We start from the raw sequence: 42834 nt of genomic DNA on the forward strand, positions 1-42834 counted from the left end.
CGGGAAATTTTGCATCCAAAGCGGCCAGAAGGTGTGACGAACCGGCTTCAAACTCGATTGAGGCAGTGAAGTCCTCGCCCTGCTTCGACGTCACTGCATCGACGGCAAGTGCGCCAATCTCGACAGGTTGCAATTTAAGCGCAGTCAGAAAACTAGCTCCGTCGCTGACATCCAGTTCCACGTTAAAATCAAGGCCTGACAGCCCTTTCAATTCGCTGACCGATAGCGCGAGGTCAAGCGCCCAAATATCTGTGCCATAGGTGGTTGCATTAAACCTGTTGAGCGAAACAGGCCCTCCTTCATTGGACAAGCTGAAGTCGGCATTTATGCCACCGAGCTGATCGACAAAATCTTCGTCCATATTTGGCAAAATCAACTTGGCCGGCCCGTTGAGTGTGCCATCGAAGGTCACGTCCTGAAGCTGAAGCAGGTCGAGAATTTCGCCGTCGGCCTTCAGAATTGGGTCCTCGACGGGTCCAGCCTGTAAGGCGATGCCCAGCATCGCAAGCCGACCATCGGGCATGCGGCGAATGCGTTCAATAGAGGCTGGCCCGATTACGTCCAGGCCTTGGTCAAATGCGTTAGTTTGGAACAGAAGTTTCTCGAACTCGAAAGACGCAAGTGAGCCCACCATGTGCATTTCAAAGGCTGTAAACTTCAGCTCCTGGAAACTCTTTGCTGCGTTCGGCGGCTGCCCCTCAGGATAAAGCCGCGCGTCGAATAACAGATCAACGCCCCGAGCTGTGTAGAAGTCTTCTATCGACCCTTCAGCAGTAAGTTGCTGTCCGTCCTCAAGGTTTACGGTGGTCGTAAAGGTCTCGATTTTCAGAGCATCCTGAGAAACAAGCTCTGCTTGCAACTGGCCATTCCCTTCCAGAACTCGCTCCAGCCCAATGACTTCAAGAAAGTCACCGAACTCACCAGTGTCCATCTGCAAGGTGGCACGATAGCCGCCTCCATCGCTTTCCGAAAATGGTTCGCCGTCGTAGCTTACCGTCATTTCGCCAAAATTGGCACGCGTCGTAAACGGTGCACTATGAGGATAGTCACCCTCAATTTCGAAACTTTGACCGTTGACGGAGCCTGTCCCTGAGACCTTTGTTCTTTGCCCTTTGTCTACCTGTTCCAGAGCTAGAGACTGGAGTTCAAACACGAACGAAAAGCCAGAGGTTTGATCATCAATATTCAACCCAATGGATGTGAAAGTTACATTCTTGTCGCTCAGGAATGAGAGAATCCCGCTACCTTCTGGGTCGCCCTCATTGGACCCGCCTGTCTCAGCTATAGCCTCTTGATTGCCCTCTTCCGTGGCGTTTTCGGGTTCAGGTTTTGGCGTCGGTCGGCCTTTTCGCCAACTTGTAGTGCCGTCAGCAGCTGTAAGGAAATTCGCCTGGAGACCGTCAACGACGAGGTTGTCAAAGTGCAGACGACGATTGGCCAAAGCGGCAACATCCAATTCCAGTTCCAGAAGGTTCAATTCTGCAAGAGATGTTTCCGGCATTGATTGGCTCGGGATAACCACACCACCGACGTAAATGTGGGTGATGCGTCCAAGCGCGACACTTACATCGTCGTTGACCACAATCGGTTGTCCGATTTGTTCAGAAAGGACTTTTTCGACCAGGTCACGTCGCATCTCCGAGAATAGCGGCGCAGCAAGTAGCAACCAAACAAATGCGATTGTTGCAAACACAAGTGATACGACAATCCCAATTGTTCTAAACAGCCAAGTCCTCATGCATCCCCCTGTCGTCGCCTACGCCGTTTTGTCTATCTTCAATTCGGCGTTCGCCAATCTGCTGGACTAGATGGGCACATAATTCGATTCGCGCGCGCCGCGCATTTCGTGCTCATCGGTCCAAAGCCGCCAGGATACGAGCATCCCGTTCGTATGGGTCCTCGCGGAAATGAACGACCCCGTCTTCGACCCACGCTGTCCAATATGTCAAAAGAACTGGCATTGGCTCAGGTAGATCAACGCGCGTTGTCTTTCCGCTATCCAAAATGGACTGCATCTTCTGCCGGCTCCAATCTGGCTCTCCCTCCATCAGAAGGCTCGCGAACTCGAACGGATACTCAAGGCGAACGCAGCCGGAACTGAGATTTCTCTCGTTTCGGTCAAAAAGGGTTTTGTCGTTTGTGTCGTGCAAGTATACAGCGTATTTGTTTGGAAACATGAACTTAACCAAACCCAGCGCATTGTCTGGGCCCGGTTGCTGAACCAGGGTCACGCCGGGGTTCTTCGCCCCCCAGTTTACAGCGTTTGCGGGGATTGTCTGGCCATCCTTGTTCCGAACGACATAGTTGTTGCGTGTCAGATAGGTAGGATCCTTGCGGATGCGCGAAAGTTTGTCTTTACGAAAAATCGAGGCGGGAACGGTCCAGGTGGGATTGAATTCCATATACTTGATTTCGTCTCGGAACACTGGGGTCTTTCGATAGGCTGACCCTGTGATTGATCTAGTGGTCCAAAGCGTGCCATCCGATGTGACCAAATATGTGCGGGCTCCTGCAATGTTCACCAGCACGAATTCGTCGTCGACTTCCCGCATAAGCCAGCGGCCACGTTCCAAGCTGAGACGCAGCTTGTTAATTCGATCTTCCACCGGTTTGTTTAGCGATGCGAACGTCTTACCGCCAATGACCCCATCGGCTTCTAATCCATGCCGACTCTGAAAAGATTTGACTAATTTCACCAAGTTATCGTCGTAAACCCAAGCTGTGTTTATGCCGTTTTCACCATCTTCAGAAGAACCGCTTGTTTCAACGAAGCCTTCTGCCGCCAGCCTTTCGCGCAGCTTAGCGACAGCAGGGTCCACCATCTCTGGTTTAAGAACGGTTTCATCCGGAACATTGGTCCAACCGCCCTGTAAAGCAATGGCCCTATACTTACTCAGTGCTTCGACAAGCATCGTATACTGCGCATTGTCGATATCGATGCGTTCGATTAACGCGCTAAAACCTTCACCTTGAAGAAACTGATTCAGGGCAACGGCTGGGTCTTGTTGAATTACCGGTTTTGAGAAGTTCCAATCATCGTCCAGTGCATTTGGGTCGACTTTCCCAAACACCAAATGATGAACCAGTTTCACCGCAGCGTCCGTTGCCAGAATATCGAACAATGCTTGATTAGAAATATCGCCAGTTTGGGCGGCCTTAAATGCGGCTTGAAGCTCCGCTAAGTCAAAATCTTCCGGTCTGAAGCCCTGTTCTATAGCACTATCCAACTCATCAAAGAGTTCGTCTGCCAATTCATCGCGTGTCCACGCAGGAGTGAAGCCCCTCTCTTCGTAGAAACGCGGCACTAGGATTTCAGCATCCAAGCTCTTTCTGTCAGGTAGCGTGCTACTCACGTCCAACTTGGCACCGAGTAGAGAAGCAATCTGCTCTGATATCTCGTTTGCGACACTTGGGTTGGGGAATATTGTTACCAATGCAGTTAGCGAAATCGCGACTAACGACTTAACGTGACCCACCAATACCTCCTGCGGCTTCGCGCTATATGCTGTCTCTATGTGGAAGGATACTCATACATAATGTATAATCAAATCGTAATTTATGATTTTAGTGTGGCCATTTGATTGGAGGGTTCGAGAGCTGTGTGTATATGCAGGGGATTGACGCTGAACGTCCAAACGATCCTGTGGACGAGGCGGCCCTGTTGAATCTACTGTCATTGCAGTATCGACAGAGTTGGGCGGGTTATGGCGACATTTGTATTGGTCCACGGAGCGTGGCAAGGGGGATGGTGCTGGGCTCGCGTAGCCGCCCTTCTGCGCAGGGACGGCCACGACGTTTTCACCCCGACACTGACAGGATTGGGTGAACGTGCTCACCTCGTGAGTGACGAAACCGATCTGGCCATGCATATCGAAGATGTCCTAGGGGTAATCAAGTGCGAAGAACTCTCTGACATTGTTTTGTGCGGTCATAGCTATGGCGGCATGGTTGTCACCGGAGTGGCGGATAGAGCGCCCGGCCACCTTCGCTCACTTGTGTACCTCGATGCGCTCGTACCGGGCGATGGGCAGGCGGCCTTGGATGTTTTGCCTGCGGATATCGCGGCAGGGCTTCGTGATAGTGCCGCCGATGGTAAAGTCGCGCCGGGCCCAGCGGAGGCTTTTTCGGTGAATGGAGCAGACTGTGCGTGGGTGGACCGCCGAAATGTTGCGCAACCACTCAAGACATTTGAGCAACCGATGCAACTGGTGAGCGGCGGAGCCGAGGTGGTAAAGCGGACCTACATCTATGCCACCGGCTGGGTCCCAGGGCTTGGCCAACCGTTTTTTGAGCGATACCAGCATCAGTCGGGGTGGACAGCGATTTCGGTGCCATTCGGGCACTACGTGATGATCGATAGGCCTGACGACTTGGCCCGAATGCTAATGTCCGCGATTTGAATTTGGCCGCCGGATCCTGCACGAGCGCGCGGACAGCGAAATCGCCCGCGTAGGAATAGTTATTGCTTCCATCCAGATTGTCCTACTTCAACCAGCGCTTCGGGCGAGATACGCCGCAGCGCCGCAAGTGAATCCGTGTCTCGACTGATCAGTTGGCATTGATCTCAAACCGAAGCTTGAGCTTCAATGGCAGGCAACCGATCTCGGCGCCACCATTTTCGGATGCCCGATAATGAGTATGCGGTACTTGCTAGGAAAATAAGATCAGCTCAGACAAGGCGCTCGACGTTGTCTTGGCCAACTAGTCTCTCACAATTGCCTTAGAACTGTTTCCCACTGACTAGGGTTGGGTTTTTCCGGCCAGAGTGCACTCTTGATTGTGGATGAGCGTCGAAAGTCGATTGAGTTATGCGAGGACTACTATTAATTGAACGAATTCTACGCGCCGCGCAAACTTACGGGCAAAAAATGCAAACTTATGCGCAAATCTCGCGCAAGGTTATGGGCGCAGAATCCGTAATTTTCTGAATGAAATCAGTGTTGGGCGCGCAGCGATATGCACGCGCCTACAGATATTGTGGAAGTTCGATATCGGGTTCATCTGCCTTGGAATCGTTATGATCTCAGGTGGTAAAATGTGGTTTGTGGATCGAATGGTGTGGGTCTGGCGCGACTTCCAAAAAAGTGGTGGGTCGTTGAGTGATCTTGAAACTGAGCGCTGAAGAATTGTCCTCTTGGAACGGTTCGCAGCTACCTGTTCCCGTTTGGGTCAGATCGCACCCATTTTCCGGCGTAGATACTGCGCGAACTCCGCCACTCGGCGAGGTTGGGCTCGGCCGGGTGGAAACATCATTTGTAGCGGCTTGGGTGGTGGGATGAAGTCGCCTAACAGGGCCACAAGCTTTCCGGCTCTGACATCATCGCCAACATCCAGTTCCGATTTCAACACAATGCCATGGCCTGCCAGAGCCCAACTGCGGATAAGCGAGCCATCATTTACAATTCGGTTTCCTTTGACTGGAACAAGCTGGCGCTCTCGGCCTGCGACAAACTCCCAAACGTTGTCGAGCGAACCACCGAAACGCATAACCAGGCAGTTATGACTTGCGAGGTCTTCGGGCAGTTCTGGTGCTCCATATGTCGCCAGATAGCTGGGTGCTGCGCAGACGAAACGCTGGTAGCTTCCAAGGTTGCGTATTCGGAGTGAGCTGTCGGTGATGTCCCCAAACCGAACAGCCAAGTCAAAACCCTGACCCACGAGATCGACATAGCCATCGGATAGCGACAGTTCTAATGACACAGCCGGGTTCTCTTCGGTGAATTCAGAGATCACGTCAGAGACAACACCACGACCTAAATCAATAGGCGCACTGACGCGGATCAGGCCAGAAAGGGTTTCGGCGCCGAGGCGAATGCGGGTGTCGAGGTCGGTGACTTCACTGAGAATGCTCTTGGCGCCATTGATCAGGACCCGACCCTCTTCGGTCAAACTGATTGAGCGTGTCGTTCGGTTGAACAATACCACACCGTAGTGTGATTCCAGCGCAGCGAGCCGTTCGGAGACAGTTGTGCTCGATAAACCTGTCTCTCGGGCCGCCGCGACAAGGCTGCCTTTCTCGGCAATGGTCAGGAAGAGGCGGAGGTTGTCGAGTAGCATTAGTCGGTATTTCCGGATTATACTTCCGATGAATGGCCGTTTATCCCGTTTTGACGGCGGCGTAAATCTACGACACCAACGAAACAGCAAAGGAACGACCTGATGGCCAAGCTGACCATTGTCGCCAACATCAAAGCCAACCCCGGCAAGATCGACCTTGTCAAAGCAGAACTCACCAAGCTCATCGACATCACCCGGTCTGAAAAAGGTTGCATCAACTACGACCTGCACCAAGACAACGATAACCCGACTCATTTCTTTTTCTACGAAAACTGGGAAAGCCGAGAGCTTTGGCAGACTCATATGGGGGCCCCACATCTGGCTGCATACATGGCGGCGACAGACGGAGCGGTCGCCGAATTCACATTGAATGAGATGACCGTCATCGGTTGATTTTGAACCAGAACGAGGAGCACGCCATGAAAGCCGTTGGATTTCGTACGGCCGGGCCAATTGATCAGGCGGATGCATTGATCGAATTCGAAGCAGACAAACCCACCCCTTCAGGTCATGATTTGCTTGTCGAAGTGCAAGCCGTTTCGGTGAACCCGGTCGACACAAAAATTCGGCAACGGCGTGCTCCTGTGGGTCCGGCACCTGACATTCTAGGGTGGGACGCCGTAGGGATCGTCGAAGCCGTTGGCAAAGAGGTCGAGACTTTCAAGCCGGGAGACACCGTTTGGTATGCCGGGGCGATCAATCGGCCTGGAACCAATGCCGAATACCATCTTGTGGATGAGCGCATCGTGGGGGCTGCTCCAAAATCCATACCTGCATCAGCGGCTGCGGCGATGCCGCTTACGACGCTCACTGCTTATGAGATGCTGTTCGACCGCTTGCGAGTCCAAGATGCCATTCCCGGCGGGACAAAAACGTTGCTGGTTATAGGTGGCGCAGGCGGTGTCGGGTCAATCACCATTCAATTGGCCCGGGCTCTCACTGAATTGACAGTGATAGCGACGGCTTCCCGGCCCGAAACACAAGACTGGGTTCAAGAGCTTGGCGCACACCATGTCATCAACCATGCGGAACCTTTTGGCGCACAACTCGAGGCTCTCGGTATCGACAGCGTGGATTTCATTTATTCGACAAACCATTCCCAGCTTTATGCGTCTCAAGCCGGAGAGGCGATGACACCCCAAGGTCGCTTTGGGTTGATCGATGATCCTGAGACCTTTGACATCGCGCCATTCAAACCCAAATCGATCTCATTGCATTGGGAGTTCATGTACACTCGGTCGCTTTTTGGGACTGGAGATATGAACCGTCAAAGCGAAATCCTGAATCAGGTTGCCGAGTTGATAGACGATGGAAAGATTAGATCCACAGCAACCGATACACTTGGTACAATCAATGCTGCAAACTTAATGAAAGCGCATGCTATCCTCGAAAGTGGCAAGGCCAAAGGAAAGCTCGTGCTTGAGGGTTTTTAGATGAGAATTGAGCGGCTAGATCATGTGAATATCGTAACAACTAAGTTGTCTGAAATGGCTACTTGGTATGAAGAGGTCCTGGGTTTGAAACCTGGGGCCCGCCCTGATTTTCCGTTTTCCGGGGCTTGGTTGTATGCGGGTGATCACGCCGTGGTTCACCTTGTGGGTCACGAAGGCACGCCAAATGTCGGCTCCGAAGTGAAACTCAAGCTCGAGCACTTTGCGCTCTCAGCCACGGGGCTGAGCGCATTCGAAGAAAAACTGATCTCGAGTCAAATCCAGTACCGCAAAACTGACGTCCCGGGGGCTCGAATGGTCCAAATTCACGTGGCGGATCCTGATGGGAATCATATTCATATTGACTTCGAAGAAACCGAGTAGGTGGCTAACCCGCGAAATAGATGGAACGCAAAATCAAGCTCGTAACTTCTTGTCGATTAGGGATTGAGATCCTTGCCGGGGTTGCTTCCTAGAACTACGCAGGTCAACATTTTCGGGAGGTGCAAACGTCGACTTGGAGATCAGCATGCCGGACCTCGAAACAAACAAAAAAAACGTCATCGCTTTCTACGAAATGATGTTCAACGAGTGTCGACCTGCCGAGGCCATAGCGACCTTTGTTGGTGAAACCTATTCGCAGCACAACCCACATGTTGCCGACGGCAAGCAAGCTTTTGTCGAGTACTTCGAGCGCATGGCCGCCGAATACCCGGGAAAGCGAGTGGACATCAAACGTGCCTTTGCTGAAGACGATCACGTTATTCTGCATTGCCACCAAATCTGGCCCGATGGTCTCGAGTACGCAGGGATCGATATTTTTCGCCTGGATGCTGATGGTAAGGTTGTCGAGCACTGGGATGTTCTTCAGGAAATTCCAGCAAACAGCGCGAATGACAATGGCATGTTTTAACTTAACCGTTCTGACTACGGTGCATGGAACTTTGAAGACTCCTTTCGGCTGAGCCACGATAGTCAAAGGGCGTAAGTCTGATCCAAGAATCCCGCCGAAGCGTATCTATCAAGAACCTTTTAGAAAGGAGATAAATATGCTCTCGAAGAGTATTCTTGCCGCGACCCTTGGATTGCTTGCAGCTACTTCGCTTCAAGCTGGTGTACAAATTCGCTTCATAGAAGGCGCACCCAAGGACCGTTTTGTTCTGACAAATGTCGGAGCTTGCAAAGTAGATGCCTCGACTCTCAAAATCGACTTGTCGCAATCTGCCGGACGATTGATTTTCGACGTTACCGAAAAAGGTGCGGGCGTAGAGGTATTCCAACCTCTCGAATTCGTAGAGGGTGCGGATGCTCTGCGGCAAATTCCAGCGGTCGTGGACGGGCAAGATTCAATTGAACTTGAGATCGCCTCCCTTCCAGCCGGGGACAAACTCGCCTTTACCATCGATGTAGACGACACCATCGGGCAACGCGAAATCACCGTAACAGGGTCGGAGATCGAAGGCGCTACGGTGTCTTATACTGATGAGGGAGAGACCAGTACTACGACCTTCTCTTCCGAAGCGGTCGTCAACGTCACTACCAAAGATTGCTGAAAGCAGTCCCGAAATGTCGAACTTGGTGATCCGCATAGCATTTCTTACGCTCATGTTGGGAGGCGGCGTCCTGATCGGGACACTGACCGCACCTGGCAATTGGTATGCGCAGCTTTCTAAACCGGCTTTCAATCCACCAAATTGGGTATTTGGCCCGGTCTGGACGGTGCTTTATGTGTTGATCGCCATGGCGGGTTGGCGCCAATTCGAAGCAGACCGAAGCTCCACCACCATGAAGTTCTGGTGGGCGCAGATGGGTCTGAACTTTTTATGGTCCCCAACCTTTTTCGTACTGCAAATGCCGTGGTTGGCCCTTCTGGTCATTGTCGCGTTGCTGGCTGTCATCGTCGTGTTCATCGCTGAAGTCAGGCACACTGATCGAGTCTCTGCACTGGCCTTCCTGCCGTATTTAGCATGGGTCGCATTTGCCACGGCGCTTAACCTTTCCATTGCGATATTGAACTGAGGAAGAACAATATGCATGGCAACTTCGTTGGGCTTGTTTCAGGTCTATTTATCATCGGATCTACAATGGCACAGGCTGACGGAAGTCTTACTGAAGACTTCTCCGAGTCTCCGGAGACGCGTTGGGACTACGTTGCCGACACCGTTATGGGAGGAGTTTCCTCAGGGCAGGTGCAGTTTCGTTCAGACGGTGATGTTGCATTCGCGCGGTTGACCGGATCCGTCAGTACAAAAAACAACGGTGGCTTCATCCAGTTTCGACGCAAGTTGCCTGATCGGCCAGATTCGAGTGTTTCGGGTGTCAGGTTCTTGGTCCGGGGTAACGGCGAGCAATACTTCGTCCACCTCAGGACACGTGGCACGGTGCTTCCGTGGCAATACTATCAGGCCGGGTTTGCAACTTCTGAAGAATGGACCGAAGTCACTTTGCCTCTGTCAGACTTCAAGGCTTCAGGTGCCATGTTACGCGCTATTCCCGTCGCTGACGAGATCACCTCAGTTGGAGTTGTAGCCTACGGGCGCGATCACGAGGCCCGCGTAGATGTCAGCGAGATTGGCTTCTACTGAAGGTCTCTCAAGCGAGGGCTGTGATCTTCTAATAAGTCTGCAACGCCGGTATTTCTTCTTCTGTCAGTTCCTGAATGCGGACGTGCTGTTTCTTCTTTTTAGATGCTGAACCTGTCTTTTCTGAGCGAGCATTCAGAGTAGGCTGCTTTCTGAAGAGACAACTCGTCTGGCAGTCTAAAATTAAGAATACTTAATCAAAGCAAAGTACTTTCAGCAAAAAACAACTCCCACATGACGCTTATCTAAAGGAGTGAGTATCATGAAGAGGATTGCAGCTTTGGGCCTTGTTGCCCTGACCCTATCATTTGTTGGCACTGGTGCGTTTGCAGAGTGCTACTTTGGGAACGATGCGGTAACCGGGGCGGAGACGATCATCTGTGAGACAGAGAGTGGCTTTTCCAGCTGGGGCACAATGATCGCTGAAGCTTGAGCGCTTCGGGGCACAACACCAGGCTTTCTGTGAGTTAGGGTAAATCAGATCGAACTCTGCAATTGGTAGCACCAAAGCCGAGAAACACGCAGCGCCGAGAGTAGTGACTCAACAGACTCTTCGGTAGTTGTTGCACGACGCGGAACCTCGGGTTTCGCTGCGATTCAAGAAGCTGCTCCAGTTCTTCACCTTGGTTTGCATCGCCGGAAATTTCAAACTCACGCAACATTGCGCCAATTCTTGGCGTTCTCCGGCTCTCTGGCCAGGCATTGTGATGGCCTCTGTTGTCAGGACTTCTGTTGTTCTTTGTATTGACCCGACACGACACCGCCCCACCTTTCTAATTCAGTTTTAGGAGCATCCTGAGTGTTTGTAAGGACCACCGCGTTATTGATTTTTGCTGTGTCTACCCCGGCCATGGCACTGCAGCTTCGCGAAACAGGGCGTTATGAGCTCAATCAACCCGCAAGTCTTCCCCCGGGGTCGAGATTGCATAATGTTCTAAGAATTTGGCTTCACATTCTGGCTAACACCAGTTTTTGCCTAGTCCCGTTCGCTGTCCAAAGCTTCGCGTATGAGCGTCAGATTCGGCAGCGAATTGTGAAATGGACTTGCCCCGAGTTCGGACAAAATTGGAGCCAGAGATTCCGACATCCGCTCCATACAAGTTTTCAGGAACTCTGCGCCTTGCGGCGTTGACCGGGCAATTTTCGAACGCTTGTCCTTTGGGTTGGTTTCAAGAGTGATCAAGTTATGATTTTCAAGGCTGGCGAGCATATGCGTCATCGAAGTCTTGGGCACCTGAAACGCGTTTGAGAGTTGCAGTGGGGTTTCACCTTCGGGCCGCCGTACCAGATGGCCCAAAATTCCAAATTGAATCGCCGTCATTCGACCAGGTAAGAACGCTTCAAGCTTGGTCGAGATCAACTGATTGATGATCCCGACCTCGGTGAAGAACCGGTAGACTTCGTTGGTCTCATCTTCAGGCTTCATTCAGAATTCGTGTCTCCAGTGGCCAGCGGGGGGTGGCAATTGGCTCGGGTCCATACCCCAAACGCAGCAACATTTGCACCGTGTGGCCCGGTGACGCAAGAAGCTTATGAGCCAGAGCGTATTCATCAGCCATCTCGGGATATTCCTGAAGGGCCTGACTGACCGGATGAACGCCCAGGCCCATTTCGGTTGTCTTCAGGTAGAAACGCATCAACCGACGCCCGGCATCGAGTTGATCGCTTCGCGTATTTGTGGCGGTTGTAAGGACTGCGTATTGCGGCGTCGCGTCTAGCATAGCGAAGTAGCCTCGCATGTGTGACTGAGTGCCTGGGTGATCAACGTTCATCAGGGTCTCATTGTTCAATAGGCCGGTAAGTCGCAGCGTTTCCAGCATGGGATCACGCAGTTCAATCCCGTCTGGGTTGGCGTTGATTTCTGCTTTGCCAATCCGCATCAGGTCGACGGATTCTTTCAGGGTCTGCGGCGTTCGCATTTCGATTTCAAAAGCGCGTTTCGTAAGATCTTGAATACGGGCCACCAAATCTTCATCGGCAATCAAAGTTGCATAGTCGCCAAGCGTAGACACTTGATCAGCAGAGAGGCGCTGTTCAGTGTATGGTTCTTTGTTCGAATGCCGTTTGAGGATTTGATCTGATAGTGGATCGGATGCCCCGCCCGGCACAAACACTGCTTCTGCGATGGGTCCGTCATCCCCATCTGGCAGTAACTTGACCTCGGTATCGAACCCGAGAGCACTTGCTGCCAGTACCATCGTCTCAACAAAGGCGCCGAGACCAATATAGAGCTGGCGGTGGTAAGGATCGGTTTCCGGAAGGTCGCGATCAGTATCGCGGTGGATGCGCACTTTGTCTTGACCCACCAACTCGACCAGCCAAGGTTGCAAGTTGTGCGGATTGGGGGCGAGAATTGCGTAGGACAAAACGGCTTTGCGTGGGTCGTCATACGGTTTTGGCGTCCACGGAGCCAGCGCGTCATGCGGCGTGCGTGTAGCGAGGAACGCGACCGCGCCCGTTGCCGCCAGTATTGTGCCTCCGCCTAGAATCTTGAGAAAACGTCTTCGGTTTGGCATGTTGACTCTCCAATGGTACGATATCGCACTAATTTAATACGAATTCGTACCATATCAACCCCAATCGATGCAGTGATTGATTGAGTGATTTGAAAAAAGAAACTCAGAACAGCCAGACGCATCTGCGGACTGCCTTGGCAGACAAGTATTCGGAGCGCTTTTAGTGCCGAAAATAAGCAGTTATTTTAGCTGATTAACGATTGGATACGAGAAGATCAGAGGCTGTTGAGCCGATGCTTTTCGAGTATCCCGCAAAGCATAGCCTGCGCTTGCAGCCTGTGTTCTCGATGGCGTTCACGGGCAGCATCCGGACGACCTTCACTAATCGCTTGGAAAACGACACGGTGATCTTCATTGGACTTGACGGGCAGGGGCCTGATGAACAACGTCGTTGCGCGTGCGCGGCGCACCTGGTCGCTCATCATGGCGACAATCGCTTCGACCCGTTTGTTGCCGCCCAACCGAACGAGTTCCTGATGAAACAGCTCGTCGGCCTCGGCCCAGGCTTCAAGGTCTTCGGCTTCGATGGCTTGGTCCATCTTTGCAATTGATCCGGCAAGTACCGCCAGTTCATCATTTGAATAACCCGCTTCGGCAGCGCGCTGTGCTGCGAGACTTTCGAGTTCCGTTAGGATGTCATAGATTTCGCGCATATCGTCCGACGAAACGGGCAGTATTCGCACACCTTTGCGGGGCCGCATTTCCAGCAACCCTTTACTTTCCAACATCAGCGCAGCTTCCCGTATCGGGGTGCGGGACATGCCAAGGGTCTCGGCGAGTTCCGATTCCAGATGGTCAGTTCCGGCCGCAAGTTCGCCGGACAGGATCATTTGGCGCAAATCCCTAACAGCGCGTTGCGTATTGGAAAGAGTTTTTGCGTCCTGATCCTTCACGGCGTCTCCAGGTTGATCTTTCGTCCCTCCGCAGCCGAGAGATAGATGCTTTCTTCGATGCGGATCACGTCCAAATAGTCTCGAGCCGTGTTCTCCAACGGCGTGCCTCTTAGAAGGCCTGAAACGACGTGACTTTGCAAGGCGTGGACGCAGTCTCCTCCAAATCCATCATGATCGCTTGGAGGTAGAATCTGCTGCCGCTCCTGTTTTCCAAAACCGCGGAGCTCAACTGAACCGTCCCCGTTAAGAATCAGTGACCCTTCCGTTCCTTCGATGAGAGCTTCGCCCATGGTCTGACGCAGGTTTTCGGCGCTGTGGTCAAGGCATCTGTTGCCATCGAACAGAGTTCTTAAACCGTTGGCGTGGTCAAACAGGATGTAACCTGCGTCCTCGCCCGCGATAACTGGGTTAACTTGGCGCAAGTCCGCATAAACTGCGCTGGGCGTATCGAACAAAAATCGGAACGTGTCTACCCAGTGAACCGCTGTTTCGTGAACAAGGAAACGTTGCATGTTCTGAAAGTACGGCTGCCGGTCAAGGTAGGCGCGTGGTCCCTGTCCGTCGCCGGGCCGAAGCCGGAAAGTCGCTTGGAGAGGTGTACCAATTCGACCCTCGGTCATCGCCTCTTTGATTGCGCGATACCAAGGCTGGAAGCGAAAGTTCTCGTGTACAACAATAGTTGCCCCAATCGCTTCAGCCTCTGAAACAATCTTCTCAGCTTCATCCAGAGACAAGCAAAATGGCTTTTGGCAGATCAACCACTTTATTCCAGAGCGCAGTGCCGTTCGGATGGCGTCGGCCTGCGCCACAGGTGGAAGGATGATGTCCACGAGATCTGGTTTTTCCGCCTCCAGCATTTTTGACAGATCATCGTAAGCGGCCAGTCCTGTCTCTTTAGCCTTTTTGATGTCACGGTTGCAGGATGCAACCGGAAGCGCTCCGGGCATTCGGGACCAGCTTTCGTAGTGGAACTTGCTGAAATAACCCGCACCCACACACGCGACCCTGATGGCTTGTTGAGTATTCATGCCCGCAATACTTCCAATACCGATGAGGCTGCGTCCTGCGTTCCGGCCGTTCCACCTAGGTCACGGGTCAGGTTCTGTCCGTTCGCCGTCACCTTCTCCACGGCTTCACGCAATCGTTCGCCGTCGCTGGACAGGTCTGGATGATCATGGGTGAACCCCAACCATTCAAGCATCATTGCTGCGGACAGGATCATCGCAAACGGGTTGGCAATACCCTGTCCCGCAATGTCGGGAGCGGAACCATGGCAGGGTTGGAATACAGCGTGGTTCAACCCGATATCCGCTGACGGAGCCAGTCCAAGACCACCCATGAGACCCGCACCAAGGTCTGAGAGGATGTCTCCGAACATGTTCTCAGTGACCAAAACGTCAAATTCCCAAGGCTTTTGAACCATCCACAGAGCGGTAGCATCAACATAAGCATGGTCTGCCTGTAATTCGGGATGGTGGGCGGCTTCTGCATCAAACATCGATCTGAAGAACGCAAAGGCGCGGAATACATTGGCTTTGTCGACACATGTAACTCGACCCCGACCGCGCCCGGTTCTTTTGCGGTTCTGGGCGAGTTCAAACGCGAACCGGAACAGTTTTTCGGACACCTCACGAGTGATCAGCAGAGTTTCACGTGCTTCGTCATCGGTAACTTCGCCAGCGCCTTGGGTGAAGAACAGCCCTTCTGTGCTTTCGCGTATCAAGACAAAGTCGATCTCTTTTCCGGGGGGCAGCGCCAAGGGGGTCATTTGTCCGCTGCTTACTTTTACAGGACGCACACCAGCGAAAAGTCCCAGTTGCTTTCGCAAATCAATCTGCGGTGAAATTTCGGTTCCGTCAGGGTATCGCACATCCGGCAAACCCATTGCAGATAGCAGAATCGCGTCGGCGTTGCGTGCAGTTTCGAGTGACCCAGCCGGAAACGATTCTCCTGTTTTGGCGTAGTGGCCTGCGCCTGCCGGCGCGTCTGTAAACGCCAGCTCGTAGCTGGGACTGTTGCCCGAGAGCTGGCGCAGGATTTCAAGCGTAGGGGCCATAATTTCCGGGCCGATCCCGTCCCCGTGGAACACCGCAACATCGTACATTTTTTTCATCTTGGCCCGTTTCCTTCCCGTTTCGCATTCATAGCGCGATAGCAGCTTCCACTACAGTACGTTGACAATGCATTCTTTAATGTATACGTAAATAAATGCAATAATAAACGCAAAGATGTTTGGGAGGACTTGGAAATGAAACTAAAGCTAGGGCGGTTGGCGGCCGCAGCCGTGATGGCGACCGGGATTACAGGGGCAGCTGCTGCGCAGGATTATCCCTATCGTGATATCACCACAGCTGTGGTCTGGGGGGCCGGAGGAGGTACGGATACGATCAACCGGATGATCATGGCCGAGATGGAAAAACACCTTCCGGTCTCGATCAATGTGATCAATCAAACAGGTGGTGTCGCAGGCTCCAATGGTATGGTTTACGTCATGAACCAACCAGACGATGGCTATACATTGGTTGGTTTGTCAGAGTCGAACGTCACCGCTGCTGTGCAGGGTGGTTGGGATAAGAAATTTGATTTTTGGTATCCGTTCATTGTTGGCGGATCACCTGATCTGATCTCGGTCCCGGCGGACAGCCCTTACAATACGCTGGAAGAACTGGTCGACGCTGCGAAAGCCGCTCCTGGCACTATTCCCGCGGCGGCTTCCGGCGCAGGTTCAATCCACCACTTGAACCTTCTGGCCATCGAAAAAGGGTCCGGCGCAGAATTCAAGTTTGTTCCCTACAAAGGCTCGGCGCCAGGTCAGGAAGCAGCGATAGCGGGTGAAGTTGCGTTGGTTGTGACCTCACTGGCTGAACAAGCTCCGCTGATCGAAGGCGGTCAGTTGAAGCCGCTCGCGATGCTGACGCCCGAAGATGCGCAGATTGCAGGGGCAACAGTGCCTTCTGCCTTTGGCATCTATGACGGTCTTGATCAGTATTTGCCGCTCAAACAGGCCATCGGGTTTGCAGTTCACAGTTCAGCCGGGGACGATGTAAAGGCCGCGCTTGGTGATGCCTTCGAGCAAGCTATTGCCTCCGACACCGTCGCCGAATGGGCCTCTGCAAACAACTATGATGTCGGTGGTCAACACGGTGAAGAAGCTCAAGAACTGTTTGCGAACCTCGAGGCTACTTTTGCCTACACCTTGCAGGACCTTGGCGCTGCCACAGTGGATCCGGCCTCGCTGGGTATCGAGCAGCCCTAATCCGATCAATTTTGAAGGGGCGCGTTTGATCGCGCCCTTTCCCTCAGGAGGCAGGCAATGGACAAACCTGACGAAACACTGGTCATGCGGTCGCGCGACTTTTGGGCAGCAATTGTTCTTATAACAGTGTCCGTCTTTTTTCTTTGGAAGACATCGGACATTCCACTTTGGGGCGAAAACCGCGCAGGTGTAAGTGGCTCGGATTGGTACAACTCGGCGGCAATTGTACCGCTGTTCATCTTCGGTGGATTGCTTGTGTTGTCCTTCGTCTTACTGGCGACTTCAATCCGCTCAGGTGGGGCCCAAAACGCGCTCAGTGCTTTGGGCATCGGATGGGATAAGTCGGAAGCCTATCGAGCTTCTACAATAGGCCTGATCCTTCTTGCATATGTCGTCGGACTGGTTCCCAGAGTGGACTTCATTCTGTGTTCTGGGTTGCTGATTACAGCTCTGACTTACGGCTACTACGGGGGTCATGCGCGGCGTGCTTTGGTGGCCTGTAGCGCGGTTGTCTCTGCCGGGCTATTTGCGTTTGCTGTATTTCCCGCGCAGGCGGACTGGAACGCACACAGTGATGATTGGTTTACACTGGCCTTATGGGTCTCGCTCACACTTGTGGTGTTGAGCAAGGCGGTTTCCGAACGCGTTTTGCGATTCGTTCCGTTGGTGGCAGTACTTGCCCCGTTCATTCTGGTTTGCGCGATGGCCTTTGTTTTCCGACAGAACGTGCCCGCGCGCGGCGGGCTGATCTTCGAGCAAATCGAATACCACTACTACGTGACGCTTCGTCCGCTATGGAAAGATTGACCGGATGGGCTTTATCCTTTCGCAACTGGCTGGATTTGGGACCGCATTCGTGGGCCTGGCAGTAGACCCGCTGACCTATCTGTATTTGATCGCATCCGTGTTCCTGGGCATCATATTCGGCGCATTGCCCGGCCTGACCGCAACGCTGGCAGTGACGATCCTGACGGGTTTCTTCGGCAACAAGATCCCATTGGACTATTCGCTTATCGCTTTGCTCGGGGCCTATGTCGGCGCGATTTACGGTGGCTCTTATCCGTCAATCCTGCTGAACATTCCGGGCACGGCGGCCAGCGCGGCGACAGCCATGGATGGATACCCTCTGGCCAAAGCGGGTCGAGGGGGCGAAGCACTAGGGCTGACCACAACGGCCAGTTTCATTGGCACAGTTATCGGGACCATCACGCTTTTGATTTTCGTGTGGGCGCTGCTTTTGGTTTCAAAGAACATCGCAAGCCCGGAGAAAGCGTTGCTGGCCCTTTTCGGCATTCTGCTTTCTGGCACTTTGATGAGCGAAGACCTGGTGATTAAGGGATGGATCGCTGGTTTGATCGGGCTTGCGATGTCCATGGTGGGACTCGATCCTTTGTTGTCTGAGCCGCGCTATACCTTCGGCTGGTCTTACTTGATGAGCGGGTTTCAGGTCGTGCCGGTTTTGATGGGGGCCTTCGCCATTCCCCAAATCATCGACGGTTTAAGGCACGTTGAGGCCGGGAAAGCTCTGGCCCTGAAAGGTCGCATCCTTCCGAACCTACGCTCCATCCGACGTTACTTGCCGACCATTGGCCGTTCAGGAGTGATCGGGACCGGGGTAGGAGCGCTTCCCGGCGTGGGCGAAGATGTCGCCGGTTGGGTCAGTTACGGTGTCGGCAAGACCGTATCTGCCGAGGGCGACAAGTTTGGAAAAGGCTCTTTGGAAGGTCTGCTGTGCTCTGAAACGGCAAACAACGCCTGCATTGGGGGCGCGCTAATCCCGCTTTTGGTTTTGGGCATTCCCGGCTCACCACCCGCCGCGGCTTTGATGGGGGCTTTCAAGATTAACAACGTGATCCCAGGTCCGACGATAGACCCCGAGATCATTCTGCGCGTGGTTGCAATTTTGGTGCTGGCCTCCCTGACAATGTTCTTGATGGGCCTGTTCACTGCTCGGGTCTTTATCAAAATACTCGCCATCCCGCAGACCATCTTCTTGCCCGTCGTTATGGTTCTGACAACAATTGGGTCTTTCAGCGTTGGTGGTGGCATCAATGATCTTTACCTGATGCTTGGCGTCGGCGCCGTTGCCTATTTCATGAACCTGATGAAATACCCAATCGCGCCGTTGGTGATCGGGGTTATTCTGGGCAGCCTGTTTGACGAAACCTTCCGCCGGTCGCTGTTCTTGTCGGACGGGGATCTTTCGGTCTTCTTTTCACGACCCGGTGCGGCCATTCTGCTGGTGCTCAACATTGGTCTGATCCTCAGCCAGCTGCCCGTTGCAAAGCGCGCTTTCTCACGTCTGAAAGGACTTTCTGTCTGATGTTTGTAGTCACTGTCACTTTCACTCTCAAACCCGGTACGAGAGACACCTTCTTGCCGCTGATGGTCGAAAACGCTTCAACCTCTTTGCGGGATGAGCCCGGTTGCCGGCAATTCGACGTCTGCCTCGGTGACGATCCCGCGACGGTGTTCCTTTACGAGATCTATGATGACGGCGCGGCGTTTGCTGCCCACCTTGAAAGCGCGCATTTTCAGGCTTTCGATACGGCAGTGGCTGATATGATCGCCACCAAGGTAGTTCACCAGTACTCCGAGGTCATCCGATGAACGATTGGGAAATCCACGCCGTGAAATACGCGGATCGCAATGCCCGGACGCGAGCTGATAGTTTCATCATCGATGATAATCACAGCGCGCCTCACGCGATGGATTACTTCGTTTGGGTGCTCAAACGCGGCAACAAAGTCATTCTGGTCGATACTGGCTACGACTCCGATGAGGCCGCCGCCCGTGGTCGTCCCATTGAGATGGATCCTCGCGAGGCTCTGCGGCCCTTAGGCATTTCGCCGGAAGCGGTGACCGAGGTTATCGTGACCCATCTTCATTATGACCACGCGGGTGGGCTGCATATGTTCCCGAACGCGAAGTTGCATATGCAATCGGCGGAGATGGCCTTCGCCACAGGCCCCTGCATGTGCCACGACCATCTGCGCGCACCTTTCACGGCGGGCCATATTTGCGAGGTCGTAAAGCGTCTCTATTCAGGGAAGGTCGTGTTCTACGATGGAGAAGCCGAGATTATAGATGGGGTCACGGTGCACTGCATTGGTGGGCATTCGCGAGGGTTGCAATGCGTTCGCGTAAGGACGGAAGCCGGGTGGATGGTGCTCGCCTCTGATGCCTCGCATTACTATGAGAATTTCATGGCGCGCAAAGCCTTTCCCATAGTCGTCGACCTGCAGGACATGATGGATGGATTTAAGACGCTCGAGAGGTTGGCCTCGCATCCTCGACTTATCGTGCCCGGCCATGATCCACTTGTGCGTGAGGTTTTTCCCGTCGGTGCGGCACCGCATATCCATAGGTTGGATCCTGGGCCAAACAGGGACATCGAACTATGAAAATCGGTGTCATAGCCGATGACTTTACCGGTGCGAGTGATATCGCGAACACCTTGGCAAAGGGCGTTGAGCCTAAAGGTGGATTAAGAACCGCGCAGTTTCCAAGTATTCCGAATACCCCAGCCGACGAGGAGATCGAAGCGGGCGTGATCTCTCTCAAGAGCCGCACCGCACCGGTCGAGGAAGCTGTTGCAGACAGTCTGCGTGCCTTGCGGTGGCTCGTGGACCAAGGATGCCAGCAGTTCATCTTCAAATATTGTTCGACCTTTGATTCCACGACGGAGGGAAACATCGGTCCCGTTGCGGAAGCGCTGGCCAACGAACTGGGCGCGGAAAAAGTGATTTTCTGTCCGGCCTTTCCGACAACGGGGCGTACTATCTATTACGGTCATCTCTTTGTGCTTGGTAAGTTGTTGCACGAGTCTGGGATGGAAAATCACCCTCTTACTCCGATGACGGATGCCAATATCAGGCGATGGTTGCAGTATCAGACTGAAGAAACGGTTGGGTTGGTGCCAATTGACACTGTGAAGCAAGGTTCAAAGGCGATTGCTGATGCTTTGCAGAAAGCCGACGAACGATTTGTGATTGGCGATGCGATTTCGGATGAAGATTTGTTGGCCTGGGGCGAAGCTCTAAAGGATGCCAAGCTCATTACTGGGGGATCGGGTATAGCGCTGGGTCTACCAAGAAACTTCCTGAGGGAGACTTCATCCAAAAGTGCTGGCAGTGCGTTCACTGGTATCGCAGGGCCTGCCGCGATCCTTGCGGGTTCTTGTTCAGGTGCGACCCGCGGGCAGATCGATGTTCATGCGAAATCCCATCCAACCTTCGCCATTGATGTTCCGGGTGTCATGTCCGGGGATGTGACCACGCAAACGCTTCTGGATTTCTTTAAAGCGCATCCGGGTCAGGCCCCGCTCGCGTATTCATCGGGAAGCCCGGATGATGTTCGCGCGATCCAAAATCAATTTGGTCAGGAAGCTGTAGCGAACAGGCTGGATAATCTCTTTGCAGAAACTGCACGGGAACTTGTCCAAACGGGTTATGAGCGCCTTGTCGTGGCCGGAGGAGAGACGTCGGGAGCTGTCGCCCAGGCCGTCTCTGAGGCACTGGGGTCACCGGCTATGTCAATTGGGACAGAGATTGACCCGGGCGTGCCAGTCCTTAGCGTTGGGAAATCTGAACCCATTGCGTTGGCTTTGAAGTCTGGAAACTTTGGCGCTCCGGATTTTTTCGCGAAAGCGCTGAGAATGATGGAGTCGGGCAAATGAGCTCTGAAGAAATGGCGCTGCGGCAGCAGATGTCGGAGCTGTGTGCCTCGCTGTTTGTGCGTGGCTTTTCCGTTGGCACTGCGGGCAATGTCTCTGCGCGTTTACCGGACGGGATTCTCATGACGCCAACGAATTCGACTTTGGGCAATGTTGACCCCGAGCGAATTGCCAAGATTGATTTGGATGGCAACCACGTCTCCGGAGACAAGCCGACCAAGGAGGTCTTTCTGCACCAAGCCTTCTATGAGACGCGGCCGGAAGCTGGTGCAGTGGTGCATCTGCATTCGACCTGGGCCACCGCACTGTCGTGTCTGGAAGACACGGATCCCAATGACTGTATTCCGCCGCTTACACCATACGTGGTCATGCGCGTAGGCACGGTTAAACTGGTTCGATACGTTAAGCCGGGTGATCCAAAATCCGGTGATTTGATCCGTGAACTGGGCGGGAATTTTAGTGCTGTTCTGCTGGCCAATCACGGTCCCGTCGTATCAGGAATGGATCTCTTCTCAGCGGTCTGTGCAGCGGAAGAGCTGGAAGAAACGGCTAAGCTGCTAGTGGCTTTGCGCGGCCTGCCAACCCGCCTATTGGATGCTGAACAAGTAGCAGAACTCAATGAGACTTTCAGAAGGATGTAATCAGACACAGAAAGGGGGAGTGTGCAGACTTTTGGGCAAATCGTGCATAATTTTGCGCGAATACCGCGCAAAGTTATGGGCAAGAACATTTGAATTTATGCACGAAATCAATAGCAGGAGCGCATCGTTATGAGCGCGCCTACACTACAGTAGCTCCAAAGCACTTTAGCCGAATTGATCTGACGGCAAGACTTCTGAGCTTCTTCAAGTGGTTGATACATACGGGTCGCGACCCGGTCCACCTGTCGCATCGGCTGCACCGAGACGCGGGAATCGACGAGCTAAACATAGAGAGAAAGGAGCTGATGAGAGCGCCTATGATCCGCTGAAACCCAATGGACTATGAACGCCTGCTCCATGTTAGCAACACAAAATCATCGCGGAACTGAAATGCGATTACGTGGAGTGCGACTGGACTGGCGGTATCTTAGCATTGCTTGCAAATGAAGCCCCTGCGGGGCTCAATTCGGTCATTTGACGGTTTGCCGATTTACTTCGCCAAGGCCGGTCAGTTGGTACTCAAGTTACACTGAACAACCAAGATACATTCCTCTACGTCGTCTTTTCTCATTGATCTGGCATTGACTTCGACAGATAGAGAGGTGTGCGGTGGCTGTCTTCCTTCTCACGTGGCGCATGTCAAAGCGCTGCCGGAGGACCTCCGGTGGCCTCTATTCATGGCTTACGCACCTGCCACAGGCCCTATCAGAGGACGTCATGCCCCTTTCACCTGACGGTCAAGACCGCGCTACTCGCGCCATTGACCCATTGCCAATACGCCTTATCAAGCGCGCTATACTGGTTCTTATCGGCCTGTTTTATTTCCTCTTCGTGGCCTTTGCCCCTCTTCTTTGCGTTCGGCGCAGAGGGTTTCGGGGTTGGTATTGGCGCCTGGTGAAACGGTCATGTTCACGCCTGCTGTGGCTCCTCAGCATCCGCGTTGAGATGCGTCCTGAGGAAAAGAATGCCCTCGCCGCCGACACCAACAGCATCATCGTGGTCAACCACCGTAGCCATCTCGATGGCTTCAGTCTCATGCACGTGGTGCCCGACACCAAATGGTTCACTTTCGCGGCGAAGTCAGAGTTCTGGAACAGCAAACTCCTGCGCACTGGTTTTGATGGAGCGGGTCTCGTCCCTATCAACCGAGACTCCGGCTCAACGGCCATGGATACGCTGATAAAGGCTGTCAGGGAAATGCCTGCCCGCTGTTCCATCGTGTTATTCCCAGAAGGCACCCGATCCAAAACAGAATCGCTCGGGGATTTTAAAGCGGGTGCTGTCTTAGTCGCCCGAGAAACCGGCCGCACGATCACCCCTATTGTCATCCATGACAGCGATAGTCTACTTCCACGCGGCAAACATTTGCCGCGCAGCGGGACGATCCGTGTGGAGGCATTGCCAACATTCGCGTGCGATCCTACCGCTAGTGTGGATGAGGATCTGGCGCGATTGCGCAGGCAGATGATGGCTGTGTTTGAGCGGTGAAGTCTGTTTGAGAGAGATATGCAGAAACCGAGTTTGTTGAGTTTCGGCTACGCGTAGCGGCAGATAGCAGATTAGCGGAGCAGCTGTACTTGTCGGAGGGGTGTTCTCCAGCGGGTATCAATATGCGAAGACCTAGTTAGCACCCGTATTTCAGTATGCTCTTAGCCAGTCTTATCTATGGTTGGACTGCTTGGTATTGCCACTGAACCCTCAGAAGAAAATGGACATTTGAGTGACTAAAAGCTAACACTAAGCCGCCACGCTGAAACGGTGCCGTCCGACGGTGAATATTCCGCCTGGGGTTTCGTACACGGCCTCGGATCGCCGAAGTTACTCGAACTGAATTATGACGACTTCAAAATCCTGATCGCTTGTGACCCTGGTGTGGTGCCCCTTTCCCACCTTGTCTTCCATGTGCCACACGTCGCCGGGGCCGATGTCACGATAGTTTCCATCGCTTGCAGTGACGCGGATTGTGCCTGCAAGGCAAATCAGCCTTTGCGCCACCGGGGTCGGATGGATAGGCTCGTTCCAACCGGATCGAAGCAGCAGGAACATTGTCTGTTTGACGCGCTCTGGCTCGGATACCTCGATGGCCTGCGCGGGCGGGGCGAAACTCCGTTCCTCGAGGTTGACGTCAATGTCATCCCAATGGCTTTCGCCAGCAGCATCGGCATAAAGCTTGCAATACTTCACGGTGAACGTCCTTTCAGCTTTTTGCCGCGGTAAACCTAAGAATGATCGGTCGCGTTAGTCGTTACTTGCGGGCCTAAAGCTGTGACCCGATCGGTAGAATACTCAGAAAACCAGAGACGATGTGATCCCAGACCGACCCCGTGGGCTCGGAATCGTATTCCAGTATTTCCCCGTCCGCTCCTCGTGTTCTCCATTTAAGCTGGCCTGCGCGTTCCAACGTCACCTGGTAGGTGTAGGCGGGCAGGGCCACGTCCAATGCACCCATCGTTTGAACGGCCATCGCAGGAGAGTCGATCAGAATGCCCATTTCGGTATTGATGTTCACAGACCGCGGGTCCCAATTGAATGAGCCAACAAAGAGGTAACGGTCGTCGATGGCAAAAGCCTTGGAATGCAGGCCGGATCGGGATTGCGCCCAGTTGATACCGCGACGCTGAACCTGATAGGCGTCTGGCCGCAATTCATAAAGCTCAACACCACCGCGCAGCAACGCCCTGCGTTTCTTGGCGTAATGCGCATAGACCGGCACGACGTCATTTGACCCTAAGGAATTGGTCACGACTTTGACGTCCACACCGCGATTTTCCAACTCGGTCATCCATCGGACGCCATTGTTGCGCGGCACGAAATAGGCCGAGATGATATTTACCTCGCTGCTGGCAATTTCAAAATAAGGCAGCAATTGCGATGCAAGAATGGGGTCGGACGTTTCAACGCCCGCAGCTTTTGAGGGCGGGTCCGCATACAAACGCGCGGGGACCCAATTCAGCCGAAGCGCGCCGTTGGCAAAATTCTCTTGCGCGGATTTCCTGAGCGCAGCGCCGTACTGGGTCTGTTTTGCTTCCTCCACCAACTCATTCAGCCTTGTGCGCGCATCGTTCAGGTCAAACGATTCCGGTTGTCCAACAACCACGCGTGCGGGAACGGCAAATTCACTGTTCCAATAGGTGTCAAAGCTTTGGGAAACCTCATTCACGACCGGGCCTGCCGCCAGCACGTCCAGATCTGCATAGTTCATTTCTTCCCGGGCCAGGAAATACTCGGCTCCGATGTTGCGCCCACCAACAATCGTGAACATGTTGTCTGCGGTCATGGATTTGTTGTGCATCCGGCGATTGATGCGTTTGAAGTCTGTCAGACCTGCAATCAGTAGGCTTTGATCCCGCCAAAAAGGATTGAACAGTCGGATCTCGATATTCTCGTGATTGTCCAGCGCTGCGGTCATAGCGTCGTAGCTGGACGTGTCCATGTCATCCAAAAGCAGCCGGACACGAACGCCCCTGTCCGCCGCCTGCAAAAGACTGGCCGCAAACAGGTGGCCCGTGGGGTCATTGTGCAAAAGGTAGTATTGCGCGTCGATGGTATGCTCGGCTGCAGAGGCCAGCAAAAGCCTTGAAACCAGCGCTTGTTCCCCATCACTGATCAGTTTTACCCCGGACCGCCCATCCTTGGGATCGCCAAGCCGGTTGGCCGCGCGCATCAGGGCGCTGTTCGCGGGGACCGCAAAGGACAACGAAATGGTTTTTTCATAGCTGCGTGTTTTGGGGGCGCATGCAGCAAGAGCCAGCGCACTGCACAGACAAACCACGACGGCCCATGGCTTCATCGACATTCCTCCCCCGTTCCATCTCAGGTGACTACGCATGTAGGGGCGATTGCAAGTTTGTTTCCGGATTCGCCGGGTTGTTTCTCAAGCCTGTGTTGTTCGGGCGAAACCCCAAAAAGGCCCGCGCAGGGGTGTTCGCTGACCGCGTCGTTTTAAATTGAAGACGGAGTCTCGGATACTGAGGTTGAAGGGGTGTCGCCGGGTTTTGCAGGTCCGATCGGCCCCCAATTCTGATCATAAAGCACCTAACTGGTTCAAGGCACCTGCGCCGTCCCACAAATGGGTGACGATTTTCAGGTTCGGGGTTTGCGGCTCAGCAACCCGTATTTCATGGCCCAGGATCGGAATGAACGACGTTTGCGTCTTTCCGATTTCACTGCACGCTTGGACTGTGCGCCGCCTTGTCGGTTGAATTCGAACACATCAATCACCTTCTCGGCACAGCCGCAGGCTTCGCCCATGCCAACCTTGGCAAAGTAGAATTTCTCGAAACTATCCCGGTTTTTCATGGCGAGCCTCCTGACGTGATTGAACCCGTTTTGGGGGAAAACTCCAAATCACATTCCGGATGGTTGTTGAAAACGCCACGATGACCGGGTGTTTCCAAAATGCAAGCCATCAGATTTCGTGACCGCGAATTTGTTGTTTTCGTTTTTCGTAAACTAAGACTGGGTTACGGTTCGCTTAACGCCTAGCGCGTCTACAAGGATGCGCTTGCCGGCCGACAACATACGACAGGCGAACCTGCGATTGAAAAGACTTGTTGCGTACACACTGCCATTGTTCTGTGGTTTCGCCGCGTCGACCAACGCGCAAAACCTGGATCCAGACGCCTCGGAAACCGCCGCCCGGGCCGCTCTTGCGGTGCTGAGTATTGCCGCCACACCGAACGAAACACTGTCGTCCCTATCCTTTCTGAGCGCAGCCGGTGACGCGCGAAATCTGCGGTCCACACAGTTGCGCGGCGGGTTCAAACCATTGGACAACGGCCTGTATCTGGAAGGTCAGTTCGCCTATCAGAACTATAATCCGGTGGTGATATTCCCCGAAATCGGGTCTGATACCGAACTGGATGTGAAATGGTCAAGCATCGCCGCGACCCTTGGTGTCGGATGGGAATTTCCGCTCACAAATGATTGGCATATCCGGCCAGCCGCGCATCTGTCCCTTGGCCATGTCACAACGGACGCCGTGTTTTCCGATTTCCCGTTGTTTCCGACCCGCTCGAACGGGGTGGGCGAGGTGGATGGCAATCTGAACGCCTTTGGCTTCGGCGCGTCCCTGAGTCTTTTTCGCGAGGCACAGTTCGGCCGTTGGCAAGCAGAATACAAACTGCGCCAGACCTTTCTGGAGTTTCACCCGATAAACGAACCCGAGGTTGGGAATGCGCGCGCAAATTCGAACCAGACCACGTTGTTTTCGCGCTATCGCTATCCGCTGGACAAGGTCAAACTACTGGGCAGTCCGTCAAAGCTGGTTTTGGACGGGGGTGTTGTCCTCTATCACGGCGACAGCGCGATGGTGTTGGATACGGATTGGCTGGCGACGGTAGGTGTCGGAATTGAGGTCGATACCACAAAGATCGGGTTGCCCGCCGTCGAGGGCGCGCGCGTCATGCTGAACGGCGTTATCGCGGATTCGTTTTCGGGGTTTTCGGTCGGGTTCGGGGTTCGGTTCTGAACCTGCCACCAAAGGAAAAGGGCGCAGAAAACCTGCGCCCTTCTTACTGCTCTGGTTTTTGCCCAGATTATTTCCAGCCGGCTTCGTTAAAGATCTTTTGCGCTGTCGGCAGGTTTTCGGCGACGTCGGACAGGACGACCTCATCCGCTTTGAACTCACCCAGCGATTTCACCGAGTCCGCGAGCGCGACGCCTTCAACCGCGGGGAATTCGTCATTCCCGGCCGAGAAATATTGCTGGGCGCTGTCGCTTGCCAAATATTCGAGGAAGAGAACGGCATTCTCTTTGTTCGGCGCATTTGCAGCCACACCTGCACCGGACAGGTTCATATGCGCGCCATAGCTGTCCTGGTTCGGGAAGACCCAACCGATTGCATCGATATCGGCCGAGACGCCTTTGACATCTTTGCGGATTGCGCGAGCAAAGTAATAAGTGTTTGAAACCGCGATGTCGCATTCGCCGGATACGATACCCCGCAGCTGATCGGTGTCACCGCCCTGTGGTTCGCGGGCCATGTTGGCCACGATGCCTTCGGCCCAGGCCTTTGCTGCCTCGGGGCCTTCATGGGTGATGATCGATGCCAGAAGGGTCTGGTTATAGGTGTTGCTGGACGACCGGATACAGACCTGACCCTTGTATTCGGGCTTGGCAAGATCGGCATATGTCGCTGGAGGGTTAGCGACGTTTTCCTTGTCGTAGAAAATGATGCGGCCACGTTGCGAGAAGCCGAACCATTCATTGTCGCTATCCTGAAGGTTGTTCGGGATGCGTTCTTCCAGAACGGCGCTTTCGATCGGTTGCAGAATGCCGGCATTCTTGGCCCGTGAAAGGCGCGAGGTGTCGACTGTCAGCAGAATATCCGCGGGCGAGTTCGCGCCTTCGGCTTCCATCCGCGCGATCAGCTCATCGGCTTTGCCTTCGATGCGGTTGATGGTGATGCCAGTGGCCTTTTCGAAATCACTGTACAGGTTTTCGTCGGTGTCATAATGGCGCGAGGAATAAAGGTTCAACTCACCCTCGGCAGCGGCAGAAGTGGCAATCAGGGCCGACAATGCGGCGGCGAAGCAGGTAGAGGATTTGAGCATCATAACTCCCAACATTGAAATGTGCGGCGTAGTAATCCGACTGAAATTGTCAATTAAACGATTCCCGAGAGGATGCAAGGAAATCTGACAAAATTAGTTGGTCAAATGGTCGCTGTTTTATTCCGCGTATTTTCAGGTTGCCCAGATGTAGCACCATATCTATTGACAAAATGTAATAACATAACGATAGATTGTACGCCGTATCAGAGGTTTTCGCCCAAATGATGCGCCTTTTCACCTGAGTCCTTCAAATAGGTAGACACCCAATGACCGACACCCGCCTTCCCGTAACTGTTCTGTCCGGATTTCTTGGCGCAGGCAAAACGACATTGTTGAACCGCGTTCTGAACAACCGGGACGGCCGTCGCGTTGCCGTGATCGTCAACGATATGTCCGAAGTGAACATCGACGCCGACTTGGTGCGTGCCGACACTGAACTATCCCGCACGGATGAGACGCTGGTTGAGATGTCAAATGGCTGCATCTGCTGTACACTTCGCGACGATCTGCTAGACGAAGTTCGGCGATTGGCTGGCGAAGGCCGCTTTGACTATCTGCTAATTGAATCCATCGGGATTTCTGAGCCATTGCCTGTCGCCGCGACGTTTGATTTCCGGGATGAGGCCAGCGTAAGCCTGTTGGATGTTTCGCGCTTGGACACAATGGTCACGGTGGTCGATGCGGTTAACCTGTTGGAAGACTTCTCTAGCCACGATTTTCTGGCCGATCGCGGAGAAACGCTCGGTGAAGAGGATGAACGCACGCTGGTCCATCTGCTGACCGATCAGATCGAATTTGCTGACGTGGTTATTCTCAACAAGATCGCGGATGCCGGAGCAGAAAGAGTAGACGCCGCGCGGAAAATCATTCGAAGCTTGAACGCTGACGCAAGGATTATCGAAACGAACCACTCGGACGTGGCAGCCGATGAAATCCTGGATACCGGCCTCTTCGATTTCGAAAAGGCGCATGAACATCCGATGTGGGCCAAAGAACTGTATGGGTTCGCGGATCATGTGCCCGAAACTGAAGAGTATGGCGTTACCAGCTATGTATACCGCGCGCGACAACCCTTTGTGCCAGAGAAGATTCTGACGATCCTGAATGGCGATCTGCCAGGCGTCATCCGTGCAAAGGGGCATTTCTGGATCGCGACGCGCCCCGATTGGGTTGCCGAATTCTCATTGGCCGGTGCGCTGTCCTCGGTACAGCCACTTGGCACCTGGTGGGCGACAGTACCCGAAGAACGCAGACCGGATCACGAAAGCGCGCGGGCCGATATGCAAGCGCATTGGCAAGAGCCCTGGGGCGATCGGCGACAAGGGATCGTCTTCATCGGCAGCGGAATAGATTGGCCCGTGCTCAAAGCCCGGCTGGATTCGGCGTTGGTTCCGGCCGCAGCCGCGGGACGCCTAGAAGATCTTCCCGATCTGCCCGACCCATTCCCAGTTTGGCGTCGGTCAGAGGCTGCAGCATGAATTTGGTGCGTGAAGTCGTCAAAGATGCCGCAATAGGTGTCGGCATAGCAGAAACGCCCGAGGACTTGTCGGTCATTCACAACCCCGGTTGCGCCGCAGCGATTTGGCGGCGCGACCCCTTGCCCGGCTTTCAGAACTGGATCAACAAGTTGGATTCCGCACACCTGCCCAAAGCGCGCGTGATCCTGCGCCCAGAGACGGTGCGCAGCGCGGTGGTTGAGCTGGGCGAGGCGCATGGTACGCCCGAAGGTCCGGAACGTGACTTATTGGTGGATGACGTTGCCGCGATGGCAACCTTGTTTGCTGGTCTTATGGAATCAAAATGGCTTCGCCTGCGTTTGGATGTGGTAAACACAAATGCCTGCCGCAGGTTTCACATCGACGCAGTCACGTCGCGTTTGGTCTGCACCTATCGAGGGACTGGAACGCAATACGGAATTTCAAACGATGGCAACGAGCCGAAACGTGTTTTCACCGTACCAACAGGTGCGCCGATACTGTTGCGCGGAACGCTTTGGCCGGAAAGTCCGAAGTCCGGGCTTTTGCATCGTTCGCCACCAATCGAGGGAACAGGTGAAACACGGCTGGTGCTTGTTCTTGATCCTGTGGCGGGCCCGGATAAGGAACCCGACCATCTGTTCGCCCACTGATTTACGGGTTTGCCTTTGACCGTTCCGGTCTTTTTTGCGCATCAATCGTTCGAACAAAAAAACCGCGCTGAGAAGCGCGGTTTTTCTTTAACGGTATGTGCAGTTCTTAGCCCTGGCGAGCTTTGAACTTGCGCTGCGTCTTGTTGATCACGTAGACGCGGCCTTTGCGACGCACAACACGGCAATCACGGTGCCGGTTCTTGAGCGAGCGGAGCGAGTTCTTGACCTTCATGGGTCTGTCTCCAATCTGCGGCGCCTTCATCAAGGACGTGGCCAGCGCCTGGGTTTGCGGGTGTCCCGGGTCAGACCCGAAACAGTGAATAGATGGTGGGCGGTACAAGGATCGAACTTGTGACCCCTTCGATGTCAACGAAGTGCTCTACCGCTGAGCTAACCGCCCACGTAACCTTTGCGTTGCCCTGCCCCATAACGAAATGGGGCGCGGAACCCCGCGCCGGTAGCGGGGTCTATAAAAGGAGTCGCAAAGGGGTTCAAGGGGTTTGGTAGAACTATTTTCCGGTCTATGTTCAATGCGAACAAGGAGTCACCATGAAGAACGCTGCTTACGTATTGGATATGCCCGTCAAGCGCACGTCTTGCGTTGTATTTTCTTCTCCTCACAGTGGCCGGAACTACCCTGAAGCGATGCTGAACCGGACGGTTCTGAGCCAAAATGTGATTCGATCTTCGGAAGATGCATTCGTGGATCAGTTGTTTTCCGCAGCGACTGACCATGGTGCGCCCCTAATATCCGCAATAAAATCAAGAGCCTATCTGGATCTTAACCGCAGTACTGAGGAGCTGGACCCGGCATTGATCCAGGGCGCGCGCCGCCACGGTCATAACCCGCGTGTCGCTTCGGGGCTGGGCGTGATTCCCAGGGTCGTCGCCAATGGGCGCGCAATCTATCGCGGGAAGCTGACGATGGATGAGGCGCGTCTGCGCATCGACACCTGCTGGCGTCCTTATCATGCGCGTCTCAAGTCGCTGCTGGCCGAATCGCACGCGGCTTTTGGTCAGGCCATTTTGATTGATTGCCATTCGATGCCGCATGAAGCGGTTTCGATGGCCAGTACGACCACGTCCCAGCGCCCGCAGATCGTGTTGGGTGACAGATTTGGCGCTTCGGCTTCGACCGAGATTGTGGACCGGATCGAATCCGCGTTTGCCTCGGCGGGTCTGATCGTGGCGCGCAACGCGCCCTTCGCGGGCGCCTACGTGACACAGACCTACGGGCGGCCCGGGCGCAATCAGCACGCTATTCAAGTTGAGATCGACCGATCTCTGTATATGGATGAGGTCAAAATCGCGCCGAACGGCAATTTCGCTGCGTTTCAGGACGTATTGCGGCAGGTCATACGGGAAATCTCGGGTATTGGCCGCGATCCGTTGCGTCTGGCGGCTGAGTAACCTCAGCGCAAAGCCCGGCCTTTGACAATCGCATCCGTTCCGAATCTGCGCCGGATTTCATCCGTTGCGCGTTCCGCCTGAGACCGCCTTGACGCGTCGGGATCCAAAAGGTCTCCCGAGATGTCCGCCTGATCTTCGGGGCACAGATCGGATATTCCGCAACCCAACAGACGATATGGTCCTTTGTCGCCGACCTGATCGAATAGCCCACGTGCGGTGCGGTAGATGCGGTCTGCGATCTGCGTGGCGTCCCGCAACGAGACACGTCGGGTGATGACCTTGTGGTTTGCTTGTTTGAGTTTCAGGGTTACGACCCGTCCGGCCAGCCCTTTGGCTTTGGCGCGATCCGCAACTTTTTCGGACATGCGCCACAGATGCCCGTCAAGGATGTCCAGGCTGGCTGTATCCTCGAAAAAAGTAGTTTCGTTGCTGATCGACTTCATTGGCTCGTGCGAAGAGACGCGCCGTTTGTCCTGACCGCGCGCCAGATGCCATAGCCGATACCCCATAGATCCGAAGCGGGCTGTCAGTGCCTCCTGATCCCAGCGTAATAAATCCGAGAAGGCGCGGATGCCGGCACGATCCAGCGATTCCTGTGCCGCCGGGCCGATACCCCAGATCAGGCGCACCGGTTTGTCATACAGAAACTCGGCGGTCTCAGCTTCTCCAATAACTGAAAACCCACGCGGCTTGTCCAGATCTGAGGCGACTTTGGCTAGAAACTTGTTGTGCGACAGACCGATCGAGCCTGTTACACCCAGTTCGTCCTTCATCCGCTTAACCAGCCTTGCCAGCATGGCCGCAGGTGGCGCGCCATGCAGTCGCTGCGTACCGGACAGATCCATGAATGCTTCGTCCAGTGACAGCGGTTCGATCACGGGGGTCAATTCGTCCATCATGGCTCTGATCTGGCGTGACACCTCGGCGTAGACCGACATGCGAGGCTTGATGACAACGGCGTCCGGGCACAGTTGCAAGGCTTTGAACATTGGCATCGCAGAGCGGACGCCCCGAATACGCGCCACATAACAAGCGGTCGAGACAACACCGCGTTTGCCGCCTCCGATGATCACCGGTTTGTCGGCCAGATCGGGATTGTCCCGCTTTTCAACCGAGGCATAGAATGCGTCGCAATCCATATGCGCGATGGACAGGTCGAACAGCTCGGGGTGCGTCTTGATCCGCGGGCTGCCGCAGGAAGGGCAGCGCGCTTCCTGTTCCAGAATCGAAAAGCAGTCGCGGCATAAAGCGGGCATTACATTTACATCTCAGTTTTATGCGCTTTGTGATATCAGGCGTTACTGGCTAAAATTTATCTGGTCGGGCAGCAAAGAGAAAGCGCTCATGCAATTCACGGGGGCGAAGGTCGCACTGTTTCTTGGATCGGACCTGTTGGTGATTCAACGGGACGACAAGAAGGACATTCCATTCCCGGGCTATTTCGACTTTCCCGGCGGTGGGCGCGAAGGGGCCGAAACCCCGTTGCAATGCGTCAGGCGCGAAACACTGGAAGAAGTCGGTCTGCACCTCGCCAAGGCTGATTTCGTCTGGTCGCGCATGTATGGGCAAAACTGGTTCTTCGCAGCACATCGGCCACCCAGCGACGTCAACCTGATTAGGTTTGGCGATGAGGGGCAGGGATGGTGTTTGATGTCGCCGGACATTTACCTTGAGAATGCATTGGCGGTGCCGAATTTCGCGATCCGCCTACGTGACTACTTGGTCCAAGGTAGGCCGTCTTTTGACATGTGAGGTTTTCAGAAGAAGACCCCCCGCGATTGGCGGGGGGAGGTGACGGACCTCAGGAAGAGATGGTCCGCGGGGAGTATCACGTCCCCAGAATCGCGCAAATTCCGGGATTTAGATAGGATCCAGATCACACAGCGAAAACTCGCATATCTCATGTGTGTTTTGGGGCACAGGGACGATTTGGCGCGGAAATGGCAAAAAGTGACGTAAGGTCAACTACTTGAGTCGCAGAAATCGACAGTAATTGCCTGCGCGGACGCGGCCATCCGGCATCAAACCCTAAAAATTTTAACCTGCAAGGCGTCGAGAATTAAGCCCTGTTCGGTGCTTTTGCCTGCGGTGAGGCCAATTCGGCAAGGATTGCCTCGGCAGCAGCTTTAGGGTCGTCAGCCTGATAGACAGGTCGGCCCACGACGATGTGGTCCACGCCGTCTGCGACGGCATTTGCGGGTGTTGCAACGCGTTTCTGATCACCAAGCGCGGCACCTGCGGGGCGGACGCCAGGGGTCACGATCAGACGACCTTCGGCCTGGGGCAGGGCACGGATTAGCGCGGCTTCTTGCGGGCTGGCGATGACGCCGTCGGCACCGGCTTCAAGCGCGCGTGCAGCGCGTTCGACCACCAGATCCTGCACGTCGCCCTCTTTCAGAAGGCTGGCATCCAGGTCGTCGCGGTTTAGCGAAGTCAGGATGGTAACGGCCAAAATCTTAAGGTCTTTGCCAGCCGCCCCTTCCTTCGCGGCCCGAACCACATGCGGATCGCCATGCACCGTCAGGAAATCCAGATCGAACTGCCCTAGCCCGCGCACCGCATTTTCGACAGTGTTGCCAATGTCGAAAAGCTTCATGTCGAGAAAGATGCGCTTGCCGTGATCTTGTTTCAGTTCATTGGCCAGCGCCAGCCCTCCACCGGTCAGCATCCCAAGCCCGATCTTGTAGAAGGACACGGCATCTCCAAGCCTCTCGGCCATAGCCAACCCTTGTAGGGCGTTGGGAACATCAAGGGCTACAATCAGGCGATCATCGGGCATCGGGCGGGCTCCTTTTTGACAAACGTCTGCGTCCTAACGAGTCCGGGGCGTTCTGTCCATGCGATAAGGTGCGGTGATGTAGTATGTTCGGCAAATTTCAATCTGTGCTATGTTGACTCAAAATCCGGGAGAGGGGCAGAGTGATGAAGAAGATATTTATAGTCGGTGCAGTATTGATGTTGGCCGCGTGCGAAGAGGCCTCGCAGACCATTCCATCCGACACGGGTGTAGCTCAAGCCCCTACGAATGACGACCTGAGGCTATTGGGCGGCTACCGGTCCACCGATGATGACTGCCGCTTGACCGGTGAAACAGTTTTTACCGTCGATTTGCTGGACCATACCGCTGATCTTGTCTCATGCCCAACGAGCAGCAGCGCCGAAGAGTCGCTGATCGAGATGTTTAACGTCGAACGAATGGGAGAAACAGGGGGCTATACCATCTATTCCATTCCGCGCGGCTGACGGCGTCTTGCCACCCAAATGGCATTGAGCCCGATCAGGGCTATCCCCGACAACTCCATCAGCCAATTCACACGGATAAGAAGGAAATCCGTATTCAGCAAAGCGTCGAAGTTGTGAAACCCGGCGGCGCGGATTAGTACGAAACAGATTAGGACGATAAACCCGATCAAGGCTATTCCGATCTGACCAAGATGATTGCGCAATAACCAAAGACTGACGAGCGCGATCCAAAAACCGCTGAAAATCACCGCCAGAATAAACCCTATTTGCAATGACCGGCGATCTTCATACCAACCTTGTATTTGCGACAAACAGCGAGCAGTCGCTGTGAAAGCGGATTGAAGGTCCAGTTGCTTGTTGATCATGAGCGCGATCAGCAGAATAGACAATATCAGCCAGAACAATTGCACTGCTCGGCTGCTGGGTATCATCGCTGACCTGAAACACAAAGCTGCCGTGATGCCGTAGGCAGCGACTGTCACCCAACCCATAAGGCTCGGGTCTCCGATGACCGGAGACCACTGACCGGTGACACAGCTATATAGGACTTGCGGCGATACCATCGCAACGTTCTTTCCAAAAACTGTTTCGGTATCATTGGTTTGTGACAAATTCTGGCAATATTGCAAGGGTGGAATACTGGCTGTGTTATTGTGTGAATTAGTCTTGAATATACGTCGATATTACCCAGATTGAATGTGAGGCCCAGACCGACGCGTGCCGCCAAGCGGGCGCATCACATTCAGGGCGCTTAGGAAAAGGAGAATACTATGGACTTGAACAAGTTCACCGAGCGGGCACGGGGATTCGTGCAGGCGGCGCAGACGATTGCGCAGCGCGAGGGGCACCAGAGATTGATGCCCGAGCATCTTTTGAAAGCATTGATGGATGACGATCAGGGGCTGGCCAGCAACCTGATCACACGCGCCGGCGGCGCGCCGACCCGCGTGGTCGAAGCGCTGGACGCCGCGCTGTCTAAGATTCCGAAGGTCAGCGGTGATGCGAGCCAGATTTACATGGATGGTCAGACCGCCAAGGTTTTTGCCGAAGCTGAAAAGATTGCCACCAAGGCAGGCGACAGCTTTGTGCCGGTTGAACGCGTTCTGATGGCCCTGTGCATGGTGAAATCCAAGGCCAAAGAGGCGTTGGAAGCAGGTGCCGTATCTGCGCAAAAGCTGAATGAAGCGATCAATGACATCCGCAAAGGTCGCACGGCTGACACCGCATCGGCGGAAGAAGGCTATGACGCGCTCAAGAAATACGCGCGTGACCTGACCGAAGCCGCAGCTGAGGGCAAGATCGATCCGATCATCGGGCGCGATGAAGAAATCCGCCGCTCGATGCAGGTTCTGTCGCGTCGCACCAAGAACAACCCGGTTCTGATCGGGGAGCCCGGCGTGGGTAAAACCGCGATTGCCGAGGGCATGGCCCTGCGCATCATCAACGGTGACGTGCCGGAGTCGTTGAAAGATAAAAAGCTGCTTGCGCTCGATATGGGTGCGCTGATCGCCGGTGCGAAATATCGCGGTGAGTTCGAAGAACGCCTCAAGGCCGTTCTGACCGAGGTCACCGAGGCCGCCGGTGAAATCATCCTGTTCATCGACGAGATGCACACGCTGGTCGGTGCCGGGAAATCCGATGGCGCGATGGACGCCGCCAACTTGATCAAGCCTGCGCTTGCCCGGGGTGAGCTGCATTGTATCGGCGCGACCACGCTGGATGAGTACCGCAAATACGTGGAAAAAGACGCGGCCCTTGCACGCCGGTTCCAGCCGGTTGTGGTGCAGGAGCCGACTGTCGAGGACACGATCAGCATCCTGCGCGGCATCAAGGAAAAGTACGAGCTACACCACGGTGTGCGTATCTCAGACTCGGCTTTGGTGTCGGCAGCGACCCTGTCGCATCGCTACATCACTGATCGCTTCCTGCCCGACAAGGCCATCGACTTAGTCGATGAAGCGTCGGCTCGCTTGCGGATGGAAGTGGACAGCAAGCCAGAGGAACTCGATCAACTGGATCGTCAGATTCTGCAGATGCAGATCGAGGAACAGGCGCTGAAGCTCGAAGATGATGCGGCCTCCAAGGACCGTCTGGAAACCTTGCAAAAGGATCTGGCCGATCTGCAGGAGAAATCTGCCGAGATGACCGCCCAGTGGCAGGCTGAACGCGACAAGCTTGCTGGCGCGCGCGATCTGAAAGAGCAACTCGACAAGGCGCGCGCTGATCTCGAGATTGCCAAGCGTGAAGGCAACCTCGCCAAAGCGGGTGAGCTGTCTTATGGCGTCATCCCAGAGCTTGAGAAAAAGCTGACCGAAGCCGAAAATGCCGAAAGCAGCCAGATGATGGCCGAGGAAACGGTGCGTCCGGAACAGATCGCTAGCGTTGTCGAACGCTGGACCGGTATTCCGACCTCGAAAATGCTGGAAGGTGAGCGCGAGAAGCTGCTGCGGATGGAAGACGATCTGCATTCGCGCGTGATCGGTCAGGATGCGGCGGTCACTGCTGTGGCCAATGCTGTACGTCGTGCGCGTGCGGGCCTGAACGACGAAGGCCGCCCGCTGGGCTCGTTCCTGTTCCTCGGGCCCACGGGTGTAGGTAAGACCGAGCTGACCAAAGCCGTGGCGAACTTCCTGTTCGACGACGACAACGCGATGGTGCGTATCGATATGTCCGAGTTCATGGAAAAACACGCGGTTGCCCGTCTGATTGGCGCCCCTCCGGGCTATGTCGGCTATGACGAAGGCGGCGTGCTGACCGAAGCCGTGCGGCGCAGGCCCTATCAGGTCGTGCTGTTTGACGAGGTCGAAAAGGCGCACCCGGATGTGTTCAACGTGCTGTTGCAGGTTCTGGATGATGGCGTTCTGACCGATGGTCAGGGCCGTACCGTGGACTTCAAGCAGACGCTGATCATCCTGACGTCGAACCTTGGGTCTCAGGCGCTCAGCCAGTTGCCAGAAGGTGCCGACAGTGCGCAGGCCAAGCGTGACGTAATGGACGCGGTCCGGGCGCATTTCCGGCCTGAGTTCCTGAACCGTCTGGACGAAACGATCATCTTTGATCGCCTAAAACGGGCCGATATGGATGGTATTGTCGATATCCAGATGGCTCGTCTGCAGAAACGTCTGGCCGCCCGCAAGATCGAGCTGGTCTTGGACGGCGGCGCCAAGGAATGGCTTGCCGACGAGGGCTATGACCCGGTCTTCGGTGCACGCCCGCTGAAACGCGTTATCCAGCGTGCCTTGCAAAACCCGCTGGCCGAGGCTCTGCTTGCCGGTGAGATCAAGGATGGTGAGACCGTCCCTGTGACCGCAGGCTCAGACGGTCTGATTATCGGCGACCGGCTGGGTACATCAGAGCGGCCACGTCCGGATGATGCCGTAGTGCATTAAACCAAACAAAGGCCCGCCACACCGGCGGGCCTTCTTTTTTAAGTCACGTCAAAAGCAACTTGTTCAAGCGGGTCGCAGTTGAACAAGTGAGAAAGATGAGGCGTCCAAAGAATCCATAGGGAAATCCATCGTCTCTGGACCCAGCCCCAATTCGCTCAAGTATTTTTCGGTCCCGCTGCGTCCAAATATGTGCTCGAGCACAGAAAACCCTTGTTCAGACGCGTAGGCGCTGACCTCACTGGGAGAGATGTTGAAACGAAAGGGTTCACCGACCCCGGCCACCGCATTTCCGATACTGTCGACTTCCTTTTGCGCTTGCGATGCTGCGGCGGTTGACGCGTATGTCGTCAGAAATCGCGTTTCATTTGCACCATTCGACCGGACCATTGTGTAGACATCTGCAACTTCGGGCGGTGCTACATATTCCAGCGAAACCTCAGCAATAAAGACCGTGCCCAGTTCATGGTCGTAACCGAGAGACTGCAACTTATCGAGCGTTGTCTCACGAGAGAAATCAACCGCCGTATATCGAACGTTTGGTGGAACGCCAAAATTTGAACTGACCAAAGACCGCTTGGCTTCGATGGTCTCGGGGCGGTCGACCTCGAAAACTGGAATGTGGCTGTGACTGTTGGACAACCTCAGACCCAGCGTATCTAGGCCCGCGCCAAGTACTACGATCTGACGCGCACCATTCTTGATTGCAGTAAGCGCGCGGTTTTGCATGAAAGTCTTACGCCAAAGAACCGACGCGACGAGGCGACGTGCCACTGACCGGTCATCGGCGAACTTGAGTACGGTTTCCCAGTCGGTAGCTTGGTCCAGGACCTCGGGTCCCTCGGTAGAACCGTTGCGAAACAGCTGCTCGGCAAATGGGTCGTAGAATACGCGTCGGTATGTTGGGTTACGGTTTACCAAGGCGCAAAAAGCGCAAACCCCAAGGGCGGTGCGGCTTAGCCCGGGAATGGCACTTTGCGGAACATAAAACATAAAAAGCTCGCTTCAATTGTCTGTATGATAACGTAGCTGAATACCCTACCAATTGGCAGAGTTCAGATTATCCGGTCAAAGTCGCCAGTCTTTTGGAGATAAGGCCCGCCAGCAGGCGGGCCACTTCGTTCAAACCATTGCAAAAATGCGCGCAGGTCCCCCGGTGCCACCAGCATGCTTAGGCGCGCCAATCACCAACGTCGCGCCAGCGGCCGGCACACGATCCAGACCGGCGATATTCTCGATCCCGAAACGCCCCGTGGGCAGCCATGCATAATGGGTGGCGAAGTCGGTTGAGATGCCGTGGTCAAGAGACAGCGTGTCTGATGCAATGGAGCGCGCGCCGGTCTCTTCGATCAACATCATTGCGGCTTCGGGGTGGAAGCCGGGGTAATGTTGTGCCTGACCGTCGAAACCGCGATAGGCGTCGCTGTCGGCTTTGGCGGCCCAACCGGAATACAAGGCCACGCAAGCGCCATCAGGAATATCGCCGTTGGCAGACATCCACGCCTTCAGATCATCCGGGGTTAGCAGCGTATCAGCATCCTCGGCGGCCCGGGCCGCGATGTCGACAACGCATAGCGGCGCGACAAGATCAGAAACCGGGATTTCATCCACCGAGGCACCGTCCGCTGAAAAGTGCAGCGGCGCGTCGATATGTGTGCCCGTGTGTTCATTGACTGTCAGGCGCTGCAGGTTAAAGCCGTGTTCGCCAAAATTGAAAACCTGTTCGGACGCATACCCTGGTTCGCCAAAATAGGTTGGGAAATCGGCGCTGATCGTATGGGTCATATCCTCGACCTTACCCTCACCAGCGGCAAGGGCGAACGATGCGCTGGTGCCAGTTGCGGCAACAGCCACACCAGAGGCAGCGGCAGCTTTGAAGAATCCTCTTCTTGAAAGCATGCGGTCTTTGACCGCGTTCATCACGCAGATGTCACACATTCGTCTTCTCCCTTTAGTCTTGCCCGACAATCGGGTGGACAGCGGATCTAAGGGCCTGTTGGCCAATCCTGGCAACAAGACTGCAAGTTGCGTGAAGCAGTTGTAAAGATTGAAGGTCCGGGTATTCCGCCTGAATTGGGCGTTGCGAGTTCAACTTGGCGTGACAGGTGCTAACGGTTTTGGCGCAATTCACCCTCGGGGATGTCTGAGGTGGATTGGTATGGACTTGGCGTGAAACGTTACAGTCTCTTCTCCCAATCGTGACGCATGTTGCCTTGGCGGTGTGGTATCAGCGGATTAACTGGAATCTCAGGCTAGCTTACCAAGGAGACTTAAATGGCGCATCGCTGGACCAATACACTGACACATGCCGACGTCACGCCACAGGCGGCGTTCTTGAACCGGCGGCAGGTGATGGCCGGCCTGGCAGGTGTAGGATTGGCGGGGCTAGCCAGACCGGCGGCGGCACAGGAAGTTCTGGAACCCAACACCTGGGAAGAGATCACCTCGTACAATAACTTTTATGAGTTCGGCACTCGCAAGGACGATCCCGCGAAATACGCGCATACTCTGGTGACCGAGCCCTGGAGCGTCACAATCGACGGTTTGGTCGACAAACCGGGTGACTATGATATCAAAGACATCATGTCCGAGATGACGGTTGAAGAGCGCATCTACAGATTCCGGTGTGTTGAGGCTTGGTCGATGGTGGTCCCGTGGAACGGGTTTGAACTGGCTGATCTGCTGAATATGGCTGGTGTGCAGGAAGGCGCCAAGTACGTGGCGTTTGAAACAGCATACCGTCCCGATGAGATGCCGGGCGTTCAATTTCCGATCCTCGAATGGCCCTACCGGGAAGGTTTGCGCCTGGACGAGGCGATGCACCCACTGACCATCATGGCGACCGGCATCTATGACAAACCCATTCCCAACCAGAATGGCGCGCCTCTGCGTCTGGTGGTGCCGTGGAAATACGGTTTCAAGTCTATCAAGTCTATTGTTCGCATCACCGTTTCGGATGTTGAACCGCCCACCAGTTGGAACATGTCCGCTCCGCGCGAGTATGGTTTCTATAGTAACGTGAACCCCAACGTGGATCACCCACGCTGGTCACAGGCCTCGGAACGTCAGATTGGCGGCGGTCTCTTTGCTAAGCGTATCCCGACGCTGATGTTCAATGGATACGAAGAAGAGGTCGCCGGACTTTACGACGGTATGGATCTGAAGGAATTCTACTAAGACCATGCAGACGCTGAATCAGATATTGCGCCGCATTCCGGTGTGGCTGGTCTACTTGCTGGGGGCGCTTCCGGCCCCTTGGCTGTTTTACCAGGGGCTGACCGGCGGTCTGGGCGTGGATCCGATTGAGGCATTGGAACACCGGTATGGCGAACTTGCGCTTCAGCTGTTGATCGTCGTGTTGGCAATATCGCCGCTGCGGCGATTCTTTGGGCTGAACCTGCTCAAGTTTCGCCGGGCGCTGGGCGTGCTGACCTTTGCCTATGTCAGCCTGCATCTTTTGGTGTGGCTGGTGCTGGACGTGCAGCTGCCCAGTCAGATCTGGGCGGATATCTTGAAGCGTCCCTATATTACAGTCGGCATGGCAGCGTTTATCCTGATGATCCCGCTGGCGGTAACGTCAAACAACCTGTCCCTGCGCAAATTGGGGCCCCGTTGGCGCATCCTGCAGAGGCTTGTCTTTCCCGCCGCGATTCTGGGCGGGCTGCACTATGTTATGCTTGCCAAGGGATTTCAGATCGAACCGCTGGTCTACCTGTCTCTGATCGTTAGCCTGATTCTGCTGCGCATTCCGGTTTCCGGCCTGCTGACTCGGTTTCGCCCGGCCGATTCCGCCTGACTCGCTGTCGAGTCTGTGAGTAACTCTGTCTAAAGCTCCAGATTCGCTGCCGGTTGCTCTGACGACCGCTTTTATTGGAATGGCCATTAGCGTATAAATTATTGATTTTACGTAATAAAATTGGATTTTTCGGTTTTTTGCAAGTTTATCGAATTTTCTGCTTGCGGACTTATGCGGTTATACTTAGAACCCCCTTCACCGGCGCTGCTGAGGCGGCGCTGACGGGTCGGAGAGACGGCCGGACGCATCGGAGAGACGGTGGGCATC

Annotated in this window: 44 protein-coding genes and 1 tRNA gene (1 of these 45 only partly in view); 26 read left to right on the top strand and 19 right to left on the bottom strand. The window is 54.6% G+C overall.

Going from position 1 to position 42834, the window contains the following annotated elements; genetic code table 11:
* Both AC2FIB_RS18980 and AC2FIB_RS18985 read right to left on the bottom strand, forming a co-directional pair.
* Positions 1-1738, bottom strand: the 5' portion of a protein-coding gene (locus tag AC2FIB_RS18980; protein ID WP_496842610.1) for an AsmA family protein. 1007 nt of this gene lie to the left of the window's left edge; only the first 1738 of its 2745 coding nucleotides appear in the window; its start codon is at positions 1736-1738; the stop codon falls past the left edge of the window.
* A gap of 112 nt (positions 1739-1850) precedes the next feature.
* A complete protein-coding gene (locus tag AC2FIB_RS18985) occupies positions 1851-3476 on the bottom strand; it encodes a L,D-transpeptidase family protein (RefSeq protein WP_496737052.1) in 1626 nt (541 codons plus the stop codon).
* A gap of 228 nt (positions 3477-3704) precedes the next feature.
* On the opposite strand from AC2FIB_RS18985, the gene AC2FIB_RS18990 reads away from it, so the two are divergent.
* Entirely contained in the window at positions 3705-4400 is a 696-nt protein-coding gene (locus AC2FIB_RS18990) for an alpha/beta fold hydrolase (protein WP_496737050.1), read from the top strand.
* A 769-nt stretch (positions 4401-5169) separates the two neighbouring features.
* Here the strand turns inward: AC2FIB_RS18990 and AC2FIB_RS18995 are convergent.
* Entirely contained in the window at positions 5170-6057 is an 888-nt protein-coding gene (locus tag AC2FIB_RS18995) for a LysR family transcriptional regulator (RefSeq protein WP_496737049.1), read from the bottom strand.
* Between the two features lie 102 nt (positions 6058-6159).
* On the opposite strand from AC2FIB_RS18995, the gene AC2FIB_RS19000 reads away from it, so the two are divergent.
* From AC2FIB_RS19000 to AC2FIB_RS19035, 8 genes are all read left to right on the top strand, one after another.
* Positions 6160-6450 carry a putative quinol monooxygenase gene (locus AC2FIB_RS19000; protein ID WP_496737047.1) on the top strand — a complete coding sequence of 97 codons (291 nt, stop codon included), beginning with the start codon at positions 6160-6162 and terminating at the stop codon, positions 6448-6450.
* 26 nt (positions 6451-6476) lie between these two features.
* Positions 6477-7490 carry a zinc-binding alcohol dehydrogenase family protein gene (locus AC2FIB_RS19005; RefSeq protein WP_496842611.1) on the top strand — a complete coding sequence of 338 codons (1014 nt, stop codon included), beginning with the start codon at positions 6477-6479 and terminating at the stop codon, positions 7488-7490.
* Positions 7491-7871, top strand: a complete 381-nt coding sequence (locus tag AC2FIB_RS19010) for a VOC family protein (RefSeq protein WP_496737044.1) — start codon at positions 7491-7493, stop codon at positions 7869-7871.
* A gap of 145 nt (positions 7872-8016) precedes the next feature.
* The gene (locus AC2FIB_RS19015; RefSeq protein WP_496737108.1) at positions 8017-8400 is read left to right on the top strand and encodes a nuclear transport factor 2 family protein; all 384 of its coding nucleotides are present in this window, start codon (positions 8017-8019) and stop codon (positions 8398-8400) included.
* Between the two features lie 136 nt (positions 8401-8536).
* Positions 8537-9040 carry an aggregation factor core gene (locus AC2FIB_RS19020; protein WP_496737043.1) on the top strand — a complete coding sequence of 168 codons (504 nt, stop codon included), beginning with the start codon at positions 8537-8539 and terminating at the stop codon, positions 9038-9040.
* A gap of 13 nt (positions 9041-9053) precedes the next feature.
* On the top strand, positions 9054-9506 hold the full coding sequence (locus AC2FIB_RS19025) for a TspO/MBR family protein (RefSeq protein ID WP_496842612.1): 453 nt from the start codon (positions 9054-9056) through the stop codon (positions 9504-9506).
* A gap of 11 nt (positions 9507-9517) precedes the next feature.
* A complete protein-coding gene (locus tag AC2FIB_RS19030; RefSeq protein WP_496842613.1) occupies positions 9518-10072 on the top strand; it encodes a CIA30 family protein in 555 nt (184 codons plus the stop codon).
* 259 nt (positions 10073-10331) lie between these two features.
* Entirely contained in the window at positions 10332-10502 is a 171-nt protein-coding gene (locus AC2FIB_RS19035; RefSeq protein ID WP_159453907.1) for a hypothetical protein, read from the top strand.
* Between the two features lie 543 nt (positions 10503-11045).
* Here the strand turns inward: AC2FIB_RS19035 and AC2FIB_RS19040 are convergent.
* From AC2FIB_RS19040 to AC2FIB_RS19060, 5 genes are all read right to left on the bottom strand, one after another.
* Complete coding sequence (locus tag AC2FIB_RS19040; RefSeq protein ID WP_496842614.1) at positions 11046-11495, bottom strand: MarR family winged helix-turn-helix transcriptional regulator; 450 nt, start codon at positions 11493-11495, stop codon at positions 11046-11048.
* The gene (locus tag AC2FIB_RS19045; protein ID WP_496842615.1) at positions 11485-12585 is read right to left on the bottom strand and encodes an Acg family FMN-binding oxidoreductase; all 1101 of its coding nucleotides are present in this window, start codon (positions 12583-12585) and stop codon (positions 11485-11487) included. Before AC2FIB_RS19045 ends, AC2FIB_RS19040 begins: the two co-directional genes overlap by 11 nt.
* A 215-nt stretch (positions 12586-12800) precedes the next feature.
* Complete coding sequence (locus AC2FIB_RS19050; protein WP_496737037.1) at positions 12801-13478, bottom strand: GntR family transcriptional regulator; 678 nt, start codon at positions 13476-13478, stop codon at positions 12801-12803.
* Complete coding sequence (locus AC2FIB_RS19055) at positions 13475-14506, bottom strand: Gfo/Idh/MocA family protein (RefSeq protein ID WP_496737036.1); 1032 nt, start codon at positions 14504-14506, stop codon at positions 13475-13477. The genes AC2FIB_RS19050 and AC2FIB_RS19055 overlap by 4 nt, the downstream gene beginning before the upstream one ends.
* On the bottom strand, positions 14503-15591 hold the full coding sequence (locus AC2FIB_RS19060; RefSeq protein WP_496737034.1) for an isocitrate/isopropylmalate dehydrogenase family protein: 1089 nt from the start codon (positions 15589-15591) through the stop codon (positions 14503-14505). The genes AC2FIB_RS19055 and AC2FIB_RS19060 overlap by 4 nt, the downstream gene beginning before the upstream one ends.
* Before the next feature lie 135 nt (positions 15592-15726).
* Here AC2FIB_RS19060 and AC2FIB_RS19065 point away from each other — a divergent pair, with 135 nt between their 5' ends.
* The 8 genes from AC2FIB_RS19065 to AC2FIB_RS19100 all read left to right on the top strand — a co-directional run bounded on the left by AC2FIB_RS19065 (position 15727) and on the right by AC2FIB_RS19100 (position 23538).
* Positions 15727-16734 (top strand): Bug family tripartite tricarboxylate transporter substrate binding protein, encoded by a 1008-nt coding sequence (locus AC2FIB_RS19065; protein ID WP_282121323.1) that lies wholly within the window; start codon positions 15727-15729, stop codon positions 16732-16734.
* A 57-nt stretch (positions 16735-16791) separates the two neighbouring features.
* Positions 16792-17541: a hypothetical protein gene (locus tag AC2FIB_RS19070; RefSeq protein WP_496737032.1), complete on the top strand. Its 750-nt coding sequence runs from the start codon at positions 16792-16794 to the stop codon at positions 17539-17541.
* 4 nt (positions 17542-17545) lie between these two features.
* Positions 17546-19057, top strand: a complete 1512-nt coding sequence (locus AC2FIB_RS19075; RefSeq protein WP_496842616.1) for a tripartite tricarboxylate transporter permease — start codon at positions 17546-17548, stop codon at positions 19055-19057.
* Entirely contained in the window at positions 19057-19344 is a 288-nt protein-coding gene (locus tag AC2FIB_RS19080) for a putative quinol monooxygenase (RefSeq protein ID WP_496737029.1), read from the top strand. The genes AC2FIB_RS19075 and AC2FIB_RS19080 overlap by 1 nt, the downstream gene beginning before the upstream one ends.
* Positions 19341-20138: an N-acyl homoserine lactonase family protein gene (locus AC2FIB_RS19085; RefSeq protein WP_496737027.1), complete on the top strand. Its 798-nt coding sequence runs from the start codon at positions 19341-19343 to the stop codon at positions 20136-20138. The genes AC2FIB_RS19080 and AC2FIB_RS19085 overlap by 4 nt, the downstream gene beginning before the upstream one ends.
* The gene (gene otnK, locus AC2FIB_RS19090) at positions 20135-21412 is read left to right on the top strand and encodes a 3-oxo-tetronate kinase (RefSeq protein WP_496737025.1); all 1278 of its coding nucleotides are present in this window, start codon (positions 20135-20137) and stop codon (positions 21410-21412) included. Before AC2FIB_RS19085 ends, otnK begins: the two co-directional genes overlap by 4 nt.
* Entirely contained in the window at positions 21409-22050 is a 642-nt protein-coding gene (gene otnC / locus AC2FIB_RS19095) for a 3-oxo-tetronate 4-phosphate decarboxylase (RefSeq protein ID WP_496737024.1), read from the top strand. The genes otnK and otnC overlap by 4 nt, the downstream gene beginning before the upstream one ends.
* Positions 22051-22767: 717 nt before the next feature.
* Positions 22768-23538, top strand: coding sequence for a lysophospholipid acyltransferase family protein (locus AC2FIB_RS19100; protein WP_162896861.1), 771 nt, complete (start codon positions 22768-22770; stop codon positions 23536-23538).
* A gap of 330 nt (positions 23539-23868) precedes the next feature.
* Here AC2FIB_RS19100 and AC2FIB_RS19105 read toward each other — a convergent pair whose 3' ends face one another.
* From AC2FIB_RS19105 to AC2FIB_RS19115, 3 genes are all read right to left on the bottom strand, one after another.
* A complete protein-coding gene (locus AC2FIB_RS19105) occupies positions 23869-24234 on the bottom strand; it encodes a cupin domain-containing protein (protein WP_496737022.1) in 366 nt (121 codons plus the stop codon).
* A gap of 73 nt (positions 24235-24307) precedes the next feature.
* Positions 24308-25840, bottom strand: a complete 1533-nt coding sequence (locus tag AC2FIB_RS19110; protein WP_496842617.1) for a phospholipase D family protein — start codon at positions 25838-25840, stop codon at positions 24308-24310.
* A 293-nt stretch (positions 25841-26133) separates the two neighbouring features.
* Complete coding sequence (locus AC2FIB_RS19115) at positions 26134-26349, bottom strand: hypothetical protein (protein WP_496737020.1); 216 nt, start codon at positions 26347-26349, stop codon at positions 26134-26136.
* Positions 26350-26590: 241 nt separating this feature from the next.
* Between AC2FIB_RS19115 and AC2FIB_RS19120 the strand changes: the two genes are divergently transcribed.
* Positions 26591-27520, top strand: a complete 930-nt coding sequence (locus AC2FIB_RS19120) for an autotransporter domain-containing protein (protein ID WP_496737019.1) — start codon at positions 26591-26593, stop codon at positions 27518-27520.
* Positions 27521-27587: 67 nt separating this feature from the next.
* Here AC2FIB_RS19120 and AC2FIB_RS19125 read toward each other — a convergent pair whose 3' ends face one another.
* Positions 27588-28604 carry a Fe(3+) ABC transporter substrate-binding protein gene (locus tag AC2FIB_RS19125; protein ID WP_496727418.1) on the bottom strand — a complete coding sequence of 339 codons (1017 nt, stop codon included), beginning with the start codon at positions 28602-28604 and terminating at the stop codon, positions 27588-27590.
* Positions 28605-28870: 266 nt separating this feature from the next.
* Between AC2FIB_RS19125 and AC2FIB_RS19130 the strand changes: the two genes are divergently transcribed.
* Entirely contained in the window at positions 28871-30082 is a 1212-nt protein-coding gene (locus AC2FIB_RS19130) for a GTP-binding protein (protein ID WP_496842618.1), read from the top strand.
* Positions 30079-30732 carry a DUF1826 domain-containing protein gene (locus tag AC2FIB_RS19135; protein WP_496842619.1) on the top strand — a complete coding sequence of 218 codons (654 nt, stop codon included), beginning with the start codon at positions 30079-30081 and terminating at the stop codon, positions 30730-30732. Before AC2FIB_RS19130 ends, AC2FIB_RS19135 begins: the two co-directional genes overlap by 4 nt.
* A gap of 106 nt (positions 30733-30838) precedes the next feature.
* Here AC2FIB_RS19135 and ykgO read toward each other — a convergent pair whose 3' ends face one another.
* Together ykgO and AC2FIB_RS19145 are read right to left on the bottom strand one after the other, a co-directional pair.
* The gene (gene ykgO / locus AC2FIB_RS19140) at positions 30839-30964 is read right to left on the bottom strand and encodes a type B 50S ribosomal protein L36 (RefSeq protein ID WP_005648635.1); all 126 of its coding nucleotides are present in this window, start codon (positions 30962-30964) and stop codon (positions 30839-30841) included.
* 93 nt (positions 30965-31057) lie between these two features.
* A tRNA-Val gene (locus AC2FIB_RS19145) sits at positions 31058-31132 on the bottom strand.
* 149 nt (positions 31133-31281) lie between these two features.
* On the opposite strand from AC2FIB_RS19145, the gene AC2FIB_RS19150 reads away from it, so the two are divergent.
* Positions 31282-32142: an N-formylglutamate amidohydrolase gene (locus tag AC2FIB_RS19150; protein ID WP_496737014.1), complete on the top strand. Its 861-nt coding sequence runs from the start codon at positions 31282-31284 to the stop codon at positions 32140-32142.
* A 2-nt stretch (positions 32143-32144) separates the two neighbouring features.
* Here the strand turns inward: AC2FIB_RS19150 and AC2FIB_RS19155 are convergent, their stop codons facing one another.
* The gene (locus AC2FIB_RS19155; protein WP_496705722.1) at positions 32145-33398 is read right to left on the bottom strand and encodes a DNA polymerase IV; all 1254 of its coding nucleotides are present in this window, start codon (positions 33396-33398) and stop codon (positions 32145-32147) included.
* Between the two features lie 88 nt (positions 33399-33486).
* Here AC2FIB_RS19155 and AC2FIB_RS19160 point away from each other — a divergent pair, with 88 nt between their 5' ends.
* Positions 33487-33894: an NUDIX domain-containing protein gene (locus tag AC2FIB_RS19160; RefSeq protein WP_058271371.1), complete on the top strand. Its 408-nt coding sequence runs from the start codon at positions 33487-33489 to the stop codon at positions 33892-33894.
* Positions 33895-34201: 307 nt separating this feature from the next.
* Here AC2FIB_RS19160 and pyrF read toward each other — a convergent pair whose 3' ends face one another.
* Positions 34202-34921, bottom strand: coding sequence for an orotidine-5'-phosphate decarboxylase (gene pyrF, locus AC2FIB_RS19165; RefSeq protein WP_496737012.1), 720 nt, complete (start codon positions 34919-34921; stop codon positions 34202-34204).
* Positions 34922-35064: 143 nt separating this feature from the next.
* On the opposite strand from pyrF, the gene AC2FIB_RS19170 reads away from it, so the two are divergent.
* Complete coding sequence (locus AC2FIB_RS19170) at positions 35065-35385, top strand: hypothetical protein (RefSeq protein ID WP_496737010.1); 321 nt, start codon at positions 35065-35067, stop codon at positions 35383-35385.
* On the opposite strand, the gene AC2FIB_RS19175 is transcribed toward AC2FIB_RS19170, so the two are convergent.
* Positions 35364-35948, bottom strand: coding sequence for an isopropylmalate isomerase (locus AC2FIB_RS19175; protein WP_496737009.1), 585 nt, complete (start codon positions 35946-35948; stop codon positions 35364-35366). The genes AC2FIB_RS19170 and AC2FIB_RS19175 overlap by 22 nt on opposite strands.
* Positions 35949-36155: 207 nt before the next feature.
* Between AC2FIB_RS19175 and clpB the strand changes: the two genes are divergently transcribed.
* The gene (gene clpB, locus AC2FIB_RS19180; RefSeq protein ID WP_496842620.1) at positions 36156-38774 is read left to right on the top strand and encodes an ATP-dependent chaperone ClpB; all 2619 of its coding nucleotides are present in this window, start codon (positions 36156-36158) and stop codon (positions 38772-38774) included.
* 63 nt (positions 38775-38837) lie between these two features.
* Here the strand turns inward: clpB and AC2FIB_RS19185 are convergent, their stop codons facing one another.
* Together AC2FIB_RS19185 and AC2FIB_RS19190 are read right to left on the bottom strand one after the other, a co-directional pair.
* The gene (locus tag AC2FIB_RS19185; RefSeq protein ID WP_496737008.1) at positions 38838-39764 is read right to left on the bottom strand and encodes a class I SAM-dependent methyltransferase; all 927 of its coding nucleotides are present in this window, start codon (positions 39762-39764) and stop codon (positions 38838-38840) included.
* Between the two features lie 129 nt (positions 39765-39893).
* A complete protein-coding gene (locus AC2FIB_RS19190; RefSeq protein WP_496737007.1) occupies positions 39894-40709 on the bottom strand; it encodes a cyclase family protein in 816 nt (271 codons plus the stop codon).
* Positions 40710-41045: 336 nt separating this feature from the next.
* Between AC2FIB_RS19190 and msrP the strand changes: the two genes are divergently transcribed.
* Positions 41046-41948 carry a protein-methionine-sulfoxide reductase catalytic subunit MsrP gene (msrP, locus tag AC2FIB_RS19195; protein WP_496737005.1) on the top strand — a complete coding sequence of 301 codons (903 nt, stop codon included), beginning with the start codon at positions 41046-41048 and terminating at the stop codon, positions 41946-41948.
* A 4-nt stretch (positions 41949-41952) separates the two neighbouring features.
* A complete protein-coding gene (gene msrQ, locus AC2FIB_RS19200; RefSeq protein WP_496737004.1) occupies positions 41953-42567 on the top strand; it encodes a protein-methionine-sulfoxide reductase heme-binding subunit MsrQ in 615 nt (204 codons plus the stop codon).
* The last annotated feature ends 267 nt before the right edge of the window (positions 42568-42834 follow it).

This window comes from Ruegeria sp. YTSA072, assembly GCF_059610285.1.

Excerpts from the sequence above, each read along its gene's own strand:
- ykgO (WP_005648635.1), bottom strand. The coding sequence starts at position 30,964 with ATGAAGGTCAAGAACTCGCTCCGCTCGCTCAAGAACCGGCACCGTGAT.
- AC2FIB_RS19045 (WP_496842615.1), bottom strand. The coding sequence starts at position 12,585 with ATGCCAAACCGAAGACGTTTTCTCAAGATTCTAGGCGGAGGCACAATA.
- AC2FIB_RS19025 (WP_496842612.1), top strand. The coding sequence starts at position 9,054 with ATGTCGAACTTGGTGATCCGCATAGCATTTCTTACGCTCATGTTGGGA.
- msrP (WP_496737005.1), top strand. The coding sequence starts at position 41,046 with ATGGCGCATCGCTGGACCAATACACTGACACATGCCGACGTCACGCCA.
- AC2FIB_RS19015 (WP_496737108.1), top strand. The coding sequence starts at position 8,017 with ATGCCGGACCTCGAAACAAACAAAAAAAACGTCATCGCTTTCTACGAA.
- AC2FIB_RS19070 (WP_496737032.1), top strand. The coding sequence starts at position 16,792 with ATGGACAAACCTGACGAAACACTGGTCATGCGGTCGCGCGACTTTTGG.
- AC2FIB_RS19075 (WP_496842616.1), top strand. The coding sequence starts at position 17,546 with ATGGGCTTTATCCTTTCGCAACTGGCTGGATTTGGGACCGCATTCGTG.
- AC2FIB_RS19080 (WP_496737029.1), top strand. The coding sequence starts at position 19,057 with ATGTTTGTAGTCACTGTCACTTTCACTCTCAAACCCGGTACGAGAGAC.
- AC2FIB_RS19150 (WP_496737014.1), top strand. The coding sequence starts at position 31,282 with ATGAAGAACGCTGCTTACGTATTGGATATGCCCGTCAAGCGCACGTCT.
- AC2FIB_RS19010 (WP_496737044.1), top strand. The coding sequence starts at position 7,491 with ATGAGAATTGAGCGGCTAGATCATGTGAATATCGTAACAACTAAGTTG.
- otnK (WP_496737025.1), top strand. The coding sequence starts at position 20,135 with ATGAAAATCGGTGTCATAGCCGATGACTTTACCGGTGCGAGTGATATC.
- AC2FIB_RS19030 (WP_496842613.1), top strand. The coding sequence starts at position 9,518 with ATGCATGGCAACTTCGTTGGGCTTGTTTCAGGTCTATTTATCATCGGA.
- msrQ (WP_496737004.1), top strand. The coding sequence starts at position 41,953 with ATGCAGACGCTGAATCAGATATTGCGCCGCATTCCGGTGTGGCTGGTC.
- AC2FIB_RS19100 (WP_162896861.1), top strand. The coding sequence starts at position 22,768 with ATGCCCCTTTCACCTGACGGTCAAGACCGCGCTACTCGCGCCATTGAC.
- AC2FIB_RS19185 (WP_496737008.1), bottom strand. The coding sequence starts at position 39,764 with ATGTTTTATGTTCCGCAAAGTGCCATTCCCGGGCTAAGCCGCACCGCC.
- AC2FIB_RS19060 (WP_496737034.1), bottom strand. The coding sequence starts at position 15,591 with ATGAAAAAAATGTACGATGTTGCGGTGTTCCACGGGGACGGGATCGGC.
- AC2FIB_RS18995 (WP_496737049.1), bottom strand. The coding sequence starts at position 6,057 with ATGCTACTCGACAACCTCCGCCTCTTCCTGACCATTGCCGAGAAAGGC.
- AC2FIB_RS19005 (WP_496842611.1), top strand. The coding sequence starts at position 6,477 with ATGAAAGCCGTTGGATTTCGTACGGCCGGGCCAATTGATCAGGCGGAT.
- AC2FIB_RS19110 (WP_496842617.1), bottom strand. The coding sequence starts at position 25,840 with ATGAAGCCATGGGCCGTCGTGGTTTGTCTGTGCAGTGCGCTGGCTCTT.
- AC2FIB_RS19115 (WP_496737020.1), bottom strand. The coding sequence starts at position 26,349 with ATGAAAAACCGGGATAGTTTCGAGAAATTCTACTTTGCCAAGGTTGGC.
- AC2FIB_RS19190 (WP_496737007.1), bottom strand. The coding sequence starts at position 40,709 with ATGTGTGACATCTGCGTGATGAACGCGGTCAAAGACCGCATGCTTTCA.
- AC2FIB_RS19040 (WP_496842614.1), bottom strand. The coding sequence starts at position 11,495 with ATGAAGCCTGAAGATGAGACCAACGAAGTCTACCGGTTCTTCACCGAG.
- AC2FIB_RS19000 (WP_496737047.1), top strand. The coding sequence starts at position 6,160 with ATGGCCAAGCTGACCATTGTCGCCAACATCAAAGCCAACCCCGGCAAG.
- AC2FIB_RS19160 (WP_058271371.1), top strand. The coding sequence starts at position 33,487 with ATGCAATTCACGGGGGCGAAGGTCGCACTGTTTCTTGGATCGGACCTG.
- otnC (WP_496737024.1), top strand. The coding sequence starts at position 21,409 with ATGAGCTCTGAAGAAATGGCGCTGCGGCAGCAGATGTCGGAGCTGTGT.
- clpB (WP_496842620.1), top strand. The coding sequence starts at position 36,156 with ATGGACTTGAACAAGTTCACCGAGCGGGCACGGGGATTCGTGCAGGCG.
- pyrF (WP_496737012.1), bottom strand. The coding sequence starts at position 34,921 with ATGCCCGATGATCGCCTGATTGTAGCCCTTGATGTTCCCAACGCCCTA.
- AC2FIB_RS19085 (WP_496737027.1), top strand. The coding sequence starts at position 19,341 with ATGAACGATTGGGAAATCCACGCCGTGAAATACGCGGATCGCAATGCC.
- AC2FIB_RS19035 (WP_159453907.1), top strand. The coding sequence starts at position 10,332 with ATGAAGAGGATTGCAGCTTTGGGCCTTGTTGCCCTGACCCTATCATTT.
- AC2FIB_RS19020 (WP_496737043.1), top strand. The coding sequence starts at position 8,537 with ATGCTCTCGAAGAGTATTCTTGCCGCGACCCTTGGATTGCTTGCAGCT.
- AC2FIB_RS19175 (WP_496737009.1), bottom strand. The coding sequence starts at position 35,948 with ATGGTATCGCCGCAAGTCCTATATAGCTGTGTCACCGGTCAGTGGTCT.
- AC2FIB_RS19155 (WP_496705722.1), bottom strand. The coding sequence starts at position 33,398 with ATGCCCGCTTTATGCCGCGACTGCTTTTCGATTCTGGAACAGGAAGCG.
- AC2FIB_RS19125 (WP_496727418.1), bottom strand. The coding sequence starts at position 28,604 with ATGCTCAAATCCTCTACCTGCTTCGCCGCCGCATTGTCGGCCCTGATT.
- AC2FIB_RS18990 (WP_496737050.1), top strand. The coding sequence starts at position 3,705 with ATGGCGACATTTGTATTGGTCCACGGAGCGTGGCAAGGGGGATGGTGC.
- AC2FIB_RS19130 (WP_496842618.1), top strand. The coding sequence starts at position 28,871 with ATGACCGACACCCGCCTTCCCGTAACTGTTCTGTCCGGATTTCTTGGC.
- AC2FIB_RS19065 (WP_282121323.1), top strand. The coding sequence starts at position 15,727 with ATGAAACTAAAGCTAGGGCGGTTGGCGGCCGCAGCCGTGATGGCGACC.
- AC2FIB_RS19170 (WP_496737010.1), top strand. The coding sequence starts at position 35,065 with ATGAAGAAGATATTTATAGTCGGTGCAGTATTGATGTTGGCCGCGTGC.
- AC2FIB_RS19055 (WP_496737036.1), bottom strand. The coding sequence starts at position 14,506 with ATGAATACTCAACAAGCCATCAGGGTCGCGTGTGTGGGTGCGGGTTAT.
- AC2FIB_RS19135 (WP_496842619.1), top strand. The coding sequence starts at position 30,079 with ATGAATTTGGTGCGTGAAGTCGTCAAAGATGCCGCAATAGGTGTCGGC.